The following is a 57,671-nucleotide window of genomic DNA, read 5'->3' as shown; positions in this document are numbered from 1 at the left end:
GAGCGTGCGGATCCGGCTGGGCGGGGCGGCCAGGCCGACGGTCGCGGTGAACGTGGCCAGCACGGTACCCGGACAGCACAGCCAGCCGACCATCTCGGCCGGCTCGTCCACCACCGCCACCGCGACGGTCACCAATCCCGGCGCCACCGCCCTGACCGACGTCAAGCTCAGCCTGGACACCCCGACCGGCTGGACCGTCGACCCCGGCACGCCCGCGACGATCGCCTCGATCGCACCAGGGGCCAGCGCCACCGTGACGTGGACGCTGACCACCCCGAGTTCGCTCAACGGCAGCGTCGGTATCCCGATCACCACGACGTACGCCTCCGCCAACGGGGTGTCCGGCAGCGTCGGCTCGGAGCCGTTCGTCACCGTGCAGCGCGAGCTGCCGGTACCGCCCGGCTCGACCAACCTGGCGACGGGCGCCACGCCGTCCGCTTCGTACACGTCGCCATGGGAGAACGTCAAAGCCCTCAACGACGGGATCTACCCGCCCAGCTCGAACGACAGCGTGAACCTGCGCTGGGGTGACTGGCCCGAGGAGGGCCCGCAGTGGGTCGAGCTGGACTGGAGCCAGCCCATCACCACCAACGGGTCGGGCGTCTACTTCTTCGACGACGGCGGCGGCATCGGCCTGCCGACCTCGTGGACGCTCCAGTACTGGAACGGTACCGACTGGACCGACGTGAGCGACCCGAGCGCGTACACCACCACGCTCAACACGTTCAACCAGGTCAGCTTCGACCCGGTCACCACCACGAAGCTGCGGATCTCGTTGCAGAGCGCAGCGACCACGTCGGTCGGCGTGCTCGAATGGCTCGTCGACAGCGTGCCCGGTAGCTGAACCTCCCGCCACCGCGGGGACGCCCGACCGGGCGTCCCCGCGGTCCCGTGCGAGGATGGTCGCCGTGATGATCCAGACCATCGCCGCGCCCCGGCCGGAGGACTTCCGGACCGTCACACAGGCGCTGAGCCACGACCAGGACGCGGCGGCGGCGGTCCTGGCCCGGCTGATCGCGCCACCGGCCGGCCGGAGCCACGCGCTGCTCGCCACGCCCGACGGCGACGGCGTGGCCGCGGTGTCGATTTCCACCCGCGATCCGGCGGTCGGCCACTGGGACCTGCTCGCGGTACATCCGGGCGCGCGGCGGCGCGGGCTCGGCCGAAGTCTCGTCGCCGCGGGCGAGGAATGGTTCGCGCGCCACGGCGTACGGCACGCCCGGATCGCCGGGAACCCGCCCTGCTACGGATGGCCCGGAATCGACGTGCGCTACACGGCGGCGGCGTGCCTGGCCGAGGAGGTGGGCTACGCGCAGACCGGCACCGCGTGGAACATGACCGCCGACCTGACCGTCGACCTCGACTCGGCCGGTGACGAGCAGCGCCTGGCCGGCGAGGGGATACAGGTACAGCGCGCCACCGACCGGCTGCGCGACACGGCCGCCGCGTTCGTCCGGCAGCACTGGGGCGAGAACTGGGCGTGGGAGGCGACGCAGGCGAGCGGATGCCACGTGGCGGTGCGGAATGAGGCGGTGCTCGGCTTCGCGGCCTGGGGCGCCCGCCCGCATTGGTTCGGACCGATGGGGACCGCGGAATCCGCGCGGGGGCTCGGCATCGGCGCGGTGCTGCTGCGGCGTTGCCTGCGGGACCTGCGCGCGACCGGTGCGCGCAGCGCCGAGATCGGCTGGGTAGGCCCCAAGCGTTTCTACTCCCTCGCCGTGGGTGCGGCGGTAGGCCGGGTGTTCTGGCAGTACGGCCGCGATCTGGTCGTCGAGGGGGCGTAAGGCGCCAGCGGCTGGCATCGGCGGGCCGCATGGGCCACCGGCAGCCGGCATGGCGGCCGGCCGCTCACGTGTCGGCGAGCGGAGTGGCGACCACAGATCGGCGCTGCGGGTAGAAGCAGGCGTGCTCGTGGGCGGTGCCGCCGAGGTGGCCGAGTTCGGGATGCTCTGTGCGGCACCTGTCGGTGGCGAACGGGCAGCGGGCGGCGAACAGGCAACCGTCCTCCGGCTGCGACTCGTCCAGCGGCTCGGTGGGAGCCAGCCGGTCGGCGCCCGGCTGCTCGACCCCGTGCAGCACGGGGATCGCCGACAGGAGGCACTGGGTGTAGGGATGCACCGGATCGGCCAGTACCGTCTCGGTCGGGCCGTGCTCGACGATCTCCCCGCGGTAGATGACGTACAGCTCGCCGTCCGCCCCGATGTACCGCGCGGTGGCCACGTCGTGGGTGATGAACAGCACGCTGACGCCGAGAGTGGAGCGCAGCTCGCGCAGCAGGTTCAGGACGCCGAGCCGCAGCGAGACATCGATCATCGAGACGGCCTCGTCGGCCACCAGCGCCGCGGGGTCGACGGTCAACGCCCGCGCGATGACCACCCGCTGGCGCATGCCGCCGGAGAGCTGGTGCGGGAAGCGCGGCAGCACATAGCCCGGGTCGAGTCCCACCAGGTCGAGCACCTCGCGGGCCCGCCCGTCGATCCAGGCCCGCGACTGACCGGTCTGCTTGGCCCGCAGGGCCAGCGGATCGCGCAGGATCGACTCCACCGTACGGGTCGGGTTGAGCGCCGAGTACGGGTCCTGGTGGATCAGCTGTACCCGCCGGAAGTGGGGCGCCCGCTTGCGCGGGGCCAGCCCGGCCAGCGGTACGCCGCCCAGGACCAGCTCGCCGGAGTCGAAGGACTCCACGCCGGCCAGGATCCGGCCCAGCGTGGTCTTCCCGCAGCCGGACTCGCCGATGAACGACGCCGCCCCGCCGGGCGGGATGCGGAAGTCGACTCCGCGCAGCGCCCGTACCGTACGACCGGCCAGCACGTCGCCGCGCGCCTTGAAGGACTTGACGATGCCGCGGGCCTCGATGGCGCCGGCCGTGCCGGTGCCGTCCGTGCCGGTGCCGTCCGTGCCGGTGCCGTCCGTGCCGGTGCCGTTCGTCGCGCGGTCAAGGGACTCGCGAGTCGCGCCGTCAAGCGACCGCTTCTTGTGAATCACTACGCAGTCTCCCCCGTCGCCTGCTGGTCCTCGACAGCGACGGCGTGGCAGGCCACCAGCCGTCCGGAGCCGTCCGCGACCGGCGCGAGCGGCGGCTGTTCGGCCACGCACGCCGGCAGCTGTCGCTCGGCGTACACGGCGCAGCGTTCCCGGAAGACGCAGCCCCGCGTGGGGATGGTCCCCAGCGTGGGCGGGCGGCCGGGCAGCGGCCGGGCCGCGGACAGATCCCCGGAGACCCGCGGGATCGCGTTGATCAGCGCGCGGGCGTACGGATGCTTCGGCGCGCGCAGGACGTCCGCGGTCTCCCCCTGCTCGACCACCACCCCGCCGTACATCACCGCGATGCGTTCGGCGACTTCCGCCACGACCCCGATGTCGTGCGTGACCAGGAGTGTCGTGAGCCCGCGTTCGGTGTGTACCGCGCGAACGATCTTCAGCACATTGGCCTGGGAGATCATGTCGAGCGCGGTCGTCGGCTCGTCCAGCACCAGGACGTGCGCGTTGAGCACCAGGGCAAACATGATCCCGACCCGTTGCCGCATCCCGCCGGACAGCTCGTGCTGGTAGGAGTCCAACACCCGGGCCGCGTCCAGCCCCATGCCCGCCAGCAACTCCTTGGCCGAGCGCACCAGCGCGGTCCGGTCCCTGACCCCGTGTGAGCGGCCCAGGTCGAGCAGCTGCTTACCGACCGTCTTCAGCGGGTTGAGCGAGTTCTGCGCGGCCTGGAAGACGTAGCCGATCTCGCCGCCGCGAGCCTCCTGGAGGCTCTTGGCGGACAGCTCGACCAGGTTGCCGAGCCCGTCGACGTGGATAGAGCCGGCGGCGATCCGCCCCGGACGCTGTACCGCGCCCAGCAGCGACAGCGCCAGCGTCGACTTGCCGGAGCCGGACTCGCCGACCAGCCCGGTGATCGTGCCGGGCGGCAGGTCGAGGTCGACGCCCGACACCGCGGGCAACTCACCGGCGGGCGTCCGGTACACGATGGTCAGGTCTCGGATGGTGACCGCCGGCGGCGCGGCCGCCGCGGTACTCGTTGTCGCCTGGGTCGCCGCAGTCACTCAGTCCTCCCGCAGCCGGGGGTTGAACACCTCGTCCATCGCGTCCACCAGCAGCACGATGCCGAGGGTCAGCAGCAGGATCGCGACGAGCGGGGAGAGCAGGTAGGCCAGCCCCTGACCGGTCTGGGTCACTCCGTTCTGCACCGCCTGGCTGATCATGACTCCCCAGTTGTTCTCATTGAACGGCAGCACCCCCAGGAAGAACAGACCGACCTCCAGGTAGATGTAGACGGTCACGCTGATCAGCAGGTTCATCGCGACATACGGCGCGACGTTGGGCAGCAGTTCCTTGCGCACCACGTGCGCGGTGGACAGCCCCAGCCCGCGGGCCGCCTCGATGAAGCCGCGCTCGCGCAAGGACAGGGTCTGCGACCGCACGGCGCGGGCGACGCTGCCCCAGCCGGTGACGCCGAGCACCAGTCCCATGGTGAGCGGGTTCGAGTACTTCCACAGCGTGGAGAGCACGAGCAGCAGGGGCAGCCCGGGGATGGTGATGATGAAGTCGGTGATCCGCATCAGTACGGAGTCCGGTCCGCCGCGCCGGTAGCCGGCGTACAGCCCGATGCCGGTACCGACGACCACCGTGCAGGCCGCCGCGATGACCGCGGCCACCAGCACGTATCGGGAGCCGGTGACCAGCAGCGCGAGCACGTCCGTGCCCTGAAAGTCGGTACCCAGCAGATGGGAGCCGCTCGGCCCGGCGTAGGCGTTGCCCGGGTCGGTCGGCAGGTTCGCCGGGTACAGGAACGGCCCGACGACGCCCATCACCACGAACAGCGCGACGATCACGGCGCCAGCGACGCGGGTCGGCTTGCGCCGCAGCACCCGCCACAGGTTGCGCCAGAATCCCCGGCGGGCCGGCGTGAGCGCCGGCGTGTTTCCGGTCGGGATCTCGACCGCGGTCACCATGGTTACGCCACCGCCTCCCCGCCGCGGCGCACCCGTGGGTCGATCGCGGTGTAGAGCAGGTCGGCCACGATGTTCGCGACGATCACCGCGGCCGTGATGAGCAGGAACGTGGCGTTCATCGTCGAGTAGTCGCGGTGGCCGATGCTGTTGATCAGGGTGATCCCCATCCCCGGGTAGTTGAACGCCTTCTCGATGAACACCGCGCCGCCGAACATGAAGCCGATGGTCAGCGCGAAGATGGTGAACAGGGGCAGCAGCGCGTTGCGGGCGATGTACCGCAGGCGCATGGTGCGGGTCAGTCCGCGCAGTTCGGCGGCGAGGACGAAGTCGTCGCCGAGCACCGAGATCACGCTCGATCTCATGGTGAGCAGGTACGACCCGAACATGGACAGCGCGTAGGCCAGTGCCGGCAGGCTCGCGTGGCTGACCAGCGAGGCGACGTACGGCCCGTTGAAGCCGGGGTCGACCAGGATGTCGACGTTGCCGTCGGTCGGGAAGACCGGCCAGATCACGGTGAACACGGTGATCAGTACCAGCGCCATGACGAACTGCGGGATGGCGTGGAACAGCGACCCGGTGATCGTCAGGGCGTCACCGACCCCGCTGCTGCGGCGGATCGCCGCGATCACCCCGAGCACCGTTCCCAGGGCGAAACTGATCAGGATGCCGGCGAGGACCAGGCCGATCGTCCACTTCGCTCCGGTGAGCACCTCCGCGGAGGCGTTCACCCCGAGCGTCTGGGTGGACCGGCCGAAATCGAAGTGCAGCAGCCGCCAGAGGTAGTGCACGTACTGGTCCCAGCCCGAACCGGTGGGCAGGAATCCGTACGTGAGCCGGGTGGCGTTGCGCGCCGCGTCCGGCGACATGCCCTGCTGTACCAGCTTCTCGTACTGCGCCGCCACGGGGTCGCCGGGCATCAGCCGGATCAGGAAGAACGTGAACGTCGCCACGACCCAGATCATCACCAGCGCGCGTACCAGATGGCCCGCCAGCCGCACCAGCAGATTCCTCACCCGGCGTCACCTCGTTCCGCACCCATCACACGTATCCGATCATGAGAGGCCCCTGAGGCGCCGCGCTCATCACGCGACGCCCCAGGGACGGCCCTTTTCGTTGTCGGTGGCCTACTTGGCCTTGGCCTTGATGTAGCCGAGCTGCATCCAGACGCCCTGCGGCTGGCGCAGCACGTCCGCGTCGTTCGGCGGGAAGCCGGTGAAGCGGTTGGTGTTGACGAAGTTCTGGTTCACGTAGTCCCACATGGCGATCGCCGGGACCTGGTCGTTGGTGAACGCCGCGAGCTTCGCCACGATCTGCTTCTGCTGGTCCGGGGGGACCTGGGAGAGCTGGTTGGTGAGCTCGCCCGGGTTGACCGTACCCAGCCCGGACACGTCCGCGCTCTCCGCCTCACCCATCCAGTTGCCGCTCTGCCCGGCCGCCGAGTGCGCGACCCCGCCTCCGGTGCCGAGCGTCCAGCCGTTGGCCGCGCCGTACAGCCGCTGGTAGATGTTGTACGCGGACGGGCCGAGCGCGGTCAGCCACCAGGACACCGTGAACTTGCCCGCCGCCAGGTCAGCCAGATACGTGGCGTAGTCGGACGAGGCGGTCACCTTGGCGTCCACCCCGGCCGCCTGAAGCTGGGCCGCCACGTTGCTCGCCCCCGACGTCCAGTCGTTGAAGTCGCTCGTGGTCTGGATCGGCACCGTGAACGGCTTGCCGTCCGGCAGCGTCCACTTGCCACCCGCCTGCTTCAGCCCGGCCTGCTGGAACTCGGTCGCGGCCTTGGCGGTGTCCACGCTGTACGCGTTGAGGCCGGAGGTGCTCACACCCCAACCCTGGATCTGCGCGGCCGTCAGACCGGCCGGGTACGGCGACGCCTTACCCGACGAGGACTCACCGACCTTGGTCACCTGGGCACGATCGATCAGGTACGCGAGTCCGCGCCGGACGTGCACGTTGTCGAACGGCTTCTTCGACTCGTTGAAGACCAGCGACGCCTGTACCGGGCTCGCCCCGCTCACCACCTGGTTGCCCTTGACTGCGAGGATCTTGTCGAGCTGGCTCTGCGAGACGGCCACGTACACGCTGCCGTCGATCTCGCCCTTGAGCAGCAGGTTCACGATCGTTGAGTTGTCCTGGTAGTTCTTGATCACCACCTGGGAAGGCGCGATCTTGTCCGCGTCGTAGAAGTTCTTGTTCTTCGTCAGCAGGGCCTCGGAGGTGGTGACCCGGGTGAGCGTGAACGGGCCCGCCGAGACGTCCTTGTCCGGCCCCCAGCCGATCAGCTTCTTACCCAGCGCGGTGATCGTGTCCTGGGCGGTCTTGGCGTCCGCCGCGCTGCCGGTCAACGCGGTGTGGATGGTGTCCCAGATGTCGCTCGGCACCTGGGCGGACCACACGTGCGCGGGCAGCACGTACATCGTCATCACGTTGGCGAACCAGGTGTTCAGCGGCTTCGTCGCGTTCTGGTCGAACTCGACGGTCTTGTCGTCGATCACCTTGACGTCCACCGTCCCGCCCGCGGTGCCCGGGATGGCGGCGAACGCCGAGCCGCCCTCGGCGTAGGCGACGGCGGCGGACAACTTGAGGTCGTCCCCGGTCACCGGCTTGCCGTCCGACCACTTGGCGTTCGGCTGGATGTGCACCGTCAGCTTCGTGCCGTCCGGGGACAACTCCCAGCTCTTGGCGATGGCCGGGTAGAACTTGTTCGGGTCGGTCGCGGTGTTCTTCGACCAGCCCAACATCATCGCGTTGTAGCCGCGGAACGAGTTCGTCGACTGGTTATACGGGTTGATCGGCGCCTTCGAGTCGATTTGAGTGAGGATCGCGGTGAAGGTGCCCCCGCCCTTCGATGAGCTGCTGGAAGACGAGCAACTCGTCGCGGCGAGCGTGGCGCACAGGGCAAGCGCCGTCGCCGCTACTGCGGTTCTTCTCATAAGGAGCGCTCCGGGTAGGTCTGGCTCGGACTCGGGGTGACCACGGCCATAGCGACCGTTCGATACTGACCAAGATCTTGGCACAGCCGAAACTAATCTTCCAGACGCCTGCGGTTAAGGAGAATTTCTTCCGCGAAGTTGGAAGGGGCGCTCAGCGGCCGCGCCGCGGGTAGAAGAGCGACGCGCCGGTCACGCCGAAGACCGGGCTGGGTCAGGCCGGCCAGCCCGCCCAGTGCCGGCGCGCCGCAGGTGAGAGGGGTTGTCGTGGCTGGTCAGGCACCGCCTCAGGTCCCGAGGCGGGCGCGGCAGGTCACGACACCAGCGTCCCATCGCCGACGCGGTAGATCAGGACACGGCCCGGTACCGGACGCAACCAGACCCGGGTGCCGGTGTCCGGCTCGTCGCCCTCCGCCACGGTGCCGGCGACCAGTTCGCCGTCGATCTCGACGGTCACCAGTGACGACGTGCCGAGGTGCTCGACGATGGACACCTCGCCGCTCAACGCGCCGTGCTGCGCCGAGGTCAAGACCGGAAGATACTCCGGCCGGATGCCGACCGTCACGGGCTCGCCGTCGGACAACCCGTCCGGCCGAGGTACCGTGCCGCCGGCGACCGCGATACCGTCCCCGCGCACCTCTCCGGAGAGCAGGTTCATCGGCGTGGAGCCGATGAAGTTGGCGACGAAGGTGGTCGACGGCCGGCGGAAGACTTCACGCGCGGTGCCGATCTGCCGGATCTGACCGGCGTCCATCACCGCGATGCGGTCCGCCAGTGCCAGCGCCTCGGCCTGATCGTGCGTGACGAACACGGTGGTGACCGCGAGCTCCCGCTGGAGCCGCTTGAGGAAGGTCCGCGCCTCGAGGCGCAGCCGGGCGTCCAGGTTCGACAGCGGCTCGTCGAACAGGAAGACGGACGGACGGCAGGCGACCGCCCGGGCCAGCGCGACCCGCTGCTGCTGGCCGCCGGACAGCTCGGCCGGGCGGCGCGGCATGAGCCCGGCGAGTCCCAGCTGCCCGCCGATCTCGCCGGCTCTGGCCTCCCGCTCCCCCCGCGGTTGGCGTTTGATCTTGAGTGGGTAGGCGATGTTCTCCCGAACCGTCATGTGCGGGAACAGCGCGTAGTCCTGGAACACCATGGCGACATTGCGGGCTCCCGGGGCCAGCGGCGTCACGTCCCGGTCGCCGATGCGCACCGCGCCCGAGGTGGGAGACTCCAGACCGGCGATGGTACGCAGCAGCGTGGTCTTGCCGCAGCCGCTCGGTCCGAGCAGAGCGAAGAACTCGCCGTCCATAATGGACAGATTCAGCCCGTCGAGGGCCCGTACGCCGCCCGGAAACTCCTTCGTCAGCCCCTCGACCGTGACCACGCTCAACTCTTGATCCCCCCGTGGAATCGGAAGCCGTAGCGGCTCCAGGCGAACAGGTACATCAGCACGACCGGTATCGAGTAGAGCAACGAGAACGTGGAGATGAGCGCGAGATTCGGTGAGCCGCCCTCGGTGTAGAAGGTGCGCACCAGCACGGCGGCCGGCTGCTTGTCCGGGTCGCGCAGCAGGATGAACGGGGTGAGGAAACTGCCCCACACCTGCACGACCGTCCACACCGCGATCGTCGCCAGGCCGGGGCGGGCGACCGGTACGACGATGTGACGCAGGATCTGCAGCGGCGTGGCACCGAAGACCCGGGCGGACTCCTCGTACGAGCGGGGGATGGTGTCGATGAAGTCCTTGAGCAGGAAGATGGCCGCCGGCAGCAGGCCACCGGAGAGGACGAGAACCACACCGAATCGGGAGTCGATGAGGCCCAACTGGAAGATGAGCAGGAAGATGGGCACCATCGCGGCGGTACCGGTGATGACGCTGGACAGGAGCAGCAGGCCGTACAGCAGCGCATCCCGGCCGGGGATGCGCACCCTGGACAGCGCGTACGCGGCCAGCGCGGCAACCACGACCACGAGCAGCATGGTGCCCGCGCCGAGCAGGACCGAGTTCACCAGCGACCCGAACGCGTACGGGTTGTGCCCCAGGGCGGCGAAGTTGTGCAGGGTGAGGTGGGACGGCCAGTGCACCCCGTAACTCGGGGAGTCGTCGAACGGCGCGGACAGCAGCCACAGCAGCGGCAGCGCGAAGAATCCGGTGGCCAGAGCGATGCCCACATACGTGAGGATGCGTGCCACGACGGCTTTCGCCAGGCTCATGAGCTCCTCCCCGCCCGGGCCGCGCGCAGGTACACCAGAGCGAGCAGCAGGTTGATGAGCAGTACAACCAGCGAGACGGCCCCGGAGTAGCCCATGTCACCGCCGACGATCGCGGTGTTGTAGATGTACACCGGCGCCACCTCCGACCGGTGGTCCGGTCCGCCGGCGGTGAGCAGGAACGGCGTGAAATCGTTGAAGGTCCACAGCGTGATGAGCAGGGTGTTGGTCAGCGCGTGCCGACGGATGTGTGGCAGCACCACGTCCCGCAGCGTCTGCATGGTGCTGGAGCCGACGACTCGGGCGGTTTCCAGGTGCGACGGTGGCACCGAGGACAGAGCCGCCGAGTAGAGCATCATGGAAAACGCGGTGCCTCGCCAGATGTTGAACACGACGAGCGCGGTCATCGGGTACTGCACCAACCAGGCCGTACCGGGGCTCTGGCCGAGCAACATGTTGACCGTGCCGGCATCGCGGTCCAGCATCGCGATCCACAGGAAGGCCACCACGGAGCTGGGCAGTACCCAGGCCAGGAGGACCAGGCTCTCGATGAGCCGGCGTATCGCGCGCCTGGCCCCGCGCAGAGCCCAGGCCAGCCCGAATCCCAGCACGTTCTGGCCGACCGCGGCCGAGACGAGCACGTAGATCAGCGTCAACCACAGGGATCGATAGAACGCCGGGTCCGACAGCACGCCGCGGTAGTTGTCCAGGCCGACGACCTCGGGGGCCTTGGCCGCGGCCCCGGTGAGCCGGTAGTTCGTCACGCCGATGTAGAGCGTCCAGAAGGCGGGGAAGACCAGGAAGACCCCGATCAGCACGAGCGCGGGGGCCACGAAGGCGACCGCGCGGGACCGGCCCAGCCCGACCACGTCAGTGGCCGGACTGGGCCGCCTGGCCGATCGCGCCGCGCCGAGGGCCGGCGGCGTGGCGGCGGACTCAGTTCGAGTCAACCTTGGCCGCCCCGCCCACGAGCGGCTCGATGGTGTGTTGGTACGTCGCGGCGGCGTCCGCCGGACTCTTGCCCACGACCACGTCCAGCGTCGCCTGTTGAAGCGCCTGGGACACCTGCGGGTAGACGGCGAAGCCGGGGCGGAACGCGGTGATCGGCAAGACCTTCTCCGCCACGAAGCTGAGCATCGGGTCGCTCGTCAGGACCTGGGAGTTGACGTCCTGGCGCTGGGTGATCCGGGCCGTTCCGTTCAGCGACGCGATCGTCGCCTGCTGGGAGTTCATGAATCGCAGCAGCTCCCAGGTCTGCTGCGGATACTTCGTCGCCGGATTGACGACCCATCCGCTGCCGCCGGACATGGAGACGAAGTCCTGGTTGCGAATGCCGGCCCCCGGCCGCACCGCGGGAATGAGCGCGTACCCGACGGTCGAGTCGCGGTCGGGCATCTTCGCGATGCCCTCGGTCGGGTCGACCACGCCGCGCCAGAAGTAGTCGCTCTCGAACAGCATCCCGATCTTTCCGCCGGCGAACTCGGCGAAGGACTTGTCCCGGCCCTTGGCGTCCTGCTGGAGCACCGGGTCACCGAGGCCACCGCGGTAGATCTTCTGGTAGAACCCGAGCACGTCGCGTACCGCCTGGGTGTTGCCCTGCCACTTGCCGTCGGCGTAGAGCTCCCGGCCGTCACCGGCGAGCAGCGGCAGGATTCCCTGGGCCGTGGTCGCCTCGCCCATCGCGGTGCCGGCGTTGAGCTGGATCGGGGTCACGCCCGGCACCTTGGCCTTGAGCGCCTGGCCCGCCGCCAGGATGTCGTCCCAGCCCTTCGGCTGCCAGTCGTCGGGGAGCCCGGCCTGGGCGAACAGCTTTTTGTTGAAGAAGATGACCCGACCGTCGGTGCCTTCGGGCACCCCGTACCGCTTGTCGTTGTAGGCGAAGTTGCCCTGCACCGCTTTCGGGATCTGCGCCCAGCCGTCCCAGCTGTCGACGGCCTTCTGACCCACCTCGTCGGACAACGGCTTGATGTAACCGGCATCCGCGAACTCGCCGAGCCAGATGCCGTCGATGCCGTAGATGTCGGCGCCGCTGCCGGTCTTCAGGTCCAGGGCCACCTTCGCCTTGTAGTCCTCGTCGGCCGCGCCGGACGGCTGGAATGTCACGTGCGCGGTCTTGCCCTTGGCCTTCTCCTCGGCGATGAAGTGCGGAATGATCCACTTGCTGATCCAGTCGGCGCCTACCGCGTTCTTGCCACCACTGATCGAGTTTTCCGCGATGGTGAGGGTGAAACTCTTCGCGTCCGCGTTGCGGTCGGTGTCCGCGCTGTCGGTCTTGCCGAGACAGCCGGCCGTACCGGCGACCATGGCAAGCGCCGCCAACGCGGTGGCCGTGCGTCCGCGCCAGAAGCTTGTCTTCATCGCGCCTCCCTACGCCCCGATGCGTAGATCCATGATGTTCGGGATCTTGACATAGGAATAGGCGCATGTCCATGGCTGGCGCTCAGTCGTGACGTACGCTCCGGCCGGCGTTGCCACAAATGCCGGCATAGGCGTCCGAAGTAGCCGTAATCGGCATCACCTCAGCACTGCAACGGCGTCACCGTCAGGTCCCGCACGTCGGCCCGGCCGCCCTTGACCTTCACGTTGGCCACCGCCTTCGGCGTCCAGTCGTCGCCTCCGGCCGTGATCTGCAGTGGGCTCTCCCGCTGGTCCACCCACAGCGCGTACCGCCCGTTGGCGTCGGTCGTCAGGGTGGTCTGGTGATCGCGCCCGGCGATCCAGACGTTCGCGCCCGCGAGCGGCCTCGTCGTTCCGTCGCATCCGGTGCCGCTGATGGTGCCCATGACCTTGGCCCACGACGACGGCGGGTTCACCATCATGGTGACGTCGACCGTCTTGACCCCGTACGGCGTGTCGCTGCGCACCAGCTCGGTGGCGTCGTACGTGCCGGGCTGGCTCACCACGCTCGCGTCCACCTTCACCCACACCCTCGCGCTCTGCTTCGGCTGCAGGGTCACCGTGATGGAGCTCAACGACAGCCAGGCCACGTCGCGGTCGCTGCCGCAGTCGGCGTAACCGGGAAGCGTCTCGACGTACGGCGAGTACGAGCCGAACGACTGCGCACCGCCTATCTTGTACACGCCACACGCCATGGCGCCACGGGTCAGCTGGTTCAGCGAATCGGGCAGCGGCGACCAGGTGTCCGCGACAGGGTCGTAGGCGAATCCCTTGTTGGTGCTCAGTCCGCTGTTCACACCGCCGGAGATCAGCAGTTTGCCGTTCGCGACGGTGTAGCCCATCGCCCAGAGCGGCATCGGCACCGCCGCCCGGCTGGTCCACGTGTTCGCGGCCGGGTCATAGGCGTACGTCGCCGTCGAAACCTTCCCGAAGCTCTGCTGCCCGCCCGCGCAGTAGACGATCCCCTCGATCGCGCCACAGCCGAGCCAGGACTCCGGCGTCGGGTAGTCGGGCAGCCGTTGCCACGCGCCGCTGGCCGGGTCGTAGCGGAACACCCCGCTGGTACCGCAGAAGGCCCGGCTGTCGCAGCCACCGACCACGTACAGCTGACCGTCGAGGACGGCCGCGGCCGCGTCCGCCTCGGGCACCGGGATCGGCGCACCGGTCGACCAGGTGTTCGTGCTCGCGTCGTAGATGTCGAGGGAGCCGGTGATCGTCAGGCCGTCGCTTCCGGTGGCGCCGTCGACCACGTAGAACTTGTCGCCGATGAACGCCCCGACCCCCTCCAGCCGGGCGTGCGGCTCGCTGGCGATCTGGCTCCACGCCCGCGTGGTCGGGTCATACACGTAGCTTGCGGCTACGGGCTGGCCCTGCGAGGAACTCGATATGCCGCCGAAGGAGTAGATCTTGCCGCCGTACGCGCCGGCCACGTTGTCGCGGATGTCGATCGGGTAGTCCGGCAGCGACGACCAGCCGGCCGCCGGCGGTGTGCCCAGCCCCGACCACGGCTCCCCACGCTCCCCCGCGATCTGGAAGTCGCCGGGCCGCTCGGCCAGCGTCAGCTGAGCCGGAGCCGTCCCGGTGTTGGTGAGCGTCAACGGGATGCGGCCGGAACCACCCAGCGCGGGTGTCGCCGTGACCGCCTGGGCGACCGCGATCTGTCCGGTGGGCAGCGGGAAGTCGCTCGCCGTCACCTGGTCGGCCGCGACCGCCACCGACTTCTTCAGGTCGTGGTACTGCAGCTTCGACCCGACGAACGCCTGGCTGCCCTGCCCCGGCGCGAACATCGAGTACCAGCCGTTGGCGTCCGACGTGGTGCTGCCCGACGGCCCGGCGATGCGCGCCCCGCCGACCCGATCGGCGGTGTTGGCGTCCGTGACCCGCCCGGCGACCATCCCACCGGGTACGGCGTCGCACCGGCGGTCGCCGATGAACACGTCGTCGATCGCCCACCAGCGGCCCGCGGTGACATCCGGGCTGGTGTAGTAGTGAAACCGCACCCGTACGTCCGGCTGGTGCGCCGCCGCCGGGATCGGGACGTCCGCCCGCTTCGGGCCGGCCTCGAGCAGATCGCGACGCCAGACGTTGGTCCAGGTGGTGCCGCCGTCGATCGACACGTCCACGTCGCCGATGCCGGAGGGCACCGTGTAGTCCCACATGGTGAAGTCGTAGGCGAAACCGACGGAGGGGGCGTCGAGCTTGCTCAGGTCGACCACCGGCGACACCAGCGTGGAATCCTCGGCCTGCCAGGTGTAGTACTCGTCGTCCATGACGGCGAAACCGCCCTGCCCGCCGGTGTGGTTGCCGACCTTGCCCGGGTCGTCGAACCGCCACACCCAGCCCTGACCGATCCCGTCCTGGACGGTCCAGCCCTGCGGCGTCGACCCCGAGTCGAAGCCCTCGATCAGGCCGTCCGTCGCGTACTGGTAGCCCGGCGCCCGGCACGCGTCCGCGTCGACGGCGAGCGTGACGTCCGCCGACGGGCCGGCGACGGACTCGTCCGCCTCCTGGTACCCGGGCGAGCTGACCTTCAGGTCGTACGACGCCGCCTCCGGTACGACCAGCGAGTAGCGCCCGGTGACCGGTGACGTCTGCGCGCTGGCGCCGCCGACCGAGACGGTTGCCCACAACGGCCAGCCGTGCGTGCCGCCGTCGCGGACCACGCCGGACAGCGTCACCGTACCGGCGGCATGGGCCGCGGTCGGCGTCCCCGCGAGCATGGCGAACACGCCGCAGAACGCGGAGAGCAGGGCGATGAAGCGCTTCATTTCAGCATCCCGTCTGGGTCAGCGTGAGGTTTGCGACGGTCGTCCGTCCGGGCTGCACCTTGGCCGAGGCCGTCGCCGGGAACCAACCCGAAGCCGCCGACGTGATCGACAGCGTGCCGTTGGCCTTGTCCAGCCACAGCGTGTACCGGCCGTCGGCGTCGGTTCGCAGCGTGTAGGCGCTGACCTTGCCGCTGACCGCCACGGTGGCACCCGGTACCGGCGCGGAGCCGCCCCCGCACGCGACACCGGTGACGACGCCGGTGACCTTGCCCCAACTGGTCGGTGGAGTGACCGAGAACGTCACGCCCACCCTGCCGGTCGCGTAGGGCGTGTCGTTGCGGACGTCGAGCTCGGCGGTGTAGGTGCCCGGCTGGTTGAGCGCGGTCGCGCTCAGCGTCATGGTCACCGTCACGCTGCCTCCCGGCGCCAGCGTGGTGCCGCTCGCCGATGCCGACAGCCACGGCACCGGATCGGCCGTGTCGCAGGCGGCGTAGCCCGGCAGCAGTTGGGCGAACTTGGTCGGTGCCTTCGTGGCGTCCAGCCCGCCGACCGTGTAGAGACCGCACGCGCTGGCCGAGGCGTACACCGCCTGGTTGGCGTTCGGCAGCGCGGTCCAGGTGTTCGTGTCCGGGTGGAACGCGAAGCCCCGGTTCGTCACCACGGTGCTGTTCGACGTCACGCCGCCGGACACCATCAGGGCGCCGTCGGCCACGCTGTACCCCATCCCCCACAGGTCGATCGGGAGGTTGGCCTGCTGCGTCCAGGCGTTCGTCGCCGGGTCGTAGCTGTACGTGCGGTTGCCGTTGCCGCTACCGCTGTCCGTTGTTCCGCCGGCGCAGTACAGCTTCCCGGCGATGCCGCCGCAGGCCAGCCAGGCCGCGTTCACCGGGTAGTTCGCCAGCGTGCTCCACTTGCCGGCCACCGGGTCGAAGCGCTGCACGAACTTCTTGCCGCACGAGCCCTCGCAGCCGCCGACCACGTACAGCTGGCCGCCGACGACCGCCGTTCCGGCCGCGGCGACCGGGTTCGGCATCGCCGGACCCGACTTCCAGGAGTTGCTCTGCGGGTCGTAGATGTCCAGGTCACCACGCACCTGGCTGGTTTCCGACCAACCACCGGCCACGTAGAACTTGCTGCCGATGAACGCCGCCGACGGAGTCGCCCGTGCGTGCGGCATGTCGGCGATCGCCGTCCACGCGCCGGTCGACGGATCCAGCGCGTAGCCGCTGCGCGTCGTCCCGAGAATCGAGTCACCGCCCACGACGTACACGGTGCCGTCGTGGTAGCCCGCCGCGCCGTAGCCGATCGCGGTCGGGTAGTCGGCGACAGCGGTCCAGGGCAGCGCGGCCGGGGATGCCACCCCGGTGCCGGCCGTACCAGTGCCTGCCGCTCCGGAGCCTGCCCGTGCCATCGGCTGGGCCGGTGCGTGCGGTGCCGGTGCGTATGGTGCCGGTGCGTGCGGTGAGAAGTGTCCACGCACCGCCTGCACCGGCGCGCCGCCTCCGGCCACCATCGGTGTCGTTCCCACCGGCGCGTCCGACAGGTCGATCGTCGCCGGCGCGGTGCCGTTGTTGGTGATCGTGACCGTCTTCGTCGCCGAACCGCCGATCGGCGCGGTCGCGCTCACCCCGGTCTGCGCGATCGACAACCGGCCCGCCGCGAGCGAGAAGTCCACGACGTTGACGGCGTCTGCCGCGACGGCCGCGGTCTGCGTCTGCGTCTGGTACCGCGCCAGGGAAGCGCTGAACGACTGCGATCCCGGAGCGGAGAACCGCCAGTACGAACCGTCGGCGGCCGACGCCGTGGCGCCGGAGGTGCCGCCGGTGAAGGTCGCGCCGGCCAGCGTCGAGCCGGTGTTGCGGTCGCTTGTGTGGCCCAGCACCAGGCCGCCTGCCTGCGGGGTGCACACGCGGTCACCGACGATCACGTTGTCCACCTGCCACCACAGGTCGAAACTCGCGGTGTAGTGGAAGCGCACCTCGACGCCGGTGTGCCCCGCCGCCGCCGGCATCGGCACGGTGACCTGGGACTTGGTGAGGCTGGTGGCCGCGCTCCGCCAGGCGTTGGTCCAGGTGGCGCCGCCGTCGACGGAGTAGTCCACGTCGGCGATCGCGCTGCCCTCGGTCTCGTAGTCGGTGTTGAACCACACCGCCGGAGTGCTGGCGCCGCTCAGGTCCAACGGTGGCGAGACGAGCGACGTGTCCTGGTGGTCGTCGCCGTAACCGAGGGAGTACACCCCGGCGTACCCGCCGCTGCTGCCCGTCCGGTTGCCGTTTTCGGTGGGGTCGCCGAACTGCCAGACCTCGCCGTTGCCGGCGTTGTCCCGCACGGTCCAGCCGGCCGGGGCGGTCGATCCGTCGAAGGTCTGCCCGGCGATGGTGCGCGTGGTCCCGGCCTGGTAGCCCGGCGCGTTGCAGGCGTACCGGTCGATCGGCACGCTGAAGTCCCGGGCGAGGTCTGACGTCCCGACGGCCACGGACGCCGTCTGCGCGGTCATCCCGGGGTAGTCGCCCGCGACGCTCACCCGGTAGGTGGCGCCGGCCGGCAGCGACATCGAGTAGTGCCCGGTGACCGGGTCGGCGTGGAACGTGCCGTCCGGCATGCCCGCCACGGTGAGCGTCGCGGCCAGCGGCCAGCCGTGGTCGGAGCCTTCGCGCACGGTGCCGCTGAGGTTCACCCGGGGCTGGGCACTCAGCGCGAAGTTCCGGGAGGTGGTCGCGCCGTCGGTGACGGTCATGGTCGCGTGCTGGGTGTCGTAACCGAACTGGGTCGCGCTGACGTCGTAACTGCCGACCGGCACCGTGAGGTCATAGTGGCCGTGTACGTCGGTGGTGTCCGTCGCCTTTCCGGCGGACACGGTGGCACCGCTGAGCGGCGAGCCGGTCGCGGCGTCGGTGACGGTGCCGGTCAACTCGCCGTGCGGGCCGAGCGCCTTGAACGCCGTGATGCCATTCGGGGTGCCCAACCCCGTCGGCCCGTCGTAGCCGGGACCGGCCGTGCACAGGTACGACGGGGAGCAGTTGCCGTTGTTGCCCTGGGTCACGTCGTTCAGCGCGCCGCTCTGCTCGTACGCGTAGGACACCGGGTACTCGCCCGAGCCGGGCTTGCCGGCCAGTGCGTACACACCGGCGATCAGTGGCGCGGCCAGGCTGGTGCCGCCCGACGTGAGCCAGCCCGACTGCTGGAACGAGTCGTAGATGGCCAGGGGCGTGTCCGGGTCCGCGACCGCCGACACGTCCGCGATCGAGCGCATGGAGCAGCCCGTGTCGCTCTGCCAGGCCGGCTTGGCGTCGAACTGCGAGCAGCCGCTGCCCGGGCCGCCGCCGTGGCTGTCCCACACCGATTCGCTCCAGCCGCGGCTGGTGCTGGCGTCGCGTACCAGCGACGTGCCGCCGACCGACGTCACGTACGGCGACGCCGCCGGGTACTGCGGACCGTAGCGGGCGTCGCCGGAGCTGGCCACGATCGCCGTCCCCGGATGGTCGAAGTACTGCGCGTCGTTGTCCAGATCCGTCGGATCCTCCGAGCCGCCGTAGGAGTTCGACACGATCTGCGCACCCTGCGTGACCGCCTGATCGACCGCCGTGCCGAGGTTGTTCATGTAGTTGTCGTCGGATTCGACCAGCAACAGGTGGCAGGCCGGGCAGACCGCCGACACGGCGTCGAGGTCCAACGAGATCTCCACCGCCCAGCCCGCGTCCGCCACCGGGTACGCGGTGCCGCCCCGCTGGTCGACCTTGCGGAAGCAGCCGTTGGCCGTGGTGCACGCCGGCAGCCCGTACTGCGTGCGCCAGGCGGCGAGGTCGGCCTCGGCGGTCGGGTCGTCAAAGGCGTCGACGATCGCAACGGTCATACCATCGCCGCCTGTCGCCGGCAGGTTGTAGGCGGCACGGATGTCGCTCGGCCCGTAGCCCTCCGGAGCCGCCCCGGCAGCCTTGGGCGATTTGCCGGTGTGCACACGCAGTACCGACATGCACTGCATCTGCCCCTTCTTCGTCGGTGCGGCGCAGACCTGCTTGGTCTGCCCGTCCGCCGACAGCTTCGGCGCCGGTGCCGCGTGCGCGACAGCCGGGACACCGGCGACGGTCAGGGCCACAACGGCCAGGGCCACGGTCATACCCGCAAGACGCATGGGAGCTACTGGAACACGGGCGCCGAATGCGATGATCCGTAGGAACTACTGATTTTTGACAACCTGGAGGAGCTGGTGCAGGGCCCCCTACCTCACTTCGTCGGCAGATCCAGTGAGCTGGGCGCGTTGCAACAGGCTCTGATGTCCGCCCCGGCGATCGTGGTGGTGGACGGCGAAGCCGGCGTCGGCAAGAGCCGGCTGGTCATCGAGGCACTCGCTGGGCTGGGCGGCGTACGGCAGTTGCGCGGCGGCTGCGAGCCGGTACAGGAGCCCTTTCCGCTCGGGCCGGTGCTCGACGCCGTACGCGAGCACGCCCTCCGGTCGCCGCTGCCCGGACGGCTGAGCCCGGTCGTCGGCGCGCTCGTGCCGTACCTGCCCGAGATCGCCGCCGCGCTGCCGCCGGCCCCGCCGCCGCTCGGCGACCCGACGGCCGAGCGGCACCGCCTCTTCCGGGCCGTGCTCGCCGTGCTCGACGACCTCGGCCCGGCCGTCCTCGTTCTGGAGGATGTGCACTGGGCCGACGCCGGCACCGGTGAGTTCGTGGCGTTCCTGGCCGCCCGGGTGCCGGCGCGGCTGGCCGTCGTGCTGACACTGCGCAGCGAGGGCAGCGCGGAGCTGCCGATCTGGGAGGCGCTGGCCCGGGCCGGCGCGTCGACCCGGATCAGCCTGGACCCGCTGCCGCCGGCTCAGGTCGGCGAACTGGCCCGCCAGCTGCTCGGCTCGGCCGAGCTGCCCCACGGGTTCGTGACCTCCCTCGTCGAGGCCACGGCGGGGATTCCCTTCCTCGTCGAGGAGGTACTGCGCACCGCGTCCGACCTCTCGGCGGGCTTGCCGGTGCCGACCGCGCTGCGCGACCTGCTGCGTGCCCGCTGGTCGGCGCTGGACGATGACACCCGCGAGGTGCTCAGCGCCGCCGCCGTGCTGGGCACCGCCCCGGACGAGGCGCTGCTGACCCGGATGGTCGGCGACCCGGCCCGGGTGGCCCGTGCGCTGAGCCGGGGACTGGCCGCCGGGTTGCTGCACGAGCAGGACGGGCAGTGCCGGTTCCGCCACGCGTTGGCCTGGCAGGTCATCCACGAGGGGTTGCCACCACCCACCCGCCGGTGGCTGCACCTGCGGGCGGCCCGGCTGCTCGACGAGGACGATGGACCGCGACCGGTCGCCCGGCTGACGCACCACTACCAGCAGGCCGGTGCCACGACACAGTTCGTGCGCAGCGCCGAGGCGGCGGCCGACCTGGCCATGTCACACGGTGACGATGCCACGGCGGCGCACTTCCTGGTGCCGGCAGTGCAGGTAGCGACCCTGCCGAGCGCCGACCGGGTGCGGCTGGCCGGCAAGCTCGCCCGCGCGGCTGTGGACGGTCTGGCGCACTCGGTCGCCGTCCCGGTGCTGACCGACCTGCTGGTCGAAGACGAGCTGCCCAGCGCGGTTCGCGGCGAGCTGCGGTTCATGCTGGGACGGCTGCTGCGCCAGCAGGGCGATGCCGAGCAGGGGTACCGCGAGATCGAGCGATCCGTGGACGAGCTGGCCGACCGGCCGGACCTGATGGCCAGGGCGCTGGCCATCCTCGCCGTACCGGACCTGGTCGTGGACCGCCCGGTGTCGGTGCACGTGGCCCGGGGAGCACAGGCGCAGGCCCTGGCCGCCGGTCACCCGCGCGTCGCGGTCGCCGTCGGCATCGCCCGTACGTCGCTGGCGATCGAGATCGGTGACCCGTCCGGCTGGCCGCTCGTCGAAGCGCTGAGCCGCGACCCCGCGCTCCTCGGCGACCCCCGCGAGCACGCGCGCGCCTGCATCAACTGGGCACAGGCCGCCCTGCACGTCGGCGACGTGGCCCGCGCCGAGTCGCTGCTGGCCGAGACCCGCGAAGCCGTCGACGAGGTGGCCTACCTGCGCTTCGCGGGGCTCGTCGACCTCATCGAAGCCTGGGTCGATCTGAGCGCCGGGCGCTGGGACGGCCTTCTCGACCGGGCGCGCGCTCTGGTGCGTACACCCCGCGAGTTCACCGCCGCCGCGCTCGATGCCCGCTTCCTGCTCGCGTCCGTGCTCTGTCTGGCCGGGGATTTCGACGAGGCCGAGCCGCTGCTGCGCGACGTGGTCGCCGAAGCCGCACGGGTCGGGGCGTTCCGGCCGCTCGCCCCGGCCCGTACCCAACTGGCGCGGATGCTGCTCGACCGGGGCCAGCCGCAGGCGGCGGCCGATGAGGCGACGCGGGTGCTGGACATCGTACGGATCAAACAGCTGTGGCCGAGCGCCGCCGACGCCACGCTGTGCCTGCTCGACGCGATGGTCCGGTTGGGCCGCCCCGACGACGCGCGACCGGCGGTCGACGAGCTGGCGGCCAGCCTGCGCGACACCGAGGCGCCGGCGGCGCATGCCCGGCTGGTCCAGTGCCGGGCCGAACTGGCAAGCGACGGAAGGCTGTTCGACGACGCCCGCCGCCGGTTCACCGATCTCGGGCTCCGTTACGAACAGGCCGACGCCGAGGCCCGGCTGGGCCGGCATCTGGCCGCCCGGGGCGATGCGGCCGGGCCCCGCTGGCTGGAACAGGCACTGCGCTCGTTCGACACGCTGGGGGCCCTCGGCGGCATCGCGGACGTGCGCCGGACGATGCGTGGGCTCGGAGTGCCGGTGCCGTACCCGTGGCGCGGCGGGCGCCAGTCGTACGGTGCGCAACTGTCCCCGCGCGAACGCGAGGTCGCGGCCCTGGCCGCGTCGGGCACGACCAACCGGGAGATCGCGGAGCGGCTGTTCCTGTCGCAGCGCACGGTCGAGAGCCACGTGGCCAACGCACTGCGCAAGCTCGGCGGCCACTCGCGCCGCGAGTTGGCGACGTTGCTGGGGCTGGCCGCCAACACCTGACCCCGCACCGTCCTCAGTCGACTTCGCCGAACCAAAACTCATACCACGATCCGACCTCGCCGCGCCGACCCACACCTACGGGTTGACGACGTCGTCGTCCACCGCCCTCTAGGATCCGACCGCGCGTCCGGGCAAACGATCCGGCTCGCCTCACTATGGTCACGGCCTTCCGCGCGCCCTGCGGCAACTCCGGACGGTGCACGGGAGCCAGAGCGAAGGGACCTTCAGTGCACAGACCTGTCTGGCGAAGAGTGGCGGTCGTCGTCGCCACCGTCGCCCTGATATTCGGCACCGCTACCTCCCCGGCCCTGGCGGCCGACGCACCCCCTGCCTGGCCGACCGTCAGCAACGGGCAGCAGAACGTGTCGGTGACCACGGCGCAGTATCTGCTGCGGTACAAGGGCTCGACGATCAGTGCCGACGGCGTCTTCGGTTCTCAGACCCTGGCCGCGGTGAAGAGTTTCCAGACCGCCAACGGGCTGCCGGTAGACGGCGTCATCGGCCAGGACACCTGGACCAAGCTTGTCGTCCCGCTCTCCACCGGGGCCAACAACGATGCGGTACGGGCACTTCAGGTCCAGCTCAACCGCTACGGCTACGGGCTGCAGGTGGACGGCGACTTCGGATCGCTCACCGGTGCGGCCGTCACCAAGTTCAAGGCCCTCTTCAGTCTGGGCACCGGTACCGCCGTCGACGCCACCACCTGGCAGTGGCTGGTCGGGAGCACCCCGCCGGGCGAGCAGGTGGCCACCGGGGTGACCTTCAAGTCCATGCAGATGTCGACCACCCACGGTTCCGCCCAGGTCTATGTCCTGACCGTCGATCTGACGAAGGCGCACGTCGGCCTGATCTGGCCCGGGAAGGTCGCGCAGCGGGCCACGATCAGTACCCAGGCGAACCGGGTCGGGGCGGTGGCGGGAGTCAACGGCGACTTCTTCGACATCGACACTGGCGGGACCGGGGCGTCCACCGGTCCCGCCATCCTGGACGGACATGACCTCAAGGCCGCGGTGCCGGGTGCGCAACGCTTCGGCCCGACCCGTCCGCCGGGGACCGACAACGACTATGTCTTCGGCATCACCTCCGATGGCAAGCCCACCATCACGACGCTGGACCTGGACGGCACGGCAACCACGCCGGGCGGGTCGTTCGACCTCCAGGGCCTCAACCAGTACGCCATCCCCGTCAACGGGGTGGGGGTCTTCAACGCTGACTGGGGCGCCACGTCCCGCAAGCGCGCCACCTGCGGTACGGACACCAACCGCGCCGGGGCGTGCAGCACCCAGACCCGGGAAGTCGAGATCGCCGACGGGAAGGTCACCCGGGTCGCCACCGCACCGGGATCGGGGCAGATCGCCGACGGCCACACCGTTCTGCTCGCCCGCGACTCGGGAGTCTCAAACCTGAGCGGGCTCGCCGTGGGCGACTCCGTGACCGTCAACTACCACCTGGAGAGCGGGAACGGCTCCGCGCTCCAGACGGCGGTCGGCGGCCTGATACTGATCATGAACGGTCAACGGCTGTCGCTCAACGACGACACCTCCACGCTGGCACCCCGTACCGCGGTGGGCACCAGCACCGACGGCTTGAAGCTGTACATGGTCGCGGTCGACGGGCGCACCAGTTCGAGTGTCGGCGCGACGGTGAAGACGATGGCCGACATCATGACCACCCTGGGCGCCACCCAGAACGCGATCAACTTCGATGGCGGCGGATCGACGACCCTGGTAGCCCGTAAGGCGGGCAGCACCTCGGTCACTGTTCGCAACACCCCCTCCGACGGCGCGCAGCGCGCGGTGGCCAACGGACTCGGTGTGTTCACGTCCTAGGTAGTCTGCTCAGCGACGTGAGTGATGGGGACCTCCGGGGTGGAGCTTGTCAAAGGCCCACCCCGGAGGTCCTCGGTGCTTCACAGATCGGGTTGCCGTCGCGGGGCATACTCCGGGTATGGGGGGATTCGCGCCCGGTACGACGATGCCCGACGTCTCGGTGGTGGTTTCTCCGTTGCAGTCGGTGTACCTGCTGATGCGGGACGCAGTGAGTGGGCAGTCGCGGGCGTTGGCGCCGCCCGTCCTGGACCCGCTGCGCGCGGCGCTGGGTAGGCGGGCCCGCGTGCTGGAGCCGGCCCGGCGGGGCCAGCTCGGGTTGGTGCCCAGCGCGCTGGTGCCTATCCCGCCGCGCCGGGACGTGAGCGTGGGCGAACAGGTGCGGCGGCTGCGTGACTACCCGCCCGACGACCTGGTCGCCGACATCGCCGGAATGGGACCGGCAGCGGGCGGATGGCGGCTGGTCGCCGATCGCGCCCGACGCTGGCTGGACGGCTATGCCGAGGCCACCGATGCCGCTTGGCTGCTGCTAGGGGCGTGGTGGACGACGGTGCGCCCGCTGGTCGACCGGGAGACCGAGCGGGTGGGGGTGGCGTACGTGCGGGGCGGCCTGGACACCGTCTTCAACACCCTGAGCCGGCGGTTGAGCTACGTCGACGGCGCGTTCTATGTGGACGGTGACCGCAGCGACCCGATCGAGCCGCGCGGGCGGCGGCTGGTCCTGGTGCCGTCGGTGGTCAGTGCGGACACCCTGTTCATCCACCACAGCGAGCCCGACCTGTTGGGTGTCGCCTACCCGGTCCGGGGCCAGGCCATGGCCGGGCCCGCCCGTGCCGGCGGCGCCGATCGGCTCGGCCTGGTGCTCGGCGCCGCGCGCGCCGCGCTGCTGCGCCGCCTGGAAGTCCCGATGACGATGACGGCGCTGGCGGCCCATCTCAACGTCACGCCGGGCGCGGTGACCCGCCACTGTGATCTGCTCGCCCGGGCCGGCCTGATCGGCCGGGAACGCCGCGGCCAGGCCGTGCTGGCGACGCGCACCGATGCGGGGACCGCACTGCTGGAAGTGCTGAGCTGACCGCGGTCCAAGGCGCTTGACCGAATCGTCAAATGATTGCCCGCACCCCGCGCCGGCCCGTACCACTGAGGGTCTCCAACGAAAGGAAGCTCTCGATGCTACGCACGTCTCTGGCCGGCGCAGCCCTGGCCGGCCTGGCCACCTGTCTGCTGGCGGTACCGAGCCGCGCGGCGTGGGCGACGCCGTCGTTCACGGTCAAACCGTTCCCCGTACACCAGGGTGAGGGTGTCCAGCCCTTCCCGGTCACCAACGGGCAGGGCGTACGCCCCCGTCCCATCAACCACGGGGATGACGCACAGCCGTTCCCGTCCACTCACACGCAGGCGATGAAGCCGCTCCCGGCCACCCACGGGCAGGCGATGGAGCCACTCCCGGCCAACCACGGGCAATGAGACGTGCGAGGCGATCGGGTGACCGGTCGCCTCGCACCCACAAAGCCAGTCAGATCCACCCCGCGGCAGGGGTGGTGAGCCGTTGGCGGTTGTCGTGGTTTTCACGACGGGTTTCGTCAACCGGGCGTGTGGCTGGGGTGTGTTAGTGGTGACGCGGAGATGGGAGTGAGGGTGGTCGACGACAGTTTCGCCGAGTTCTACGAACAGACTCGCCACCGGGTGGGGGCCTTCTTGTACGCGATGTGTGGCGATCGCGCGGAAGCCCAGGACACGGCGCAGGAGGCATACGTCAAGGCGTGGCAACGGTGGCCGGCGGTGAGTCCGGAGGAGCGTCACGCGGTGGTGTTGCACCACCTACTCGATCTACCCGTCACCGCCGTCGCCGCGGAAACCGGCGTGTCCGCCAACACGGTGAAGGCACGCCTCGTGCGGGGCCGCAGATCGCTGGCCGCCCTGCTGGGCCAAGACATCCCCGAGGAGGCGACCCATGCCTGACCCGATGTTCAACGACTTGCTCGACGACATGACACACACCCGTTGGGCACCGGTCGGTCAGATCCGCGTCCGGGCACGCCGCCGCGTTTGGCGCACGTGGGCCGGTACGGCGGTGGCCGTGTGCGCGGCGGCCGGGGTGGTCTTGGGCGGGGTCGTACTGACCACGGTCGACGGTCCCCGGGTGCCCTCGGGTTCGAGGGTGTCGGACGCGCCGGCGCCCGGCGCGGTCGCATCCGCGTCGTCGTCGGCGACGGCATCGCCGTCCGCATCGCCGACGATCACAGATGCCATGTTTCTACAGCCCACGGACGTCGACCGCGGGAATGTCCGGCTGGAACGTCCGGTCGTCGACGGCGGGGAATCAGCCTTTGCCGACGAGGCGGGTCTGGCCTGCCGCAACACTCCCCCACGCCGCTCGACGCTGGTCCCGATGGAACGCGGCCTGCGGTACCTGACGGCGGCCGAAGACCTCGTGGTGACGGACCAGTGGGTGGCGCGCTACCGCCCCGCGGACGCGGCCCAGTACCTGAACCAGGTCCGCACCGCCGTCGCCGACTGCTCACCCTATCCGAACGCCTCGGTCACCACCGTTGCGCGATTCGCTGGCCAGGACTCACTACTTGTCCGCATCGAAATTAGAGCCGGCGGACCGGCGATACAAAGCGACCCGGTCGACTACGTGTTCGTACGGCAGGGTGACCTCGTGACCGAGTTCGAGTGGGCCGGTACGAACGACGCTGCCGAACAGGTCGGCCGGCGCGCGGCCGCCCGGCTCTGTGCGGGGACACCCACCTGCTGAACCCGGACACCGACCTGACATTCCGAGGGATCGGCCTGTCGGTACTACCGAGACGAACACCGTCCACCGGGTGGGAAGCCGGTTCGACCGCACAGGAGGAATCCCCATGAATGACCTGCGGGCCATTGCTGACCGCATCGAGATCGAGGCGCTGCGTGGCGAGTTCAGCGACGCGGCGATGATGAGCGACTACGACCGCTTCGCGTCGCTGTTCACCGACGACGCCGTGTACCGGATCCCCGACGCCGACATCGAGCAGACTGGTCGGGAGGAGATCCGCGCCGGGACCGAGCGGCTGGCGAGCGAGTGGGAGTACTTCGTGCAGACCACGCATCCGGGCGCGATCCAGCTTGACGGCGACACCGCGTCCGGCCGTGCCTACATCTGCGAGCTCGGACGCCTGCGCGACGGCAGCTCGGTCTTCAACTACGCGCTGTTCCACGACCGCTACCGGCGCACCCCGGACGGCTGGAAGTTCACCGAGCGCGTCTACGAGGTCAGGTACTTCGATACCTCTCCGCTGGCGGGCTCGCCCCAGGTAGCCTGGGCGGCCACTCACCCGCCCGCCGGGGACGAGTCCTCGTGAGGTCTCGGGGGCGCGGCCAGCACTGCTGAGGCTCCGACCGCGCGGCGTCTGACGGCCCGGATAGCAGGATTATGCAAAGGGCCGGCCGCTTGCTGCATGGGGTCGGGTACGGACGGTACCTAACCTCTGATGGCAATAAGCTCGGACGTTGCCAACGATTTCCAGCGTGACGGGGCTCCGCCGGAGCCATCAGCGCCGGAAGGAGGAGCAACTATGTGTAGGTCATCGACGTGAGCGCACCGATACAGCCCCCGTCCACGAACGTACCGGCGAAGCCCACCGCCACCCCGGCGGACGCCGCCGGACCGGGTAACGCCGAACCGGGTAACGCCGGACCGGGTACGGCGGCGCCGCCCGGTCGCGGCGGCCGCCGGGTCCAGCGGCTGCGGGCCACCCTGACCGCGTACGCGCTCATCGGCCCGAGCCTGCTCGGCGTCCTGGCGTTCCTGCTCGCCCCCGTCGTCATCGTCGCGGTGATCAGCCTGTTCCGGTGGAACCTGCTGTCCTCACCGAAGTTCATCGGCCTGGCCAACTACCGCCGGATGGCGCACGACGGCAGCGTCTGGCACTCGGTGCTGGTGACGTTCGCTTACGTCGTGCTCACCATCCCGGTACAGACCGTGCTCGCGCTCCTGCTGGCGGTCATGCTCAACACCCGGTTGCGCGGCGTGAAGGTGCTGCGCGCCGTGTACGTGGTGCCGTGGATGGCCACCCCGGTCGTGATGGGCGTCGTCTGGCGCTGGATCTTCGACGGTCGGCACGGTGCGGTCAACGCCTTCCTCGCGCTGTTCGGCGTCGACGCCGTCAACTGGCTCCAGTCCACGACGCTCGCGCTGCCCACGGTCGCGATCGTCGGGATCTGGAGCAGCGCCGGGTACACCATGCTGTTCTTCCTCGCCGGGCTCCAGGGCATCCCCGACCACCTCTACGAGGCCGCCCGGGTCGACGGCGCCACACCGGTGCAGCAGTTCTTCCGGATCACCCTGCCGCTGCTGCGGCCGACCATGTTCTTCGTCCTGGTCACCAGCGTCATCGGTTCGTTCCAGGTGTTCGACACCGTGTACTCGATGACCGCACCCAACTACGGCGGGCCCGGCAACGCGACCGCGGTGCTGAACTTCAAGATCTACAGCACCGCGTTCCAGCTCTTCGACGACGGGTACGCGTCGGCCATCGCCATGCTCCTGTTCGGGCTGCTGCTCGTCCTGACGCTGGCGCAGGTTCTCTACTTCCGCAAGCGCACCACCTACGAGCACGGGTGAGAGGGATTCCCCGGATGCGGTCCAGAAGAATAGTTTCGCGTGCCCTGCTGTACCTGGTGCTGATCGTCGGCGCGGTGCTGACCCTGTTCCCGTACCTGATGGTCGTCCTCACGTCGTTGAAGACGGCGCCTCAGCTCAACAGCGTGTCGCCCTGGCTGCCGGCGGTCCCCGGAACGCTGAGCAACTACATCCGGTTGTTCAACGGGAAGATCGCCGACATCAGCTTCCTCGCCTACCTGTGGCACACGGTGCTGTTCACCGTGATCCTCACGGCCGGGCAACTGGTCTTCACCACGTTCGCCGCGTACGCCTTCGCACGCCTGCGGTTCGTCGGGCGCGACGTGCTGTTCTGGGCGTACCTGGCGACGATGATGGTGCCGAACGTGGTGACGATGATCCCGCTGTACCTCATCATGCGGCAGATCGGCTGGATCGACACCTGGTTCGGGCTCATGGCGCCGTACATTCTCGGCTCGCCGTACGGCATCTTCCTGATGCGCCAGTTCTTCCGCGGCCTACCCGCCGACCTGGAGGACGCGGCGCGCATCGACGGCGCCGGTACGCTGACCATCCTGCTGCGCATCTTCGTACCGCTGAGTCGCCCGGCCCTGGGTACCCTGACGATCCTCACCACGGTCTTCGCGTGGCACAACTTCCTCTGGCCGCTGATCATCACCAGCGGCGACAACACGAAGCTCGTCACCGTCGGCATCGCGTCGCTGCAGGGCAATCTCGGCGCCGACTACAACCTGATGATGGCCGGGAGCTTCGTCGCGCTCGTTCCGCTCATCGTCATCTTCCTGCTGTTCCAACGCACGATCGTGCGGTCCATCGTGCTGACCGGCATGAAGTGACCCCGGCATGAAATGACTCGCGCCACACCCCCCACCTGTCTGCTAAGGAGTTCGACCCATGGGTATCAAACGTCGCCATCTTCTCGCGGCCGCACCGGCCGCTGCCCTCGCCGCCGCCGGCATGTCCGCCTGCGGCAACAGCGACGGCGGTAACGGCAACGGCAGCGGCACCGTGGTGTTCCGCATCTGGGACGAGGAGCAGCAGCCCGGATACCAGAAGTCGGTCAACGCCTTCATGACGGCACACCCGACCATCAAGGTGAAGCTCGAGATGCTGCCCTTCGCGCAGTACTGGACGAAGATCATCACCGAGTCGGCGGCGGGCACCGGCGCGGACGTGTTCTGGGACACCGTCCCCTACTTCCCGCAACTGGTGAAGCAGGGCGTCATCGAGAACCTCGATCCGCTGATCCAGAAGGACTCGTTCGACCTCAACCAGTTCTACCCGCAGGTCACGTCGGCCTACATGTACCAGAACCACCACTACGGCATACCGGCGGACTTCGGCATCGCCTCGATGGTCTACAACAAGGATCTGTGTGACAAGGCCGGCGTGACGCTGCCCGCCGAGCTGACCTGGGCACCGGACGGCTCCGGCACGCTGCTGCCGATCCTGCAGAAGCTCACGGTCGACACCAACGGCCGGCACCCCACCGACCCCGGCTTCGACCCGAAGCACGTCAAGCAGTGGGGCTTCATGGCCGAGAACCACGACCAGACCCAGTACATCAGCTGGATCCCGGAAAACGGCGGCAGCTTCATGACCGCGCCGTTCGGCAAGTTCGCCTTCGACCAGCCCGCCGCGCTCGCCGCGCTCCAGTGGCAGTACGACCTCATCAACAAGTGGCACGTGGCCCCCGCGCCGTCGGAGGGCGCGGCGCTCGACCTGTTCAACCGCGGTCAGGTCGGGCTGTACCCGGCGGTGAACGCACTCCTGCCGTACGTGGTGGGCAAGGGTACCTTCACGGTCGGCGTGACCGCGTTGCCGTCCGGGCCGAAGGGTCGGGTGGTCAACGTGAACGGGCTGTCGTTCGCGCTGAACAAGCACTCGAAGAACAAGACGGCGGCCTGGGAGCTGATCAAGTGGCTCGGCTCATCGCAGTCGCAGCAGATCATGGCGGGCGGCGGGTACGTGTGGCCGGCCAACAAGTCCCTCGCCCAGGGGTATCTGGACTACTGGAAGGGCAAGGGTCAGAACCTTCAGCCGTTCGTGGACGCGGCGGCCGGCGCGAGCGTGCCGATGCCGATCACCCCGGTCTGGAACGCGGCCTCGCTCGCGATCAGCAACGCGTTCCAGACCATGTTCCAGGGCCAGACCGGGGTGAAGCAGACCGTCGACGGCCTGGTCGCCCAGCTCAACCAGCTCATCGACCAGAACGGCTGAGCCCCGCGAGGCGCAGCCGACAGTGAGCCAGACTAGCGACTGGTCCGGGTCGCGGCGCGGCGCCAGACGCGCCGAGCCAGACTAGTCGACATCTTACAGTCCACAATGGACACGCCCGCAGAAGGTGAGTGAGCACCACATGTCCACCGATCCGGTGACCCTGACCACCGCGCCTCCGCCGGCCGACTCGCTCGACCTCGGCGGGATCGCCTTCCACGTCGGCAGCGCCTTCCACGTCGGCAGCGCCGTCGATGTCGGGAGCGGCGAGGGTGGCCCGACTCCGGAGACCAGTGTCGACGAGCCGGAGCCCGGCGTCCTCGCGGTGACGGTACGGTTGGCCGGCGGTCGGGCGGCCGTCACGCCGCTGACCCTGGACTGGCAGGCGCCGGTGGGCGGCGGGATCGTGTACTGGCAACCGGACTGGGGCCTGCGCCGGCACATGCCCGCCGAGTGGGCGTCGCGCCGCTCGGTCAGCCTGCTGCGCTCGGCGCCGGTGGGGTGCCTGGTGGACGGCGTCGACGGCAACGTGGTGACCTGGGCGCTGTCCGAGACGCTGCACCGGGTCGAGGTACGGCGCGAAGGTGTCCGGGAAGAGTCCACCCGGTTCCGGGGTACCTCGGTGGTCCACGTGCCGCCCGGCGACGAGCCGTACGAGGTGGTGTTGCGGCTGGACCGCCGGCCGGTGCCGTACTGGACCGCGCTGGCGGACGTCGCCGGCTGGTGGGACTCGATGCTTCCCGGTCCGCCGCCCGGGCCGGCCCCGGACCAGGGCCGCGGCGCGACGTACTGCACCTGGTACAGCATGCATCAGGGGCTGACCGCGGCGAGCATCGAGCGGACCACGGCGCTCGCCCACGACCTCGGATTCCGGAACATCATCGTGGACGACGGCTGGCAGACCGCGGACACCTCGCGCGGGTACTGGTACTGCGGCGAATGGCGGGTCGAGCCGACGAAGATGGGCGACTTCGCCGCGCACGTGCGGGCCGCGCGCGCGGACGGCATGGCCTATCTCCTGTGGCTGGCACCGTCGCTGCTGGGCCGGCGCAGCCCGCTCCAGGCCCGGTTCGGCCACCAGACGCTCGGCTCGCTGCCGGCCGGTGACGCGGACATCCTCGACCCGCGCTTCCCGGAGGTGCGCGCGCACCTCACCGACACCTGCGTGACACTGCTGAAGACGGCCGACCTCGACGGCCTCAAGCTCGACTTCCTGGACGCCTGGCTGGTCGACGACCCACCACCGGCCGGCCCGGGCGCGGACGTGTCCGATGTGGAGAGTGGGGTCGAGCTGTGGCTGCGCGAGCTGTACGAGCGCCTGTCCGAGCACCGGCCGGACGTGCTGCTGGAGTTCCGCCAGAATTACACGGGACCCCGCATCCAGCGGTACGGCAACCTGTTCCGCGCCTGTGACTGCCCGATGGATCTGGTCGACAATCGCACCCGCACCCTCGACCTGCGCATGCTGCTGCCGGGGCGCACGGTGCACTCCGATCCGCTGCTGTGGGATCCGGCGGCGCCGCCGGAGGTGGCCGCGGAGCATCTGCTCGGCGCGCTGTTCTCGGTGCCGCAGGTATCGGTGGAGCTGGCCGCGCTTCCGGACGGGCAGCGCGAGATGCTGTCGTTCTGGTTGCGGTTCATGGACGAGCACGCGGAGACGCTGCTGTACGGGCGGATCGAACCGAGCCGGCCGGACCTGAACTATCCGCTGGTCCGCAGCCGGGGCGCGGGCGAACTGGTCGCGGCCGTGTACGGGGACCTGCCGGTGGCGGTCGACGCTCAGGACGGGCCCCGCGTCACGCTGGTCAACGCGACCGGTGCGGCGAGCCTGGTGGTCGATCTGGCGGCGGGGGTACGGGCCGAAGTCGTGTCCATCGTGGACGATCGGGGCCGCGCGGTGACCGGGCACCCGCGGCACCTGGAGCCGGGGCTGACCCGGCTCCGGGTGCCGCGCAGCGGACTGGTCGAACTAGCCACCGGCGCCTGCTAGGAACATGTCAGGTCCGGACAGTGGATGGCCAGAACCAGCCGGTCGCCGGGGTACGCCACGGGCGGGCTGACCTGAGTGTCGGTCGAGCCCCGGAACTCGTTCATCACCCACAGTTCGCCACTGGACGGCCAGTAGCTGACGTTCTCGGCGTTTTCCATCGTGGTGGTCCAGTAGTGCACGTCGAGCGAGCCGTCCGCGGAGATCGTCGCCTTGTGCAGACAGGACTTCGCGAAGCCGTGGATGACCGCGTCGTGCGCCGGATCGTCGGGCATCGAGGACACCGGCGGGGCGCCGTTGGGGCACAGCCCCTCGACGACCCCGTGGATGCCGGTGAACGCCGCGCCCTGCATCCGGTACACCGGGGAGGTCCAACCCTGGTCGGGTCGCACGTACCCGTCGGCGTCCGGCTTCAGCGGCGCGGTCGCGGTCTCGGCATCCAGCGGCCAGCGCAGGATGCGGCCCTGCGGCCCCTGGTCGTCGTACTCGGTGGTGATGACGGAGGCGGGGGATGTCGAGCGGTCCAGCGAGATGCTGTCGAGACACGGATGGGTGAGCGAGGCCGCCGTGCCGTTGCGCAGCGGGTCGCAGATCGCCCCGTCCGGGAACTGGTAGTAGCCGACCTCGGGCAGCGCGAACAGCGAGTATGCCGCCGAGCACGCCGTCGCGGTGCACCCCACGGCGCCGGAGGTGGTGCTGGACATCTGCCAGAAGTGGGTGAGGTCGAAGACCCGGACCACCCGGCCGGCACCACTGGCGTCCCGGTCGCCGCCGGTCACCAGGATGAGCTTGTCGCCGTACCACAGGATGCCGTCGGCATGGCTGGCGATCGCGTGGTATCCGGCCGCCGTGCCATCCGGCTCCACGAGCAGCGCGTGCCGGTACGGTGCGCCGGTGTCGCCGTTGGTGACATCGGCGAACGTGACCCGGGCCAGCCCGTCGTTGCCGTACGGCGCGTACCCCGCCCCGCTGTGCCAGCTGACCGCGACGACCTTGCGGCCGGCGCAGCCGTCGCACGGCGGGTACAGTGTCGTGCCATTCATCCCGTCGCCACTGCCGGTGACGCCCTGCGGGTACCACTTCGTCGTGGTGTCGTCGGTGCTGTCCCAGCAGAAGCCGGCGACAGCGGAGGTGACTGTCAGGTCGGTCGGGTGGCACACCGCACGGGTGGCGTAGCCCCCGGCGATCAGGGTGCTCATCCGTACCACCGAGAACGGCCGGCTGGACGCCTCGTCGGCGGCGCGGTACCCGGTGATCGTGGGAAAGCTGCCCGCGTCGGTCAGCGTCATCACCGACAGCGCGGACGCGGAGAGAACCGGTGCGGTCGCGGCCTGCGCCGCGGTCGCGGTTGTGGCCACGGACGCGATGACCACGCCCGGTACTACGAGCGCCGCCGCGGCCAGCGCTCGCCACCATCGATGTCGCACGTCGAGCCTCCTGTCGTCGCGAAGATGCACAGAACTGCTGCGCTGGATCGAAAGGTATGATCGCCCATGCGGGTATCCAATACAGGTGGTGGCTGTGCTGTTACACAATCCTGTCGGTGGGGATAGCTCGTCCACCGTGTATACCGAGTTGCCGTCACCGGACCTGTTGTCCGCCGGACGGTTCGACGAGAAGCCGGGCTTCACGGTGTACCGGGAGCGGGGCGCCCGCAACTGGATGCTCAGCCTCACCATCTCCGGTACCGCCGACTTTCGGGTCGGCGATTCGGTCACCGTCGCCGGCCCGGGCGACCTGGTGCTCATCGCGCCGGGCACGGTGCAGCACTACGCCTCGTCCGACGACGGAATCTGGGGCTACTGGTGGGCGCACTTCCAGCCCCGTCCGGCGTGGTACGCGTGGTGGCGGATACCGCAGCTGGCGCCCGGGTTCAGCCTCACCCGGTTCGGTACCCGGGACCGGTTCGGTCAAGCCGTCGGGGCGTTCGAGCGGGTCCACCGGTACGCCATGGTGGCCACGCTGGACACCCCCCAGGGCCGGGTACCGGTCGGTGCCCGCGAGGTGAGCGGCGCGCTCGCCAGCGAACTGGCCCTCAACGCCATCGAGGAGCTGCTGCTGCTCGCCGTCGTCGAGCACGAACTCCAGCAGCGTCCCGCCCTCGACAGCCGGGTGCAGCAGGTGCTCGACACGATCGCCGCCGACCTGAGCCGGCCGATGTCCGTGGACGCGCTGGCCCGGATCGTCTCGCTGTCCCCGTCCCGGCTGGCCCACCTGTTCCGGCAGGAGATCGGCGACTCGATCGTGAACGTGGCGCTGGCCATGCGGCTGCGCAAGGCCGCGTCGCTGCTGGAGTTCACCGACCGGCCGATCGGCCGGATCGCCACCGACATCGGCTTCTCGTCGCCGTACTACTTCAGCCGCCAGTTCCGCGAGCGGTTCGGCGTGTCACCGAGCGCGTTCCGCCAGCAGGCCCGCCACCCGGGCTGATCCGCGTGCCAGGGGCGGGCCGGTCCGGGTGGGCTCTACGACGCGATTTCCCAGACATATCCGCTGGGGTCGGTGAAACTCGCGGTACGAACACCCCACGGACGGTCGATGGGCCCGTTCAACAGCTTCGCACCACGGCTGACAACCTCCGCCGCGACAGCGTCGACGTCGTCGACCTGGATGGTGAGGACGAATCGGGTCCCCGCCCCGGCGGCGCCCACCGCGGCGGGCTCGACAAGCTCCGGCGCCGCGCTGACGGTCAGCAGATTGACCAGAACGGTACCGATTTTGAACACGACGCTCTCCGCGTCCTCGAAGTGCACGGGAAGAGCGAAGACGTCCAGATAGAACCGTTTACTGGCGGGTAGATCCTCCACGAACAGCGTGATGGTCTGGAGGTCGGTGGCCCAGGTGGTCATGCTTGGCTCCTTCATCGTCGCCGGCTTCATCGTCAGCAGCGGGCGTTACGAAAGATATGACTCGCGGGACGGGCGAGACGCATCGCCCCGTCGTGCGAATTCGCTCACTTTTCCCGTCGTTCGGACGAGGGACACACCGATCTCCGGACGATCGCCGGCGCCCGGACGTGGCATCGATCGACGCCCTTGATTGGCGGCGACCGCTTTGCGATTCTCATTCGTCGATGTATGTTACCGGTAACATCGACGTCATATCGATGAAGCCGGCAAGGGAGACCGCCGGGGACTCCGGAGGCTAACGGTGGGGCTGGCGCCTACCGTCAGGCCACCTGCGGATGCCTGTTCACCCCAGAGATTGGAGCAACCCCGTGCGACACGGCATTTCCCGCCGGCGATGGGCGGTGGCCGTCACAACGGCCGTAGCGCTCGCCGGCGCCGGCCTGGCGAGCACGCAGTTCGCGTCGGCCGCCGCCGCCGGCTGTCAGGTCACCTACACGGTGACCACGCAGTGGCAGGGCGGCTTCGGGGCAAGCGTGAGCGTCAACAACCTCGGAGACCCGATCAACGGCTGGCGGCTGACCTGGTCATTCGGCGCCGGCCAGACCATCACCCAACTGTGGAACGGCTCCTACACCCAGTCCGGCAGCCAGGTCACCGTGACCAACGCGTCCTACAACGCCAGCATCCCCACCGGAGCGAGCGCGAGCTTCGGGTTCAACGGGACCTGGAACACCAGCAACCCGGCGCCGTCGAGCTTCGCGCTCAACGGCGTCACCTGCACCGGCGGTGTCAGCACGCCCCCGACGTCCGGCTCGCCGAGTCCCCCGGCGTCGCCGACACCGACGTCACCGACACCGACCCCGTCGCGGACCTCCGGACCTCCGCCGGCCCAGCAGCCGTGCGACATCTATGCGGCGGGTGGTACGCCGTGTGTGGCAGCGCACAGCACCACCCGGGCGCTGTACGCCGCCTACACCGGGCCGCTCTACCAGGTCCGCCGCGCGTCGGACAACACCACCCGGGACATCGGTGTGCTCAGTGCCGGCGGGGCCGCCAACGCGGCCACCCAGGACTCGTTCTGCGCCAACACGACCTGCCTCATCACCATCATCTACGACCAGTCCGGTCGCGGTAACCCGCTGACCCAGGCGCCTCCCGGCGGCTTCTCCGGCCCCGCCGCCGGTGGCTACGACAACCTCGCCAACGCGACCGCGGCGCCAACCACCGTGGGCGGGCACAAGGCGTACGGCGTCTACGTGGCCGCCGGCACCGGGTACCGCAACAACAGCACGCACGGCATCGCGACCGGCGACCAGCCGGAGGGCATGTACGCCATCTTCGACGGCACGCACTACAACGGCGGCTGTTGCTTCGACTACGGCAACGCCGAGACGAACAGCCGCGACGACGGCAACGGGACCATGGAAGCCATCTACTTCGGCAACATCAAGGTCTGGGGGTACGGCACCGGCAACGGCCCCTGGATCATGGCGGACATGGAGAACGGCCTGTACTCCGGCCGGAACGCCGGATACAACGCCAACGACCCGACCGTCAACTACCGCTACACCACCGCCATCATCAAGGGCGAGCCGAACCACTGGGCCATCCGCGGCGGCAACGCCCAGTCCGGCGGGCTGTCGACCTTCTACGACGGCCTGCGCCCCAACGTCTCGGGTTACAACCCGATGAAGAAGCAGGGGGCCATCATCCTCGGTATCGGCGGCGACAACAGCAACGGCTCCGCCGGCACCTTCTACGAGGGCGTGATGACCTCCGGCTACCCGTCGGACGCCACCGAGAACGCGGTCCAGGCCAACATCACCGCGGCCGGCTACCGCTAGCCTTGTCGCCGCACGGCAGCCGCGCCGGGCGGCCGGCCGGGGCCGCCACGAGTGGACGACCCGAACGGGGCTGCGGTCTGACGTCGATCGTCAGACCGCAGCCTTCGTCGCGCGGGGTTCCGCGCGTTACCGCGCCTCGTCGGCTCCGATGTCGGTCGCGCCGCCCAGCGGCACGGTGTGGCCGAAGAAGTCGGTGGTCGGGGCGCCGGCGATCGTGGCGCCGGCGTTGATTGCCGGCGATCCCGCCTGGAGTGTCCACTGCGTGGTCGGCATGCCCACCGCGTGATACCCGAGCGAGTTCACCAGCGGGTTCTGGTTGTGGACGCTGTGCGCCTCGCCCGAGGAGAACGAGCCGCCGGTGTAGTAGTACAGGTTGTCGTCGCGGTCGAACGGGACCTGCGCCATGCCGGCCCCGAGCACGTTCGCCACGGTGGACACCACCAGGTTGTCTTTGAAGAGCAGCGGCTGCCCGGCGACGAACGTGGGAGTCGGCACGTTGGTGGTGGTTCCGATGACGCCCCGCTCCGTGGTGTAGACGGTGTTGCCGTAGATCTGCAGGCCGGAGATCTTGCCGCCGTCCCACGTCGCGATGTCGATTTCCTCGGCACCGTCGCGGGTCGACTCGAACCCGTTGTTGGCGCAGATGTTGTACCGGACGATCGAGTTGACCGTGGCGACCTTCTCCGCGCCGAAGACGCCGACGCAGTACGCCGCGTTGTCGTGCGCGTAGTTGTATTGGACGGTGGTGTTGGTGCTCCAGTAGTCGATGTCGAAGCCGCCGCCGTCGGAGCCCGGCGAGTTGTTGTCGTACGCCTCGTTGTACTGCACCACGACGTCGTTGCTGGCCCACGTCCAGATGGCGTTCGGTGTCCCGATCGTCTGCGTCGGCTGCTGGCCGGTCAGGTACGCGACGTTGTGCTGGAGCGTCACGTTCGAGCCCATGTACGCGACGATGCCGTCGCCGAACGTGTCGTGCGCGGTCGAGTTCTGGATCAGGATGTTTGAGCTGCGCTTGGTCACGTCCTGAGCGTGCCTGGACCATTGGCGGTCGCCGTCGATCCACTCGCCCCACACCATGATGCCGGCCCACATGGTGGTGTCGTAGGCGGTGACACTGTCGATCGTGACGTGGTCGAACCTGCCGCCGGTGACGCCGGGCATGACGACGACCAGACCGGTGTACTTCTGGTCCATCGTGCCGCCGTCGACGTCGTGCACGGTCAACCCGCGCAGCGTCAGGCCGGTGACGGTGGCCGTGGTGGAGCTGGTGGCGAGCAGGCCCCAGCGAGTACTGTGCCGGATCTCCAGGTCGGCGACCGTCAGGTAGTTCGGGTTGGTCAGTGTGACCGCGGTCTGGGCACCGTTGCCGTCGATGACCGGCAGGGCTCCGGTGCCGTACGCGTCGATCGTGATCGGGCTGGTCGCCGTGCCGGATCGGTTGAACGCGAACGCACCGGTGCAGGTCGTGCCGCGCTTGAGCAGGATGGAGTCACCGGCCACGAAGGCGAAGGCCGACACCGTCGTGAGGTTGTTCCACGGGCTGGCCGACGTACCGCTGCCGTTGGTCGCGGCGCCGCAGTCGACGTAGTAGGTGGTGCCGGCGGCGACCGCCGGGGCGGCCGGTGCGGCGAGGACGGCGGCCGCCGCGAGGGCGGCCAGCGTGACGACACGTTTCATCGGGGTGGGCTCCTTGCCGGTCAACGGGACTGTGGGGTGTGTTCGACAAGCACGCGTACGTCCCACGCGCCCAGGTGGAGTTCGTCTCCTGCCGCGTACCGGTCGTCGCCGAGGGCGTCGGTCGCCGCGACGGGCAGCCGGATGGCAATGGGCGTGAAGGACCAGTTGTGGATGAAGCGGACCCGCCGGCCGTCCCGTGCCGTGGCACCGGTGGCGGTGACGCTTGCGGGTAGGTTCCGCCATGGGCGGTCGCCGGCCGGAGCGAGCCACGCCATCAGTGCCCTGGCGAGGTCGCCGTTGGGCACCGTGCCCACGTAGGTGATGCGTCCGCTGCCGGCCTGGCGGGTGGTGACGGCGGGCCACTGACCGAAGTGCGGGTGCCGGTAGGTGGCAAGGACCGTCGCCGTGGAGACCTGCAGGCCGTCGACCCATCGGGTCGCGCGGGATCCGCCGTCGAGCGCCAGGTGGTCGCCGGCGGCGAGTACGGGTATGTCCTCGGTGAGGTTGCTGAACTCGTCGTACCAGACGCCGGCCGCGTCGGCGAGGCGCGCCGGCACGCGCTCGGCGCGAGCCCGGCCTTCCTGGTCGGCGTAGCCGGTGCGGGGGGCGAGGACGAGGTGCCCCCCGGCCTCGGCGTACGCCCTGAGCCAGTCGAGCGTGGCATCGTCGGCCAGGTACAGCCCGGGCACCACGAGTACCCGGTGCTGCCGCACGGCCTGCTCCGGCGTGGTACCGGCGCGCCGCCCGGCCGGGTCGATGAGCTGCCGGGCGTGCACGATGCGCACCTGCAGTCCCGCGTCGAAGGCACCGCGGTAGAAGGGGTCGAAGAGGCCCTGGTAGGCGCGCTCGTCGGGGCTGCCGTCGCGATGCGCCAGGGCGGGGTACTTCTGCATGAGCCACTTGCTCGGCATCGAGAAGGCCACCGTGATGTCGGCGTCCGGGGTGAGCCCCGCGACGAGGTCGCCGGCGGCCCGGAACTCGGCGCCCAGCCGGGCGAGTTCCCGGTACGTCCGGCCGGGTCGCCCGCTGTGCGGCAGGATGCCGCCCCAGTAGGTCTCCGCGCCGAAGTGCAGGGTGTGCCAGTGCCAGTACTCGACCATCCGGGCGCCCCGCGAGACGAGGGCCCAGGCGGCCTGGCGCCACTGTCCGTCATAGGCGGGCCGGTTGTCCCACGGAACGCTGATGTTGCCCGCGTTGGTCTCCGTGACCAGGAACGGCTCCTGCCTGGAGGAGTACATGCGGTCCGCGCTCAGGTAGAGCGCCCAGGTCCCGCTGGTCATCCAGCGCTGCGGGTCGCCGTCGTGCCCCGGCCGCTCCAGCCCGTCCTGCATCCGGTAGTACGGGTTGCCGGCCGTGACGTCGAGCCGGTCGGTCAGCTCATCGTCCTCAAGGGCCGGCCGCTCGTACGCGAGGCAGGTGGTGACGAACTGGTCCGGGCGGGCGTACTCGCGGACGATGTCGGCCTGCCAGCCGATGAACTCGGTGGTCTGCTCGGCCTGGAACCGGCGCCAGGCAACGTCGTACTGCGGCTGGGCGTTGCCCTCGGGAGTCCACAGGTCGGCCCAGGTCGACAGGCGGTGAGACCAGTAGACGAGGCCCCACTCCCGGTTGAGCGTGTCCACGTCGCCGTAGGTGTGGCGCAGGTAGTCGGTGAACCGCTGGAACACGCCGTGGTTGTGGAAGAGTTCCAGGCCGGGCTCGTTGTCCACCTGGAACCCGATGACGGCCGGGTGGTCGGCGTAGCGCGCCACGATCCGGCGGATGATCCGCTCGGCGTGGAAGCGGAACGCGGGATTCGTGAAGTCGACCTCCTGCCGCGCCCCCCACGGGATGCGCTGCCCGGTGCGCCGCTCGCCGGCGATCTCCGGATACAGCCGCACCAGCCACGGGGGTACCGCGTACGTCGGCGTACCCAGGATGACCGAGATGCCCCGCTCGTGCGCGCCGTCGAGCACGGGCTGCAGCCAGTCGAGCTCGAACCGGTCGTTCTCCGGCTCCCAGGTGGACCAGACGGACTCGCCCACCCGGATGACGGTGAAGTGCGCCTCGGCCATCAGGTCGAGGTCGGTCTTCAGGCGTTCGTACGGCTGGTATTCGTGGTAGTAGGCGGCGCCGAACAGAACATGCGGCGGCAGCTCGGGCATGAGTGACACACTCCCGTTGACAGGTCTGACGAGCTCTGGAGTCGGCGTGCGCTATTGCTTGACCGCGCCGGCGTTGAGACCGGACTGCCAGTAGCGCTGCAGGAGCAGGAAGGCCGCGATCAGCGGGACGACCGACAGCAGGGATCCGGTGACGACCAGCGAGAGCAGGTCGGGGTCCGAGCCGCTGCCGCCGGACGCCTGCGCCGACCAGGAGCTCAGACCGACGGTGATCGGGTAGAGATTCGGGTTGTTGAGCATGATCAGCGGCAGGAAGTAGTTGTTCCACGTGGCCACGAGAGTGAACAGCAGCACGGTGACGATGCCGGGCGCGAGGCTGCGCAGCACGATCCGGAAGAAGATCCGGAACTCGCCCGCCCCGTCGATCCGGGCCGCTTCAAGGAGGCTGTCCTCGATGGCGTCCTGCGCGTAGATCCGCATCAGGTACAGGCCGAACGGGCTGACCAGCGACGGCAGGATGATGGCCCACGGGGTGTTGACCAGACCGACCCTGCTGAAGAGGACGTAGGTCGGGATGGCCAGCGCGGTCGTCGGCACCATCACCGAACCGAGGACGGCGGCGAACATCGGGCTGTTGCCGCGGAACCGGTACTTGGCGAATCCATAGCCGCCGAGGGTGGCGAGGAAGGCCGCGCCGCCGGCGCTGACGACCGAGTAGACGAACGTGTTGGCCAGCCAGCGGCCGTACTCGCCGTGGTTGTGGGTGAACGTCTCGCGGACGTTGGAGAACAGCGACAGCGTGTGGCCGAACCAGAGCCCGAACGTGGAGAACAGGTCGCCGGTGGTCTTCGTGGCCGCGACGCAGAGCCAGAACAGCGGCAGGAGGAAGTAGGCGAACAGCGCCAGCATGCCGATCAGCAGCAGGTTGCTGTGCCGGCGCCTCGTGCCGCGCGCGGACGGCGTGGTGGGGACGGTGGTCATGACCGGGCCCTCCGGCTGGTGGCGAACAGGACGACGTACGAGGCGACCACGATGACCAGGCCGAGCAGGAACGAGACCGCCGCCGCGTAGTTCACGTCCTGACTGGTGAAGGCCAGGCTGTACGCGTAGAGGTTGGGCGTGTAGGCGCTGTCGATGACGTTCGGCGCGAGACGCTGGACGAGATTCGGCTCGGTGAACAGCTGGAAGCTGCCGATGACCGAGAAGAGCAGGCAGAGCAGCAGGGCAGGGCGCAGGGCGGGAATCTTGATGCTCCACGCGATACGCCAGGCTCCGGCGCCGTCGACCGCCGCGGCCTCGTACAGATCCTGCGGGATGGACCGCAGCGCGGCGTACAAGATGATCATGTCGTAGCCGGTGAACTCCCACGTGACGATGTTCGCCAGGGAGCCGAGCATGTGGCTCGCGGTCAGGAACTGCGGAACCCCGGTGCCGATCCGGTGAGCGAGCTGGGCGAAGGGGCCGTAGTCGGGACCGTACAGGTAGCCCCACATGAGCGCGGCGACCGCACTGGGCACGGCGTACGGAACGAAGATGCTGAGCCGGAAGACCTTCGAGAGGCGCAGCAAACCGCTGTCGATCGCGAGCGCGGCGAGCAACGCCAACCCGAGCATGATGGGAACCTGCAAAAGGAAGAACCGCGCCACGCGCAGGACGCCGCCGATCAGTCGGTCGTCGCCGAAGGCTCTGGCGTAGTTGCCGAGGCCGACGAAGGTCGTGCCGCCGACGAGCCGCTCTCGGAACAGGCTGAGATACGCCGCGTAGAGCAGCGGAAGCAGGAACAGGCCGAGGAAGAAGATGAGGAACGGAGCGACGAACAGATAGCCTCGGTTGGCTTGGCTGACCCCGCCCGTCGACCGCCGCCTCTCCGACCGGCGTTGCCTCTCCGACCGGCGTCGCCTCTTCGTCCAGCGTTGCCTTCCCGCCGCCTGGATCTGGGCCGGACTGGTGCCGGTGGTGATGGTCACGGAAGTTCGCCTCCTCGTGCGGTGTAGGCGCCGCACCGCGCGGGCTGGGCGGCCGGGCCGGCGAGCAACACGGTCGCTACCCCTGAACCTGGAAGCCCTGAGCCTTGGCGTAGGTGGCCAGCCGTGACTGCCATTGGCCCGCGGCGGCCGACAGGTCGGTGCGGTCACCGAGCGCCTTGCCCACCGTGTCGGTCCAGTCGTTGACCGACTCGTCGAGGAACGGCGGCCACTGGAACGAAGTGTCCACGCTGTCACTGATGTCGGCGAAGACCTTGTTCACCGTCTGTCCACTGTAGAACGACGCCTGCTGGCCGATGAACGACGGATCCGCGAGCAGTGCCTTCGTCGCCGGGAAGAAGCTCTGCTCGGTGTTGAACATCTTGGTGGTCGTCGGGTCGGTGTTGAGGAACTCGGCGAACTTCGCGGCCGCGATCGGATTCTTGGTGCCCTGCACGACGGCCGTGGTCGAGCCGCCCCAGTTGCCCGACGCGTTCGCGCCGGCGCTCCACTGTGGCAGCGGTGCCGCCCGCCACTTGCCGGCTGTGGACTTCGCGCTTCCGCTCAGGAACACGGGACCCCAGGCGGCGGTGAGCCAGGTCGCGTACTTGCCCTTCTCCAGGCCCTGGTACCAGCCGTCGGTGAAGTCGGGGTCCGCCGAGATGAGCCCTCGCTGGTTGAGGCTGCCCCAGAAACTCGCGAGCTTCTTCGATGCCTCGTCGTTGACGTCGAGTCCGACCTTCGTGCCGTTGACGGTGTAGGGCTTCGCGCCGACCTGCCACTGCAGGCCGTGCCAGACACCGGCTTCGTTGTCGGCGAGGTTGGTCAGATAGACGGAGGGATTGGCGGCGTGCAGCTTCTGCGCGGCCGCGGCGAACTCGTCCCAGGTCTTGGGTACGCCGACGCCGTACTGGGCGAAGATGTCGGCCCGGTAGAGCATCCCCATCGGCCCGGTGTCCTGCGGATAGCCCCAGACCTCGCCATTGGCGCCGGTTACCTGACCCCAGGCCCAGTCCACGAACGTCGACTTGAGCGCATCGGCTCCGTAGGGGCGCAGGTCGACGAGGCTCTTGGTGATGGAGAAGGTCGGGATGTACTGGTACTCGATCTGCGCGAGGTCCGGCGCGCCCTTGCCCGCCTTCAGCGCCGTCCTCAGCTTGGTGTACGCCGGTGTCCCCTGGCCGGGATTCACGACATTGACCTTGATGGCCGGGTACTTCTGCCGAAAGACGTCGACCTCCTTGCTGATGTCCGGCACCCAGGTCCAGAACGTCAACGTGGTCGCGGTCTTCATGGCCTTGTCGATGTCGGACTGGCTCACCGGTGCGCCGGGCGCCGTGGAGTTCTGTCCGGACGCTCCGCCGCAGGCCGTGGCCGCCACGCCCGCCAGAGCCGACGCGGACACGACCGACAGCAGATTCCGGCGGCTGAAGCGCCGTGTTGAGATGGGCATGACACAAGCTCCTCGTTGAGGGCACGAAGCGAAGCGTGCGGATGAGGCGATGCCCGCGAATTGTGAGCGTTCACATTCGCGTGATGACAGGCAGCAATCGGTACTCACGAGAAATGGCAGCGCGATCCTCGGGGTCCGGAGGCGCTACGTCGCCGTGTGGCACGGCGGAAACTTCGCTGGGTGATGCGGCAAGAATCTGGAGCGGTGGGCGAGAGACTCAGGCCATGCGCGGCACCCCCCTGTCCCGTCGATCCGGAGGTGGTGCGGTCGACTCCCGGACCATCAGCTGGTACATCGACGCGGGGAACGCAGCCGGTGAGCACCCGGGGTTCTTCAGCTGGTCAAGCAGCCGCCGCAGTCCCACCTCGGCGAGCAGAGCGTTGTCGGGCCGGACGGTCGTCAGCGGCGGTGTCAGGTAGGCCGCGACCGGAATGTCGTCGAAGCCCACCACACTCACGTCGTCGGGCACGCGCCGTCCGGTCTCGACCAGAGCGCGGATGAGGCCGATCGCCATGTCGTCGTTGGCGGCGAAGACCGCGGTCACCTCGCCGTCGCGGGCCAGTTCGTGACCCAGGCGGTAGCCCGATTCGGGCGTCCAGTCCCCCTCCAGCGGCACGGGCACCGGGGCCCGGGCGCTCTCCAACGCCCGGCGCCACGACTCCAGCCGGCCCTGCGACGCCCACCAGCGCTGCGGGCCGGCGAGGTGGTGGACCGTGACATGCCCCAACGACAGCAGATGCCGCACGGCCGACCCGGCCAGATCCCCGCCCTCCTCTTCGAGAACGGTCAGGACGACCGGCGCCACGACCGACGGAGCACGGCCGATGGTCAGAACCGGAACGTCGACGCGCAGAGGGGCCTCCCCCTCGTCGATCGGCTCCGACAGCACGATCGCGTCCACACCCTCGCTCAGCAGGCTCTGGGCCGCCTCGGCGATGCTGCCGCGGGCGCCCTCGATCGTGTTCACGATGCTGAGGGCATAGCCGGTGTTCCGGGCAGCACGCTCCAGCGACACGAGCAGCGATGAGGGACCGAAGAGCGCGCTGCCCAGCGAGACCACACCGATCCGGTGGTTACGCTCGAGCTTCAGCGCGCGGGCCGCTCGATTGGGCCGGTAGCCGAGCCGCCGGGCCGCGTCGAGGACGCGCTCCCGCACCTCCTCGGTGACGTAGCGCTCGCCGTTGAAGACCCTCGACACCGTCTTCTGCGAGACGCCGGCCAGCCTCGCCACGTCCGTGCTTCCCGGACGGCGGCCATGAGGATCCGGCTCGACGACCATGCCGTCGACCATGCCCTCACCCGCGCCCTGGCCCGCGCCCGTGTCCCGGCTCTGGCCCTCGCCCGAGCCCACGGCCCCGTCCCGGCCCTCGCTCACGCCGCCTCCACCCACGCTCTGACTACGCAGTCAGGTTTTCGTGTCCATCACTGTCTACGTAGTCAGGGAGCCGTGTCAAGGACTCGATCGGGCTCGTTACCGTTCCGTGTCGGACTTCCCGGCTCGCCGGAGGAACGGGCCGATCGCACGGTTGATGGCCGTTTTGCCGATGCCGAAAGGGGTAGCGCTCGTCCTGGTGGGGGCGGCCGACGTCCCGGTTGTGCGGGGTTGATGCCGAGGTGATCGGTGAACGCGGTAGAGGCTGAGGGCCAAGAGTCGCCGTCGTACGCGCGGGAATTGCGCGATGCCCTGACCGGGGTCGTCGAGGGAGAGGTGCGGTTCGGACTGGGCGACCGCGCCCTGTACGCCTACGACGGGTCGATCTTCCGGCAGCGCCCGATCGGTGTCGTGGTGCCCCGGCACGCCGCGGATGTCGAAGCCTCCCTGGAGGTGTGCCGCCGGTTCGGCGCGCCAGTGTTCGGCCGCGGCGGCGGCACCGGGCTGGCCGGGCAGACCGTCAACGAAGCGGTCTGCTTCGACTTCTCGAAGTACCTCAACGAGATCGTCGAGCTGGACCGTGACCGGCGGCAGGCTCGGGTGCAGCCCGGAGTGATCTGCGACCAGCTCCGCGCCGCCGCCGGGGAGCATGGCCTGACGTTCGGGCCCGATCCCGCCACCCACGACCACGCCACGATCGGCGGAATGGTCGGCAACAACTCGTGCGGCACCCACTCTCTGGTGGCCGGCAAGACGGTGGACAACGTCGATGAGCTGGAGGTGGTGACCTACGACGGTGTCCGGATGCGGGTGGGCGCCACGGACGAGGCGGAGCTGGAGCGGATCATCGCGGCGGGAGGCCGTCGCGGCGCGATCTACGCCGGCATGCGGCACATCCGCGACACGTACGCGGACGTGATCAGGTCTGGGATGCCGGACATTCCCCGCCGCGTCTCCGGTTACAACCTGGATCAGCTGTTGCCGGAAAACGGCTTCCAGGTGGCACGGGCGCTGGTCGGCTCGGAGTCGACACTCGCGCTGACCCTCCAGGCCCGGTGCCGGCTCATACCGTGGGCGCCGCACCGGGCCACGGTGGTTCTGGGATACCCGGACGTCCCCTCCTCCGCCGACGATGTTCCGTGGCTGCTGGGCTTCGGCCCGATCGGGGTGGAGTTCTTCAGCGAACACGTCGTGGCCAACCTGCGCGCGAAGCGGATGGAGCCGGCGGGGATCGGGATGCTGCCTCCGGGCAAGGGATGGTTGCTGGTGGAGTTCGGCGGGGACTCGCCGGCCGAGGCCGCCGCCGCGGGACAGAGTCTGGTTGCCGCCCTCGACCGGCGAGACTCCGCGCCGAGCCACCGGCTCTACCGGGAACCGGGCGAGCAGGCCACGCTGTGGCGGGTACGCAACGAAGCGGTGGGCAGCAGCCGGATGCCGGTCGGTCTGGGCGGTCACGCCGGATGGCCGAACTGGGAGGACGCCGCGGTGGCACCCCAGGTGCTGGGCGACTACCTGCGCGCGTACGTGCGGCTACTGGACCGGTTCGGGTACCACGGAGTGATTTTCGGCCACTGGGGACAGGGCTGCGTGCACTGCCGGATCGACTTCGACCTGCGTACCACCGAGGGGATCGCGACGTACCGGCGGTTCATGGAGGAGGCCGCGGACCTGGTCGCGTCGTTCGGCGGCGCGCTGTCCGGCGAGCACGGCGACGGGCACGGCCGCGCGGAGCTGTGGCAGCGGATGTTCCCGCCCCGGCTGATGGCGGCGTTCGAGGAGTTCAAGCGGGTGTGGGATCCGGACGGCCGGATGAATCCCCACAAGCTGATGGACCCGTACCCGTTGGACTCGCATCTTCGCGAGGGCCCGGACTACCGGCCGCGGCAACTGGTCACGGCCTTCCGGTACCCGCAGGACGGGGGCGCCTTCTCCGAGGCCGTCGGCCGCTGCTTCGGCGTCGGCAAGTGCCGGCACCTGGAGGGCGGGGTGATGTGCCCGAGCTTCATGGTGACCCGGGAGGAGCGGCACAGCACCCGGGGCCGGTCCCGGCTGCTGCAGGAGATGGCGGACGGTTCCGGAAGCCTGACGCGCGGATGGCGCAGCCCGGAGGTGAAGGAGGCACTCGACCTGTGCCTGTCCTGCAAGGGCTGCCGGAGAGACTGTCCGGTCCAGGTCGACGTGGCGACGTACAAGGCGGAGTTTCTCCACCACTTCTACGCGGGTCGGCCGCGCCCCCGCCAGGCGTACGCACTCGGACTGATCAACGTGTGGGCGCGGTTGGCTTCCCACGGCCCGCTGCTGGCCAACGCGGCGACTCACACCCCACTGCTCGGCGACCTCGTCAAGGCGGCCGGCGGCATCGCCGTTCAACGGGACGCGCCGCGATTCGCCTCGGCGACGTTCGCCGAATGGGCGCGAGGCCAACGCCCGAGCGCTCCGGAGAAGGGCCGCGTCCTGTTGTGGCCGGACACTTTCACCAACTTCTTCCGGCCGCGCGTCGGTGTCGCCGCGGTCGAGGTGCTCGAGGCCGCCGGGTACCAGGTGGTGCATCCGGCCGCGGCGCTGTGCTGCGGGCGGCCGCTCTACGACTACGGCATGCTGTCGCTCGCCCGCCGCTATCTGCGCCGGATCCTGCGCGTCCTGGGTCCGGAAATCGACCTCGGTACGCCGATGGTGGTGCTGGAGCCGAGCTGCCTGGCGGTATTCCGGGACGAGCTCGTCAACCTCTACCCCGACGATGCCCGCGCCCGGCGGCTGGCCGCGCAGAGCTTCACTCTCGCCGAGTTCCTGACTCTGCGCGCCCCGGACTGGCCGATACCCCGGCTCGATCGCGCCGCTCTGGTTCAGCCGCACTGCCACCACCACGCGGTGATGGGCTTCGCCGCCGACTCAGAGGTGCTGCGACGGATGGGACTGCGCGTCCAACAACCGGACGCCGGCTGCTGCGGCATGGCGGGCAGCTTCGGGTACGAGGCGGGGGAAAAGTACCGGGTGTCGATCGCGGCCGGCGAGCGGGTGCTGCTGCCGGCCATCCGCGCGACCGACCCGTCGACACTGATCGTGGCGGACGGATTCAGTTGCCAGGCACAGATTTCCGGGGGTACCGACCGGGAAGCCATGCACCTGGCCGAGGTCCTGGCGATCGCGATGCGTCAGGGAGCGGAGCCGCCCGCGGCATATCCGGAGACGCACCGGCCCACCACCGATCCGGTGTCCTCGCGCACCGCTTCCCGGGGGGCCCGGCTGGCGGTCGGGGCGGGCGTACTGGTGGCGGGCCTGGCGGCGGCACGCCGGTACCGCGGGCTCCGGCATTGACCGACAAACGACAGGAGAGGGCAGTGGCTGAATCGGAGACCGCGGCGGACGCCCTGGTGAACCGCCTCATCGAGTGGGACGTCGACACGATTTTCGGCCTACCCGGTGACGGCATCAACGGCCTGATGGACGCGTTGCGCAAACGACGCGACAAGATCAGGTATGTGCACATGCGGCACGAAGAGGTCGCGGCGATGGCCGCGGTGGGCTACGCGAAGTTCACCGGCCGGCTCGGCGTCTGCTTCGCCACCTCCGGCCCGGGCGCCGTCCACCTGCTCAACGGCCTGATAGACGCACGTGTGGAGCAGGCGCCGCTGCTGGCCGTGACGGGCATGTCGTACCACGATCTGATCGGCACCAGCTACCTGCAGGACATCAACACCGATTACCTGTTCAACGATGTCGCCGTCTACAACCAGCGCATCATGGGTCCGGCGCACGTCACCAACGTCGTCGACTTCGCGGTGCGCACCGCGTTGGCGGAACGGGGGCCGGCGCACCTGGCATTCCCGATCGACTACCAGGCCGCGCCCGCCGGCTCCGGCTCCCGCTCCATGCGCAACGTGCCCGGCCACACCTCCACCACCTTCCGCCCTCCGGTACGGGTGCCACCGGGTCCGTACCTGGAGGCGGCGGCCCAAGCGCTGGCCGGCCGTACCCGGGTGGCGATCCTCGCCGGAGCGGGTGCCCGTGGCGCCGGGGACGAACTCGAGGCCGTCGCCGACGTGCTCGGCGCACCCATCATCAAGGCGCAGTTGGGCAAGGACTGCGTGCCCGACGACTCCCCGTTCACCACCGGCCCGATCGGGCTCGTCGGCTCCCTGCCTTCCGAGCAGGCGCTCGAACGCTGTGACGCGCTGCTGATCGTCGGCTCCACCATGCCGTACATCGAGTACTACCCGAAACCGGGGCAGGCGGTCTGCGTGCAGATCGACGACAAGCCGGAACGTATCGGGCTGCGTCACCCGGTGGACGTACCGCTGGCCGGCGACGCGCGTGCCACACTGGCCGCGCTGCGACCGCTGCTGACCCGCAATGACGACCGCGCGTTCCTGACCCAGGCGCAGCAGGGCATGCGACAGTGGTGGGACCTGATGGACGAGCGCGGCACCGACACCGACACTCCGATGAAGCCTCAGGTGCCGGCCCGGGCACTGAGCGATGCCCTGGCCGACGATGCCATCATCTGCGGTGACTCCGGCACCGTCACCACCTGGGTGGCACGGCAGGTCAAGCTGCGCCGCGGCCAGCAGTTCAGCTTCTCCGGTACCAACTGCTCGATGGCCGCCGGACTGCCCTACGCCATCGGCGCCCAGGTCGCCTACCCCGATCGGCAGGTCGCGGTGTTCACCGGGGACGGCTCACTCACCATGCAACTGGGGGATGTCCTCACCGCCGTTCAGCATCGGCTGCCCATCAAGATTGTGGTGATCCGCAACGACACCCTGGGCCTGATCAAGTGGGAGCAGATGGTCTTTCTCGGCAACCCCGAGTACGGGGTCGACATGGCACCGCTGGACTTCGTGAAGTTCGCCGAGGCGTGCGGTGCCCGCGGGGTACGCATCGAGGACCCGACCCGCTGCCGGGAACAGCTGGCGGAGGCGCTACGGCTGGACGGCCCGGTGATCATCGAATGTGTCGTCGATCCCCACGAGCCACCGATGCCAGCGACGGTGAAGAAGGACCAGGTCCGCAAGCTCACCGAGGCGCTGCGCGCCGGCACCCCCAACCGCTACCGGATCGCGCTGGAGATGGTCAAGGACCTGCTGGACGAGGCCAGCTTCGAGGCGAGCCCCGGCCACGCGATCCCCGACCGGTTGGGACGGGTCGCGTCCCGGGTGGTCGGCGGGCTGCGCGGCTCCATGGACGACCGGCCCGGAGCCTGACGCTCCCGGATGCGGCCGCGTTCGGCCCGGGCCGGTGCCGCCTCGTCTACGTTCGGCCCGGGCCGGCGCCGCCTCGACGCGTTTGGCCCGGGCCGGCGCCTCGGCTACGGGACGGCTATCGGCGGGATCGTGGCCAGGCAACCGGTGTCGGTGACCTTCCCACTCGCGAAGAATCGCGACTGCAGTCCGGTCACGCAGAAGTTGGCTTGCGGGTCGGCCTCCGGTACGTGGCCGGTGTTGGGTACCTCGATCAGCTGGGCGTGCGGGAACTGCCGGGCCGCTGTCCGGCCGTCCGCGGTCGGCGTGTTCGCGTCCAGGTCGCCGGAGAGGACGAGCACCGGCACGTCCGGCAGCGGTAGGTCGGTTGCCTGTGTCGGGCCGTCGCGATCCGGCCAGCGGAGGCAGAAGTCCCCGGCGTTGTAGATGCCGTCCGTCCACGCCCGCGGGGTGAACGGGGCGAACGTCGCCGGGTCCAACCGGTCACGGGCCTTTTCGTATTGGCGGGTGCGGGCTGTCACCGGTGCCCGTCGGTTCCACAGTGTCGGGTAGTCGTTGCAACTCACCGAGGCCCAGGTCACCAGTCCGTAGATGTCGTCCGCGGCCTGGCTGTCGGGCGGCGTGCTGTCAGCCGGGGTGCTTTCGGGCGGGGTGCTTTCGGCCGGGGTGCTTTCGGGCGGGGTGCTTTCGGGCGGGGTCGGACCGGTCGGCGACGTGGACGGCCCGGCCTGCCTCGGGGCGTGGTCGCTCGGCGGGGGCGGGAACACCGCGGCGGCCGCCGTGGTCAGCGGTTCGTAGTCGCCGTGCAGCGCCGCCGTGACCATGCCGGGCAGCTGCCCCATCTGGTCGCGGACTCCGACCAGGTCGTAGGTGAGGGCGGCCAGCGTGGTGTCGTCCATCGTCCGTGGGCCGTCGGGGGCGTCGTACGGCACCGGCCGGGTGTGCAGCCGGTCGGCCAGGGTACCGAGGCCGGCGAGTACCCGGTTGCCGTCGCACTTTCCGCCGCTGCGTTGGCACATCAGGTCGATCGCCCGGCGCATCGCCTGTGCGTTGGGGCGTTGCCACATGTCGAGGTCCAGCGGCATGGCACTGGACAGGATGACGGAGCGCACCCGTTGCGGATGTCGTTGCGCGTACACGGTCATGAGGTAGGTGCCGTACGACTCGCCGAGCAGGTCGAGCCTGTCGATGCCCAGGTGCGCCCGGACCGCGTCGAGATCGTCGGCGGTAGCGGCAGTGGTGTAGAACCGGGTGTCGGTGCCGAGTTCCTGGCCGCACGCCGCCACCGCGTCCACGAGTTGTGAGCGTACCGACGGGATGTTCGTTATCGACAGCGCGCGACACCGCTGTGGCCCCGATCCGCCGGTGCCGCGCGGCTCCACCAGGAGCAGATCGTGGGTGTCGAGAAGGGCTCCGAACTGGGCCAGGAACGCTTGCGGCTGCTGCGCCAGGGCGGAGATCCAGGCGATGCCCGGGCCGCCCTCGTTGAGCGCCACCGTGCCGGTGGACCGTCCGGTGCCACGGTGGCGCAGCAGCAGGTACCGCACCGCTGTCTGCCCGGCCGCCGGGTCGGCGCGGTCGAGCGGCACCGTTATCGTGCCGCAGTCGCTTGACACCCCGGACATCTGCGGGCACGAGGTGCCCGGGTCAACGGCCTGTCCGGGGTCGACGAGCGCCTGGGCGCGAGTCTGCGTAGCGACCCCGACGGCCGCGACGACGGCGAGTGCGGCAGCGAAGACGATGGCCACCCGTGGCGGACGCCGCCTGGACGACCGGCCGAGGGGCGATGGCGGTTCGCCGGGATGGTTTGCTGGTGAACTCATGCCCGCCGACGCTAGTCACGGCAGACCGCACAGACGATGCCGCTGCCGGGTGGAAGAACGGTGGGGGCAGCCCCAGTGCGGTCCGCGGTCCAGATGAGTTCGGCCGCGTCCAGGGGCAGGAGGAATCCGGCTGCCACGTCACGGTCGGCGGCCCGGGTCACCGCCGCCACGTACGCGGTGTGCGTGGGGTAGAGGGCCCGAAGCTGCGCTCCGGTGAACGGTGTGGTGGTGCCCTCGATCTCGCACTGCGGGCTGGCGCCGGTGTTGCCGGCCCCGGTCAGGGTCGAGGTCGGGGCCTGCAGGGAAGGGGTACGCACGCCGCCGAGAGCGTTGCCGTACCCGTCCCGGGCGATCGCCGAGGCGTCGGCCCCGACCCGGATGCGGGGCGCTCGCGGCGCGGCGGTACCGGTGCGGACCCAGCGGTTGAGCCGGGCGAGTGCCGCGTCCATCACGGCCTCCTCCTGACCGTCGTTCGCCGGCAGGGCGCAGGGCGTGACCGGAGAGCCGGTCTCCTTAGCCAGCAAGGCGTCGAGGCCGGCGTCCACGTGAGAGGTGCCCGGCACCTCCCAGAGCCGGAAGCCGCGGCTGTCGGCCTGGGTGGCCGGGTAGTAGTTCAACATCGGATGCAGAGAATACGTCTGCAGGATTTCACTCTCGGTCTCCACGGTGAGCACCGGTGCCCGGAGGTCGGTGCGGGTCTCGACGATCGGTGGCGCCGGCTGTTGCGCCTGCGGTGTTTGTGAGATCGGCGCGGAGCGGGCCCAGCGGCTGTGGATGAGGACGCCGTTGAAGAGGTGGTCGATGGGCTGGATCGCGTTGGTGTACGTCACCATTCGGGCCGACGATCCCGAGTAGCCGTCGGCGATGAACGCACTGGGCCGCAACCCGCCCAGCGGATCCCCGCCGCGTGGGTGGCGCAGAGCCTGCGTGGCCTGGGAGAAGATGCTGTAGGAGAAGGTGTCCCCGGGATGGTTCAGCGTCCCGTACCGGTCGGGGTCGAGGCTACGCAAGGAGGACACCCCCTGCTCCTGGGCCGACACCCCCACCCAGGCGTACCCGGCACGAAGCAGTTCGGCATGCTCGTACAGGAAGTCCGGGTCGAGGTCGACGCCGTCCTGCGCCCCCGGCAGGTCGAGCCATTCCACCACGACGGTCCCGTTGAACCGGGCGGGATCGGCCGGGCGGCGCACCAGGATGCGGGTCCGGTATGCCGCCTGTTCGGCTGGCTGGACCGCCCACCGTCCATCGCTGCCCCAGTTGCCGGCCTGTGTGTAGCCGGTCGCGGTGCCGGACAGGAACCACTCCTGTTCGACGTACCCCGACGGACCGAGCGGTACCGGCGAGGACGTCACCGGCCGGCCCGATCCGCCGCTGACCGGGCCGGTGACCAGCGGGTCGGGTACCGCTTCCGCCCTCAACACGGTCGGGGTCGCGGTTGCCGCCGTCGCCGAGGGCGCGAGCAGCAGCGTGGCCGCCGCGAGGATCACGGCGAGCAGGGTCCGGGTGCGACGTGCACGTGTCATGACGTCCGCTCCAGAAGCTCGCGCGATCGCGCCGCGAAGGCCACCCGACGCCGTGCCGTCGCCGCCGGTCATCGGGCCCTGCTCTGGCTCTGGGTACGAGGGCTCTGGGTGCGAGCGCCGGCGGGAACGAGCCGGCTCACCAGCAACTCCAGCGCTTCCCGGACTTCGGCCAGCGCCTGCGGATCCGCGGCGCCCAACGCGTCGACCAGCACCGCGTCGAACGGCGCCTTCGCCCGTTTCTCGATCCGCCTGGATGCCGCGCGGCTGGCGCGAACCAGGGTACGGCGACCATCGGCTGGGTCGGTCACGGTCTCGACGACGTTCAGCTCCCGCAGCCGGTTGACCGATTTCGACACGTAGCTCTGCGGGAAACCGGTCCGGTCGGTGATCTGGCTGATCGAGCTGTCCGGATGACTCAACACGTCGCCGAGCACCAGGGCCAGGGCGGGTGGCATGCCTCCGGCCCCGCGGCCTTGCAGAGCCAGTTCGCCGGCCTTCGCGAGCCGCCGCCCCAGCAGGTACAGATCCAGCGCGTCCACGACGCGTGACATTACATCTCTCGGAGATGCATCTCAAGTCGATGGATTCCCGGGATACCCGGGTCTGCGCGGTCGGGGACGGAAACAGCCGATGGGCCGCCCGTCGGGGCGGCCCTGGCCGGTAGCGACCCGTCTGCTCGTCGCGCGGCGTCAGACGCGCCGAGCCAGACTGGTCGGAGGGTCAGACGGTCGTGGCGACGAAGTACTGGTTGTAGCCGCCGTTCCAGTACCAGGTGTCGATCGCGGCACCCTGAGAGCCGCTGCCGCCGTTCACATCCAGGTAGAGGCCGCTGGAAACGCTCTTGATCGAGTACCCGAGCAGGTTGTTGGGCGACAGGCTGGTGCTCCAGACCTGGGTGGTCGCGCCGACGCAGGGGAACTGGTACACGGTGTCGCCGGCCACGTTGTCCGTGGTGAGGCACTGGTTGCTCTGCTTGTTGATGATCTCGTAACCGCCGCTGGTCGGGGTGAACGTCCATGCCTGGTTGGCACCCCAGTTGATGGACCACTGGTCGACGCTGGCCCCCCAGTCGTTGGACGCGCCCGCAACCTCTACCGCGAGGAACGGGTTGGACGTCGGGTCGAGCCGGACGGTGAACCCGGACGCGGCGTTCGCCGCGCCGGTCGTGACACCGAGCAGCCCCGCCACTCCGGCGACAGCGACGGCCAGGCCGCCGATGCCGCGACGCACCCACGTGCGGCGCGGGGTGGACAGCCGGCGGGCCAGGAACTTCGTCATGAGTGGTACCCCTTCGTGGTTTGTTCAGCGGTCATTCGCCGCTGCCGATGTAACGAAGGTAGGGGCGGCTACTGCGCGCGGGACTGGAGCCGGACTGCCGGCAACTCCGCTCCCCCGGAGACTTCGGGACCGCACCCGCGCGGCCAGCACTTCCGTCGCGGCCGGGTCGGGCAGCCGACACCCGATCGCCGGTGCCGGTGTCGGGTTGGCGCCACCCGGCTAGCAGCCGGCCGGCAAAAACCGGCAAGATCGGCTCGCCCGGAACACCGGGCATCGGTGGTGTCCCGGGAATCGAGCCTGCCCACATGACCATCCCCAGCACCGGTGAACTGCTGCGCCAACACCGTTTCCGTGCCGGACTGACCCAGGAGGACCTGGCCCGGCGCGCGCAGGTGAGCATCCGCGCGCTGCGCTACATCGAGCAGGGCCGGGTGACCCGCCCGCACGCCTCTTCGCTGCGGCGGTTGGCCGTCGCGCTCGGCCTGACCGGCGACGACCTGGCGGCACTGCTCGGCCTGCCGGCCCCCGCCGGCCCCGCGCCCGCTGTCCCCGCGCCCGCTGTCCCCGCGCCCGCTGTCCCCGCGCCCGCTGTCCCCGCGCCCGCTGTCCCCGCGCCCGCGAAGACGACGCCCACAGGGACCGTGCCGGCCGCGGCCGTCGACACCGGCGCGGGCACGGACACCAACCACGACCCGGGCGGGCAGACGAGCCGCGAGCCGGGCCGGGACCGGGATCGTGTCCCGACCGCGGCAAGCCCGCCGCACGACCCGGGCCCGGACGCCGGGCTGCGGGTACGGATACTGGGTCCGCTGTCGGCGAGTCTCGACGGCCGGCCGGCCGGGATCGAGTCAGCCATGCTGCGCGGACTGCTCGGTGTGCTCGCCTTGCAGCAGGGCCGGACGGTGCCGGTCACCGAGATCATCGACGTGCTGTGGGGCGACGAACCGCCGCGTACCTGCCGCCAACTCGTCCACGGCTACGTCGCCGCGCTGCGCAGGCTGCTCGAGCCGGAGCGCAAGCGGCGGGCGCCCGCGACCCGGCTGCGCCGCACGGCCGGCGGGTACCGGATCGAATTAAGCCGGGACGAGTTGGACCTGGCGGCCGTGGACGACTTCCTGGCCCGGGCACGGCGAGCCCGCAGGGCCGGCGATCCCGACACCGCCCGCGAGGCGCTGGCCGCCGCCTGGATCCGTTGGCGCGACCCCGTCCTCGTCGACGCCGGTCCGCGGCTGCGCGAGCACCCGGCTGCGGTCGCGCTGGCGGCGAAGCGGGTCTCGATCGCGCTGGACCACGCCGACCTCGCCCTCGCACAGGGCCGGTGCGCGGAGGCGGCGGGCCCGTTGCGCGTGATCGCCGCCGACGAGCCGCTGCACGAAGGGGTGGCCGCCCGGCTCATGGTGGCGCTGGCCGGCTGCGGGCAGCAAGCGGCCGCGTTGGAGCTGTTCGAGACGGTCCGGGCGCGGCTGGACGCGGAGTTGGGTGTCGAGCCGGGGCGCGAACTGCGCGAGGCACATCTGCGGGTGCTGCGCGGGCACGTGCCCGCCGCCACTTCGCCAGATGCCGCTATGCCGGACGCCACATCGCCGGACGCCACATCGCCGGGCGCTGCGCCGGCCGTTGCCGTGCCGGACGCCGTGCCGGCCGCTCCCGTGCCGGCCGTTCCGGTCGCTCCGGCCCAGTTGCCGCCGGAC

The 57,671-nt window shown here is 70.0% G+C and carries 42 protein-coding genes (2 of these 42 cut by a window edge); 18 read left to right on the top strand and 24 right to left on the bottom strand.

The features are described 5' to 3' along the window. Together Raf01_RS17270 and Raf01_RS17265 are read left to right on the top strand one after the other, a co-directional pair. Positions 1 to 844 carry the end of an NEW3 domain-containing protein gene (locus tag Raf01_RS17270; protein ID WP_203918925.1) on the top strand. 2,309 nt of this gene lie to the left of the window's left edge, so 844 of the gene's 3,153 nt are visible here — the last part of the coding sequence; its start codon lies off the left edge, out of view; its stop codon occupies positions 842 to 844. A 67-nt stretch (positions 845 to 911) separates the two neighbouring features. Next, complete coding sequence (locus Raf01_RS17265; protein WP_239133683.1) at positions 912 to 1,784, top strand: GNAT family N-acetyltransferase; 873 nt, start codon at positions 912 to 914, stop codon at positions 1,782 to 1,784. Between the two features lie 64 nt (positions 1,785 to 1,848). On the opposite strand, the gene Raf01_RS17260 is transcribed toward Raf01_RS17265, so the two are convergent. The 11 genes from Raf01_RS17260 to Raf01_RS17210 form a co-directional block, all read right to left on the bottom strand. Further along, positions 1,849 to 2,985 (bottom strand): ABC transporter ATP-binding protein, encoded by a 1,137-nt coding sequence (locus Raf01_RS17260; protein WP_239133677.1) that lies wholly within the window; start codon positions 2,983 to 2,985, stop codon positions 1,849 to 1,851. Further along, on the bottom strand, positions 2,985 to 4,043 hold the full coding sequence (locus tag Raf01_RS17255) for an ABC transporter ATP-binding protein (protein ID WP_203918923.1): 1,059 nt from the start codon (positions 4,041 to 4,043) through the stop codon (positions 2,985 to 2,987). Before Raf01_RS17255 ends, Raf01_RS17260 begins: the two co-directional genes overlap by 1 nt. After that, on the bottom strand, positions 4,044 to 4,952 hold the full coding sequence (locus Raf01_RS17250; protein WP_203918922.1) for an ABC transporter permease: 909 nt from the start codon (positions 4,950 to 4,952) through the stop codon (positions 4,044 to 4,046). It lies immediately after the preceding gene. A gap of 2 nt (positions 4,953 to 4,954) precedes the next feature. Next, the gene (locus Raf01_RS17245) at positions 4,955 to 5,965 is read right to left on the bottom strand and encodes an ABC transporter permease (protein WP_239133676.1); all 1,011 of its coding nucleotides are present in this window, start codon (positions 5,963 to 5,965) and stop codon (positions 4,955 to 4,957) included. A 111-nt stretch (positions 5,966 to 6,076) separates the two neighbouring features. Next, positions 6,077 to 7,885, bottom strand: coding sequence for an ABC transporter substrate-binding protein (locus Raf01_RS17240; RefSeq protein WP_203918921.1), 1,809 nt, complete (start codon positions 7,883 to 7,885; stop codon positions 6,077 to 6,079). Positions 7,886 to 8,195: 310 nt separating this feature from the next. Beyond that, entirely contained in the window at positions 8,196 to 9,251 is a 1,056-nt protein-coding gene (locus Raf01_RS17235) for an ABC transporter ATP-binding protein (RefSeq protein ID WP_239133682.1), read from the bottom strand. Positions 9,252 to 9,253: 2 nt separating this feature from the next. Next, positions 9,254 to 10,081 carry a carbohydrate ABC transporter permease gene (locus Raf01_RS17230; RefSeq protein ID WP_203918919.1) on the bottom strand — a complete coding sequence of 276 codons (828 nt, stop codon included), beginning with the start codon at positions 10,079 to 10,081 and terminating at the stop codon, positions 9,254 to 9,256. Next, complete coding sequence (locus Raf01_RS17225; protein ID WP_203918918.1) at positions 10,078 to 11,028, bottom strand: carbohydrate ABC transporter permease; 951 nt, start codon at positions 11,026 to 11,028, stop codon at positions 10,078 to 10,080. The genes Raf01_RS17230 and Raf01_RS17225 overlap by 4 nt, the downstream gene beginning before the upstream one ends. Continuing rightward, positions 11,015 to 12,436 (bottom strand): extracellular solute-binding protein, encoded by a 1,422-nt coding sequence (locus tag Raf01_RS17220; RefSeq protein ID WP_203918917.1) that lies wholly within the window; start codon positions 12,434 to 12,436, stop codon positions 11,015 to 11,017. The genes Raf01_RS17225 and Raf01_RS17220 overlap by 14 nt, the downstream gene beginning before the upstream one ends. 161 nt (positions 12,437 to 12,597) lie before the next feature. Continuing rightward, positions 12,598 to 15,243 carry a Kelch repeat-containing protein gene (locus tag Raf01_RS17215; protein ID WP_203918916.1) on the bottom strand — a complete coding sequence of 882 codons (2,646 nt, stop codon included), beginning with the start codon at positions 15,241 to 15,243 and terminating at the stop codon, positions 12,598 to 12,600. 1 nt (position 15,244) lies between these two features. Further along, positions 15,245 to 19,375: a carboxypeptidase regulatory-like domain-containing protein gene (locus tag Raf01_RS17210; RefSeq protein WP_203918915.1), complete on the bottom strand. Its 4,131-nt coding sequence runs from the start codon at positions 19,373 to 19,375 to the stop codon at positions 15,245 to 15,247. A gap of 75 nt (positions 19,376 to 19,450) precedes the next feature. On the opposite strand from Raf01_RS17210, the gene Raf01_RS17205 reads away from it, so the two are divergent. The 5 genes from Raf01_RS17205 to Raf01_RS17185 all read left to right on the top strand — a co-directional run bounded on the left by Raf01_RS17205 (position 19,451) and on the right by Raf01_RS17185 (position 26,028). Next, positions 19,451 to 22,240, top strand: a complete 2,790-nt coding sequence (locus tag Raf01_RS17205) for an ATP-binding protein (protein ID WP_203918914.1) — start codon at positions 19,451 to 19,453, stop codon at positions 22,238 to 22,240. 227 nt (positions 22,241 to 22,467) lie between these two features. Beyond that, entirely contained in the window at positions 22,468 to 24,069 is a 1,602-nt protein-coding gene (locus Raf01_RS17200; protein WP_203918913.1) for a phosphodiester glycosidase family protein, read from the top strand. 118 nt (positions 24,070 to 24,187) lie between these two features. After that, a complete protein-coding gene (locus Raf01_RS17195) occupies positions 24,188 to 25,141 on the top strand; it encodes a MarR family transcriptional regulator (protein WP_203918912.1) in 954 nt (317 codons plus the stop codon). Positions 25,142 to 25,236: 95 nt separating this feature from the next. Further along, complete coding sequence (locus tag Raf01_RS17190; RefSeq protein ID WP_203918911.1) at positions 25,237 to 25,533, top strand: hypothetical protein; 297 nt, start codon at positions 25,237 to 25,239, stop codon at positions 25,531 to 25,533. A 171-nt stretch (positions 25,534 to 25,704) separates the two neighbouring features. Further along, the gene (locus Raf01_RS17185) at positions 25,705 to 26,028 is read left to right on the top strand and encodes an RNA polymerase sigma factor (RefSeq protein ID WP_239133675.1); all 324 of its coding nucleotides are present in this window, start codon (positions 25,705 to 25,707) and stop codon (positions 26,026 to 26,028) included. 57 nt (positions 26,029 to 26,085) lie between these two features. On the opposite strand, the gene Raf01_RS17180 is transcribed toward Raf01_RS17185, so the two are convergent. After that, complete coding sequence (locus Raf01_RS17180; RefSeq protein ID WP_203918909.1) at positions 26,086 to 26,319, bottom strand: hypothetical protein; 234 nt, start codon at positions 26,317 to 26,319, stop codon at positions 26,086 to 26,088. Between Raf01_RS17180 and Raf01_RS17175 the strand changes: the two genes are divergently transcribed. From Raf01_RS17175 to Raf01_RS17150, 6 genes are all read left to right on the top strand, one after another. After that, positions 26,318 to 26,827 carry a hypothetical protein gene (locus Raf01_RS17175; RefSeq protein ID WP_203918908.1) on the top strand — a complete coding sequence of 170 codons (510 nt, stop codon included), beginning with the start codon at positions 26,318 to 26,320 and terminating at the stop codon, positions 26,825 to 26,827. The genes Raf01_RS17180 and Raf01_RS17175 overlap by 2 nt on opposite strands. Before the next feature lie 106 nt (positions 26,828 to 26,933). After that, complete coding sequence (locus tag Raf01_RS17170; RefSeq protein WP_203918907.1) at positions 26,934 to 27,413, top strand: nuclear transport factor 2 family protein; 480 nt, start codon at positions 26,934 to 26,936, stop codon at positions 27,411 to 27,413. A 230-nt stretch (positions 27,414 to 27,643) separates the two neighbouring features. After that, a complete protein-coding gene (locus Raf01_RS17165) occupies positions 27,644 to 28,675 on the top strand; it encodes a carbohydrate ABC transporter permease (RefSeq protein ID WP_239133674.1) in 1,032 nt (343 codons plus the stop codon). A gap of 14 nt (positions 28,676 to 28,689) precedes the next feature. After that, complete coding sequence (locus Raf01_RS17160; RefSeq protein WP_203918906.1) at positions 28,690 to 29,529, top strand: carbohydrate ABC transporter permease; 840 nt, start codon at positions 28,690 to 28,692, stop codon at positions 29,527 to 29,529. Positions 29,530 to 29,587: 58 nt separating this feature from the next. Further along, on the top strand, positions 29,588 to 30,913 hold the full coding sequence (locus tag Raf01_RS17155) for an ABC transporter substrate-binding protein (RefSeq protein ID WP_203918905.1): 1,326 nt from the start codon (positions 29,588 to 29,590) through the stop codon (positions 30,911 to 30,913). 139 nt (positions 30,914 to 31,052) lie between these two features. Next, positions 31,053 to 32,900 (top strand): glycoside hydrolase family 36 protein, encoded by a 1,848-nt coding sequence (locus Raf01_RS17150; RefSeq protein WP_203918904.1) that lies wholly within the window; start codon positions 31,053 to 31,055, stop codon positions 32,898 to 32,900. Here the strand turns inward: Raf01_RS17150 and Raf01_RS17145 are convergent. Further along, complete coding sequence (locus Raf01_RS17145; protein WP_203918903.1) at positions 32,897 to 34,324, bottom strand: hypothetical protein; 1,428 nt, start codon at positions 34,322 to 34,324, stop codon at positions 32,897 to 32,899. The genes Raf01_RS17150 and Raf01_RS17145 overlap by 4 nt on opposite strands. A 136-nt stretch (positions 34,325 to 34,460) precedes the next feature. Between Raf01_RS17145 and Raf01_RS17140 the strand changes: the two genes are divergently transcribed. Continuing rightward, positions 34,461 to 35,327 carry a helix-turn-helix domain-containing protein gene (locus tag Raf01_RS17140; protein WP_203918902.1) on the top strand — a complete coding sequence of 289 codons (867 nt, stop codon included), beginning with the start codon at positions 34,461 to 34,463 and terminating at the stop codon, positions 35,325 to 35,327. A gap of 35 nt (positions 35,328 to 35,362) precedes the next feature. On the opposite strand, the gene Raf01_RS17135 is transcribed toward Raf01_RS17140, so the two are convergent. Continuing rightward, the gene (locus tag Raf01_RS17135) at positions 35,363 to 35,746 is read right to left on the bottom strand and encodes a VOC family protein (protein WP_203918901.1); all 384 of its coding nucleotides are present in this window, start codon (positions 35,744 to 35,746) and stop codon (positions 35,363 to 35,365) included. A gap of 401 nt (positions 35,747 to 36,147) precedes the next feature. Here Raf01_RS17135 and Raf01_RS17130 point away from each other — a divergent pair, with 401 nt between their 5' ends. Beyond that, a complete protein-coding gene (locus Raf01_RS17130; RefSeq protein ID WP_308442654.1) occupies positions 36,148 to 37,590 on the top strand; it encodes an arabinofuranosidase catalytic domain-containing protein in 1,443 nt (480 codons plus the stop codon). A 126-nt stretch (positions 37,591 to 37,716) separates the two neighbouring features. Here the strand turns inward: Raf01_RS17130 and Raf01_RS17125 are convergent, their stop codons facing one another. The 6 genes from Raf01_RS17125 to Raf01_RS17100 all read right to left on the bottom strand — a co-directional run bounded on the left by Raf01_RS17125 (position 37,717) and on the right by Raf01_RS17100 (position 46,161). After that, a complete protein-coding gene (locus Raf01_RS17125; protein WP_203918899.1) occupies positions 37,717 to 39,267 on the bottom strand; it encodes a right-handed parallel beta-helix repeat-containing protein in 1,551 nt (516 codons plus the stop codon). Positions 39,268 to 39,287: 20 nt separating this feature from the next. Then, the gene (locus Raf01_RS17120) at positions 39,288 to 41,411 is read right to left on the bottom strand and encodes a beta-galactosidase (protein WP_203918898.1); all 2,124 of its coding nucleotides are present in this window, start codon (positions 41,409 to 41,411) and stop codon (positions 39,288 to 39,290) included. 51 nt (positions 41,412 to 41,462) lie between these two features. Then, positions 41,463 to 42,350 carry a carbohydrate ABC transporter permease gene (locus Raf01_RS17115; protein ID WP_239133673.1) on the bottom strand — a complete coding sequence of 296 codons (888 nt, stop codon included), beginning with the start codon at positions 42,348 to 42,350 and terminating at the stop codon, positions 41,463 to 41,465. Continuing rightward, on the bottom strand, positions 42,347 to 43,336 hold the full coding sequence (locus Raf01_RS17110; protein WP_239133672.1) for a carbohydrate ABC transporter permease: 990 nt from the start codon (positions 43,334 to 43,336) through the stop codon (positions 42,347 to 42,349). The genes Raf01_RS17115 and Raf01_RS17110 overlap by 4 nt, the downstream gene beginning before the upstream one ends. A 76-nt stretch (positions 43,337 to 43,412) precedes the next feature. After that, a complete protein-coding gene (locus Raf01_RS17105; protein WP_203918897.1) occupies positions 43,413 to 44,786 on the bottom strand; it encodes an ABC transporter substrate-binding protein in 1,374 nt (457 codons plus the stop codon). Between the two features lie 217 nt (positions 44,787 to 45,003). After that, positions 45,004 to 46,161: a LacI family DNA-binding transcriptional regulator gene (locus Raf01_RS17100; protein WP_203918896.1), complete on the bottom strand. Its 1,158-nt coding sequence runs from the start codon at positions 46,159 to 46,161 to the stop codon at positions 45,004 to 45,006. A 246-nt stretch (positions 46,162 to 46,407) separates the two neighbouring features. Between Raf01_RS17100 and Raf01_RS17095 the strand changes: the two genes are divergently transcribed. Continuing rightward, positions 46,408 to 49,473 (top strand): FAD-binding and (Fe-S)-binding domain-containing protein, encoded by a 3,066-nt coding sequence (locus tag Raf01_RS17095; protein ID WP_203918895.1) that lies wholly within the window; start codon positions 46,408 to 46,410, stop codon positions 49,471 to 49,473. Between the two features lie 23 nt (positions 49,474 to 49,496). Next, positions 49,497 to 51,359: a thiamine pyrophosphate-dependent enzyme gene (locus Raf01_RS17090; RefSeq protein WP_203918894.1), complete on the top strand. Its 1,863-nt coding sequence runs from the start codon at positions 49,497 to 49,499 to the stop codon at positions 51,357 to 51,359. A gap of 104 nt (positions 51,360 to 51,463) precedes the next feature. Here the strand turns inward: Raf01_RS17090 and Raf01_RS17085 are convergent, their stop codons facing one another. The 4 genes from Raf01_RS17085 to Raf01_RS17070 form a co-directional block, all read right to left on the bottom strand. Then, positions 51,464 to 53,179: an alpha/beta hydrolase gene (locus tag Raf01_RS17085; protein ID WP_203918893.1), complete on the bottom strand. Its 1,716-nt coding sequence runs from the start codon at positions 53,177 to 53,179 to the stop codon at positions 51,464 to 51,466. An 11-nt stretch (positions 53,180 to 53,190) separates the two neighbouring features. Beyond that, positions 53,191 to 54,702 carry an alpha/beta hydrolase domain-containing protein gene (locus tag Raf01_RS17080; protein WP_203918892.1) on the bottom strand — a complete coding sequence of 504 codons (1,512 nt, stop codon included), beginning with the start codon at positions 54,700 to 54,702 and terminating at the stop codon, positions 53,191 to 53,193. Between the two features lie 68 nt (positions 54,703 to 54,770). Further along, positions 54,771 to 55,241, bottom strand: coding sequence for a MarR family winged helix-turn-helix transcriptional regulator (locus Raf01_RS17075; RefSeq protein ID WP_203918891.1), 471 nt, complete (start codon positions 55,239 to 55,241; stop codon positions 54,771 to 54,773). A gap of 181 nt (positions 55,242 to 55,422) precedes the next feature. Then, on the bottom strand, positions 55,423 to 55,980 hold the full coding sequence (locus Raf01_RS17070; protein WP_203918890.1) for an RICIN domain-containing protein: 558 nt from the start codon (positions 55,978 to 55,980) through the stop codon (positions 55,423 to 55,425). 305 nt (positions 55,981 to 56,285) lie between these two features. On the opposite strand from Raf01_RS17070, the gene Raf01_RS17065 reads away from it, so the two are divergent. After that, positions 56,286 to 57,671, top strand: partial view of a BTAD domain-containing putative transcriptional regulator gene (locus tag Raf01_RS17065; RefSeq protein WP_203918889.1) — the 5' portion only. Its footprint extends 2,340 nt past the window's final position; the window shows 1,386 of its 3,726 coding nt (coding positions 1-1,386); its start codon is at positions 56,286 to 56,288; its stop codon lies beyond the right edge, outside the window.

Origin of the sequence: Rugosimonospora africana, from assembly GCF_016862975.1 — a bacterium.
Lineage (GTDB): Bacteria > Actinomycetota > Actinomycetes > Mycobacteriales > Micromonosporaceae > Rugosimonospora > Rugosimonospora africana.
This window is presented reverse-complemented; position numbering and strand designations above follow the sequence as displayed.

Coding starts and splice junctions, on each gene's coding strand:
- Raf01_RS17210 (WP_203918915.1), bottom strand. CDS start 19,375: ATGCGTCTTGCGGGTATGACCGTGGCCCTGGCCGTTGTGGCCCTGACC.
- Raf01_RS17070 (WP_203918890.1), bottom strand. CDS start 55,980: ATGACGAAGTTCCTGGCCCGCCGGCTGTCCACCCCGCGCCGCACGTGG.
- Raf01_RS17085 (WP_203918893.1), bottom strand. CDS start 53,179: ATGAGTTCACCAGCAAACCATCCCGGCGAACCGCCATCGCCCCTCGGC.
- Raf01_RS17125 (WP_203918899.1), bottom strand. CDS start 39,267: ATGAAACGTGTCGTCACGCTGGCCGCCCTCGCGGCGGCCGCCGTCCTC.
- Raf01_RS17115 (WP_239133673.1), bottom strand. CDS start 42,350: ATGACCACCGTCCCCACCACGCCGTCCGCGCGCGGCACGAGGCGCCGG.
- Raf01_RS17220 (WP_203918917.1), bottom strand. CDS start 12,436: ATGAAGACAAGCTTCTGGCGCGGACGCACGGCCACCGCGTTGGCGGCG.
- Raf01_RS17105 (WP_203918897.1), bottom strand. CDS start 44,786: ATGCCCATCTCAACACGGCGCTTCAGCCGCCGGAATCTGCTGTCGGTC.
- Raf01_RS17240 (WP_203918921.1), bottom strand. CDS start 7,885: ATGAGAAGAACCGCAGTAGCGGCGACGGCGCTTGCCCTGTGCGCCACG.
- Raf01_RS17215 (WP_203918916.1), bottom strand. CDS start 15,243: ATGAAGCGCTTCATCGCCCTGCTCTCCGCGTTCTGCGGCGTGTTCGCC.
- Raf01_RS17250 (WP_203918922.1), bottom strand. CDS start 4,952: ATGGTGACCGCGGTCGAGATCCCGACCGGAAACACGCCGGCGCTCACG.
- Raf01_RS17230 (WP_203918919.1), bottom strand. CDS start 10,081: ATGAGCCTGGCGAAAGCCGTCGTGGCACGCATCCTCACGTATGTGGGC.
- Raf01_RS17265 (WP_239133683.1), top strand. CDS start 912: ATGATCCAGACCATCGCCGCGCCCCGGCCGGAGGACTTCCGGACCGTC.
- Raf01_RS17155 (WP_203918905.1), top strand. CDS start 29,588: ATGGGTATCAAACGTCGCCATCTTCTCGCGGCCGCACCGGCCGCTGCC.
- Raf01_RS17190 (WP_203918911.1), top strand. CDS start 25,237: ATGCTACGCACGTCTCTGGCCGGCGCAGCCCTGGCCGGCCTGGCCACC.
- Raf01_RS17150 (WP_203918904.1), top strand. CDS start 31,053: ATGTCCACCGATCCGGTGACCCTGACCACCGCGCCTCCGCCGGCCGAC.
- Raf01_RS17080 (WP_203918892.1), bottom strand. CDS start 54,702: ATGACACGTGCACGTCGCACCCGGACCCTGCTCGCCGTGATCCTCGCG.
- Raf01_RS17180 (WP_203918909.1), bottom strand. CDS start 26,319: ATGGCATCTGTGATCGTCGGCGATGCGGACGGCGATGCCGTCGCCGAC.
- Raf01_RS17160 (WP_203918906.1), top strand. CDS start 28,690: ATGCGGTCCAGAAGAATAGTTTCGCGTGCCCTGCTGTACCTGGTGCTG.
- Raf01_RS17135 (WP_203918901.1), bottom strand. CDS start 35,746: ATGACCACCTGGGCCACCGACCTCCAGACCATCACGCTGTTCGTGGAG.
- Raf01_RS17175 (WP_203918908.1), top strand. CDS start 26,318: ATGTTTCTACAGCCCACGGACGTCGACCGCGGGAATGTCCGGCTGGAA.
- Raf01_RS17120 (WP_203918898.1), bottom strand. CDS start 41,411: ATGCCCGAGCTGCCGCCGCATGTTCTGTTCGGCGCCGCCTACTACCAC.
- Raf01_RS17195 (WP_203918912.1), top strand. CDS start 24,188: ATGGGGGGATTCGCGCCCGGTACGACGATGCCCGACGTCTCGGTGGTG.
- Raf01_RS17170 (WP_203918907.1), top strand. CDS start 26,934: ATGAATGACCTGCGGGCCATTGCTGACCGCATCGAGATCGAGGCGCTG.